Consider the following 54,743-nt stretch of genomic DNA (forward strand, 5'->3'; position numbering starts at 1 on the left):
GTGGCAGTGGGCCGCGACGGCCGCCTGTCCTCGCCGATGCTCGAGGAAGCGCTGATCGAGGGGCTCACCGCCTCGGGCTGCTCGGTGGTGCGCACCGGCATGGGCCCGACCCCGATGCTATATTATGCCGAGGCTACGCTGGAGGTGGATGGCGGCATCCAGATAACCGGCAGCCACAATCCCGGCCATTATAACGGCTTCAAGATGGTGTTTCAGCACACCAGCTTCTTCGGCGAGAAGATCCAGCTGCTCGGCAAGATGGCCGCGGAAGGCGATTGGGACGACGGCGACGGCAGCGAGACCGTGACCGACGCCGATGTCGAGGACCTTTATGTCAGCCGCCTGCTCGCAGGATATGCCGGCGGCGCCTATCGCGTCGGATGGGATACGGGCAATGGCGCCGCCGGCCCGGTGATCGAGAAGCTGGTGAAGCTGCTCCCGGGTGAGCACCACACGTTGTTCACCGATGTGGACGGCAATTTCCCCAACCATCATCCCGATCCTACCGAGGAAAAGAACCTCGCCGATCTGAAGAAGCTCGTCGCCGACAAGCAGCTCGATTTCGGACTTGCCTTTGACGGTGATGGCGACCGTCTGGGCGCGATCGACGGAGAGGGCCGCGTGATCTGGGGCGATCAGCTTCTGTCCATTTTGGCTGAACCTGTTCTGCGCGTGGAGCCCGGCGCGACGATCATCGCCGATGTGAAGGCGTCGCAAATGCTGTTCGACCGAGTCGCAGAGCTCGGCGGCAAGCCCCTGATGTGGAAGACCGGGCACAGCCTGGTGAAGACCAAGATGAAGGAAACCGGCGCGCCGCTGGCCGGCGAGATGAGCGGCCACATCTTCTTCGCGCAGGATTATTACGGCTTCGACGACGCGCAATATGCCGCGATCCGGCTGATCCAGGCAGTCCATGTCATCGGCAAGTCGCTGACTGCGCTCAAGGACGCGATGCCCAAGCTGGTCAACACGCCCGAGATGCGTTTCCAGGTCGACGAGAGCCGCAAGTTCGCAGTGGTGGACGAAGTGCTCGACCGGCTCGAGGCCTCGGGCGCCGAGGTCAACCGCACCGACGGCGCACGCGTGAACACGCCCGACGGCTGGTGGCTGCTGCGCGCCTCGAACACGCAGGACGTGCTCGTCGCCCGCGCGGAGGCGAAGGACCAGGCCGGACTCGACCGGCTGCTCGCGCAGATCGACGACCAGCTCGCACAGAGCGGGTTGGTGCGCGGGGAGCAGGCGGCGCACTGAGCCCACCTCCCTCTCCCCGCAGGCGGGGGGAGGGAGATAAGACTCGCATTTTGGTGCTTTCACCCCCACATGCGCGGTTATGGCGTCATCCCACCCGCCCATCATCCGAGTCATCGATCTGGAGACTACCGGCGACAAGCCGCCCGCGCACGCCGTGGTCGAGATCGGCTGGCAGGACGTCGCGCTGGGCAAGGACGGGCGCTGGGAGCTGTACGGCGAGGGCGGCAACCGGATGGTCAATCCGGGCCGGCCGATCCCGCCGCTGACCATGGCGATCCACCATATCCGCGACGAGGATGTTGCCGACGCGCCCTGGTGGCACGACGTCGCGCGACCGATCCTCGATCCCTGGCCGCGCCGCGTGGCGCTCGCCGCGCACCGCGCGACTTTCGAGGAGCAATATTGCACGCCTGCGCTCACCCGCGGCGCCGACTGGATCTGCACCTGGAAATGCGCGCTGCGGCTCTGGCCGGACAGCGGCGGTTTCTCGAACCAGTTCCTGCGCTATTGGCGCAATCCCGAGGGGCTGGTGCACGAACGCGGCCTGCCCGCGCACCGAGCTTTCCCTGACGCTTATGTCACCGCGCACCATCTGCGCGACATGCTCAACGAAGCGAGCATCGCCCAGCTAATCGAATGGTCGAAGCTGCCCGGACTGCTGCCCCGCGTCCGCTTCGGGCCCGATCGCGGCAAGGAATGGAGCGAGATCGACGATGATTCGCTCAATGGCTTCCTGGGCGACCGCGACGAGGACATCCGCTTCACCGCACAGACCGAGCTGGCGCGGCGGCGCGGCGGTGGCCCCGTCGGCCGCGACGCGTCGACGCAGAATCTGCTGTTCTGACCTAGCGCTTGCCCGCGATCAGCCAGCGCACCCCTTCGAGCACGATCCCGTAGACCAGATGCGAAGCCGCGCCATAGGCGTGGACTTCAAGTGAGGTGTCCTCCGGCCCCGGCGCCAGGCCGGCGGCGGGCACCGCGACTTCATCGAGCAGCGCGCTGGTGGCGATGCCATAGGCACTGCCGAAGCCGGCGCTCGCATCGGGCTGATATTCGGTGATCACCCCGTAAATGCCGCCGAGCACCGCGCCGGTGATATAGTGGATCGCCTGCCCCGCCTGCTCGCGATAATCGTCAGGCACCGGCGCATCGAGGATCGTCTCGCTCGCCTTGTCGGCAGCCTTTACCGTGGAGGGATCCCCACCCTTGTCATCCTCGGGCAGGAGCTTCCCGGCGGCATGCTGGAACGCCGCCATCGCCGCCGAGGCGACAAGCCCCGCGGCAACGCCGGCGAGCAGGCCGAGAAAGGGACGGGGCTTTGCCATTTCGGTCTCCGGCGCAGGGAGGAGCGCGCCGCCCCTCCCTGCCCGGCTCAACCGGTCACATCAATATTGGATGCGCTCTGCCTTGAGATTGTGCTTGGCGAGATAGGTCTGGACGCTGTCGCTGCCGGCGAGATGCCCCGCACCGACCGCGATGAACACCGTGCCCGGCTGCGCCATCCGCGCGGTGATCCAGTCGGCCCAGCGGGCGTTGCGATCGGACAGGACGACCTTGGCCAAGTCCGGCGTCTTGCGCATCTCTTCGTTGAGCGTGTCGCCGAGCGCGACCGGATCGCCAGCGGCCCATTGCACGACCATCTTGTCGAGCGTCGGCCCCGCGTTCTTATACTCGTCGACCGTGTTGACCAGGAACTTGATCTGCTGCTCGGCAGGCAGCTTGTCGAAGAAGCCAAGCTGCTCCTCCGCGGTCTCGAGACCAACCATTTTCTTGTTCGCAGCCTTGGCGGCTTCGGTGATCGTGCGCTCCGCGCCGCTGTTCGGATCATAGCCGAGCTTCTGCAGCGGGGCGATGCTGAGCGTCATCGCCGCGAACCACGGCTCAAAGCGATCGAGGGCTACGGCGGGCATGCCGAGATCGGTGAGCGCGGCGGCATAGGGCGCGCGGCTCGCCTCGGGCAGCTTCTCGGTGAGCGTCGGATCGGTGGCCGGCGCCAGCGCCGTCTTCATGATCAACGCCTGCATCGTCGGCAGATCGGGCTCGAGCATCTCAAGCACCACGGTGTCGCTCTTGTCGAACGCGGCCTTCACCGCTTCGTCGAACCAGCTGAGGCCGGGCTTGAGGACATGGACGGTGCCGAACAGATAGATGGTGGTGTCGGCATCCTTGACCACCCAGATCGCCGGATCGGCGTCCTTGGTGACGGGCGCCGGAGCAGCCTGCGCGGGCGCCGCCTGGGCATAGGCGACCGCGGGCAGCGTGAGCGCCATGGCAATGCCGGCTACAGCGGCGAGCAGCTTCTTCTTCAACATGCGGGATACACTCCAGTTGCGCGGCCTCTCAGGGCCGGAGTTTCTTCCAGAAATAGGCGGCGGCCATGACGATCATGGTCGCAATGAACAGGGCCTCATGGTCGGGCTCGGGCACCACGGCGCCCTTCCAGAGGAAATACCAATTGGCATAGGCGATCAGGTAGAAGTTGAGCGCGATCGTGCTGGCCAGATAATTGTCGCGCCGCTCGACCTCGTCGACGCTGCGCAGGAACCACCAGGTGCCGCCGCCGATGCCGAGCGTCAGCAGGACCACGATGCCGATCGCCACTGCGGCGGGCAGCACGCCCTGATTATGCTCCATCACGACCATTCCGGCGCCGATCACGCCGCCGAGCAGCATGAAGCCGGCCATCAGCCCCCAGAAACGGTTGCTGCGCGACTTTTCGGCGCGCTCGCCGGGACCCTCAGTCATCCTCGCCTCCCGACTCTGCATCGGAAAATATCTCCTCGATGGGCATGGCGAACAGTCGCGCGATCTTGAAGGCGAGCGGCAGCGACGGATCGTACTTGCCGGTCTCGATCGCATTCACCGCCTGGCGCGACACGCCGAGCCGGCCGCCAAGCTCCGCCTGGCTCCAGTCGCGTTCGGCACGCAGCACTTTCAGGCGGTTTCGCAACGGTTGGCCATGTCCCTATGACCTGACACTCTGTCAGGCACACCTTACATAGCGAGTCGCACGGCGCTGTCAACAACACCTGACATAGTGTCAGGCTTGGCTAGCTTGCGATTTCCTTGATCGGGGTGCCGGCATCGGCGATCCGGGCCGGATCGATGGCAAGCCCCTCCACCACCAGCTTGCGGCCCTGGACATAGTCCCTGACCGCATTGACGCAGTCGAGCGCGATCACCCGGCCATCGCGGTAATAGACCAGGGAGAAGCTGCGCGTGGCGGGATCACCGCGGACCACCGCCGCGTCATGGCCGGCGGAGAGCCCGACGGTCTGGAGCTTGAGGTCGTACTGGTTGGACCAGAACCAGGGGACGGCGTCGTAGCTGGCCTCGACTCCGCAGATCGCCTTGGCCGCGACCGTGGCCTGATCATTGGCGTTCTGGACCGACTCCAACCGGATCGCGGCGTCGGCGGCGTAGCGGTTGGCATGGAGCGCGCAGTCGCCGATCGCGAAGATGTCGGGCAGGCTGGTGCGGCACTGCTCATCGACCAGCACGCCATTGCCGCCCGCCGCGCCGGCGTCGAGCAAGGGCGCTACGGCGGGGACGACGCCGATGCCGACAATCGCCATTTGCGCGGGGATGACCTCGCCGCTCGCCAGGCGGACGCCGGTGACGGTCTCGGTGCCCTCGATCGCCTCGACCTGGACGCCCAGGCGGATCTCGACGCCGTGCGCACGGTGCTCGGCCTCGAAGAAGCGCGACAGCGGCTCGCCGGCGACGCGGGCGAGAACGCGGTCCTGCGCTTCAAGCACGGTGACCTGTTTGCCGAGCTTGGCGAGCACCGCGGCGGCCTCGAGCCCGATATAGCCGCCGCCGATCACCGCGACGCGGGTGACGCCGTCCAGCTCGCGCATCATCTGGTCGACATCGGCGCGGGTGCGCACGGTGTGGATGCCGGCAAGCTGGTGGCCGTCGCAGGACAGGCGGCGCGGTTTGCCGCCGGTCGCCCAGATCAGCTGGCCGTATTCGATCGTCTCACCGTTCGCGGTGACCTTGTGGCCGACGGGATCGACGGCGGTGACGGTGCGGCCGGGGAGCATCGTCACGCTGCGCTCTTCCCAGAAGGCAGCATTGCGGATCAGCAGCCGCTCGAAGACCTTCTCGCCCGAGAGATATTCCTTGGAGAGCGGCGGGCGCTCATAGGGCAGCTCGGGCTCGTCGCCGAGCAGCGCGATCGTCCCCTCGAACTTGTTCTGGCGGAGCCCGATCGCCGCCTGGGCGCCGCCATGGCCGGCACCGACGATGAGGACGTCATACTTCATGCCTTCAGCCTTTCGGCGTGCCAGGCGATGTGATCGCCTAGAAAGGTCGAGACGAAATAATAGCTATGGTCATAGCCCGGCTGGAGCCGCTGGGTGAGCGCGATGCCCGCCTTGCCGCAGGCGGTGGCGAGCAGGTCGGGGCGGAGTTCCTTTTCGAGGAACGGGTCACTGGTGCCGGTATCGATGAGCAGCTCGGGCAGGCGGGCGCCTTCCTCGATCAGCGCGACCGCGTCATATTCACGCCAGCCTGCCTCGTTGCGGCCGAGATAGCCGGCCAGCGCCTTCTGTCCCCAGGGCACCTGGCTGGGCGCGACGATCGGCGAGAAGGCCGACACCGAGCGGAAGCGGTCGGGATTGCGAAGGCCAATGGTGAGCGCGCCGTGGCCACCCATCGAATGGCCGGTGATCCCCTGGCGCGTCATATCGGCCGGAAATTCGGCGCCGATCAGCGCGGGCAACTCCTGCTCGATATAGGCACGCATCCTGAAATGCGTGGACCAGGGTTCCTGGGTGGCATCGAGATAGAAGCCCGCGCCCTGGCCGAAATCATAGGCCTCGTCATCGGGCACGCCCGGACCGCGCGGGGACGTGTCGGGTGCGATCAGGATGACGCAATGCTTGGCGCACGCGGCTCGATACTCGCCCTTTTCGGTGACGTTGGCGTGGGTGCAGGTGAGGCCGGAGAGATACCAGAGTACCGGCAGGCGCGCGCCAGGCTCGTGCTCGGGCACGAAAGCCGAGAAGGTCATCGCGGTACCGGTGACGGCGGAGGCGTGGCGATACACACCCTGCACGCCGCCATGTGCCTTGTTCGAGGAGAGGCGTTCCATGCCGGGTCCCTTCAGCGGAATACAATCGTGCGGTTGCCGTTGAGGAAGACGCGGTGCGCGCCCACCCATTGCACGGCCCGGGCAAGCACCAGCGCCTCGATATCGCGGCCGATGCGGATCATGTCCTCGACCGAGGCGCGGTGATCGACCCGCTCCACCGCCTGCTCGATGATCGGCCCCTCGTCGAGATCGCTGGTGACGAAATGCGCGGTGGCGCCGATCAGCTTCACGCCACGCTCGTGCGCGCGGTGATAGGGCCGGGCGCCCTTGAAGCCGGGCAGGAAGCTGTGGTGGATGTTGATGCACCGCCCTGCCAGGCGATCGGCGAGCGCGGACGACAGAACCTGCATGTAGCGCGCGAGGATCAGATAATCGGCGCCCGCGTGCTCAAACTCGGCGAGCAAGGCGCCCTCCTGCGCTCCCTTGCTTTCGGGCAGCCGGGTGAAAGGTAGCCCGTGCCATTCGGTAAGGTCGCGCAGCGTGTCGTGGTTGGAGACGACCCCGGCGATATCGACGCCCAGGCTACCGGTCTTCCAGCGGTGGAGCAGGTCGTTGAGGCAATGCGAGCCCTTCGACACCGCGATCAGGACGCGCGGGCGCGCGCCCGCCTCTGCCAGCGCCCAATCCATGCCGAAGCGCGCCGCGACGGGCGTGAACTGCGCGCGAAGAAGCGCAGTCTCGAACGGTGCAGCCGCCGCCTTGAACTCGACGCGCATGAAGAAGCGGCCGGCATCGAGATCGGCATATTGCTGGCTGTCGAGGATGAACCCGTCACGCTCGGCGAGGAAGCCGCTTACCGCCGCGACGATGCCCGGCCGATCCTCGCAATCGAGGGTGAGGATCCAGGCCGGGGGCGTCACGCGGCCACCACCGGTTGCTGCGGCGATCCCTCGCCGAGATTGTGGGTGCCGCCCGGCTCGATGTTGATCATGCGCACCTCGCCATGCCGGGCGACGGGGCGATGCTCGACGCCGCGCGGGACGACGTAGAGCTCGCCGGGGCCAAGCGTCACCGTGCGGTCGCGCAGCTCGATGTCGAGCACGCCGTCGATCACCAGGAAGAAATCATCGGTGTCGTCATGGCTATGCCAGACAAACTCGCCCTCGACCTTCACGATGCGCACGTCGTTGCCATTGTAGCTGGCGACGAGCCGCGGCGCCCAATGCTCGGAGAAGGTGGCGAACTTCTCCGCAAGGTTCACCACCCCGTCCATCAGTAGACCACAACGCTGCGGATGCTCTCGCCGGCGTGCATCAGGTCGAAGCCCTTGTTGATTTCGTCGAGCGTGAGGACGTGCGTGATCATCGGGTCGATCTCGATCTTGCCGTTCATATACCAGTCGACGATCTTGGGCACGTCGGTGCGGCCCTTGGCGCCGCCGAACGCAGTGCCGCGCCAGTTGCGGCCGGTGACGAGCTGGAACGGGCGGGTGGAGATCTCCTTGCCCGCCTCGGCCACGCCGATGATGATGCTGGTGCCCCAGCCGCGGTGGCACGCCTCGAGGGCGGTGCGCATCACTTCGGTGTTGCCGGTGCAATCGAAGGTATAGTCGGCGCCGCCATCGGTGAGCGCAAGGATCGCAGCGATGGTTTCGTCACGCGACTTGCCGCGGCCATCGATGAAGTCGGTCATGCCGAAGCGGCGGCCCCATTCCTCGCGGTCCGGGTTGATGTCGACGCCGATGATCTTGTTGGCGCCCGCCATCTTCGCGCCCTGCAGCACGTTGAGGCCGATGCCGCCCAGACCGAACACGACGATATTGTCGCCGACCTGCACCTTGGCGGTGTTGACCACCGCGCCGACGCCGGTGGTGACGCCGCAGCCGATATAGCAGCTGGTCTTGAACGGCGCGTCCTCACGGATCTTCGCGACGGCGATCTCGGGCAGCACGGTGAAGTTCGAGAAGGTCGAGCAGCCCATATAGTGGAAGATTGTCTGGCCCTTGTAGCTGAACCGCGACGTGCCGTCGGGCATCAGCCCCTTGCCCTGCGTGGCGCGGATCGCAGTGCACAGGTTCGTCTTGCCCGAAAGGCACGACTTACACTGGCGGCATTCGGGGGTGTAGAGCGGGATGACATGGTCGCCGGGCTTCACGCTGGTCACGCCCGGGCCGACTTCGCGGACGATACCGGCGCCTTCATGGCCGAGCACGCTGGGAAAGATGCCTTCCGAGTCGAAGCCGTCGAGCGTGTAGGCATCGGTGTGGCAGATGCCCGTCGCCATGATCTCGACCAGGACCTCGCCCGCCTTGGGGCCTTCGAGGTCGAGCTCAACGATTTCGAGCGGCTGTTTCGCTTCGAAGGCGACGGCGGCGCGGGTCTTCATGGGGCTTGCTCCTTGTTCGCCGGCGTGATCGTGGAAACGCCGCCGAGTTGCAAGGCATCAAGCCGTCAGCGCGCACGCCGGTCTTCGGGGCGGTAAAGGGTGAGGAAGATGCCGCCCCACCAGAGAATGCCCGCGAACCCGGCGAATTCGAGGAAGGGGCGCGAAAAGCCCGAGACGAAGACGAGACCCGCAAAGACCAGCCCGGCGAGTTGCACCCAGCCCGGCAGGCTGCGCGCGGAGCGGGCCTCGCGCACCGTCAGCGTCACCCAGAGCGCAATCCCGGCGTGGCCGAGCAAGGTGAGCGTGGCGACGAGGTCGGCACGCGGCGAAACCCTGCCCTGACCGAGGAAAGCCGCCGCCTCGATGGTGAAATGCGCGGCGACGACCAGGCAGAGGATGCCGGCGACCCCGGTAAACAGCGCGACGTCGCGCCCCGGCGTGCGTGGCCCGATCGGCCCGGCGAGCGTCCACATCGCGAGCAGCAGCGCGCCGGCGAACACGCAGCGGACGATCTCGCTCGCCAGCAACAGCCCCCAATAGGCCTGCGCCGGTTCGAGCTTGCCCCGAGCAATCGCAGTGAACGGGTCTGCCGCACCGGCCAGGTCGTGCGCGACGTCGCCCAGCACGATCAGCGCGATCGTGAACAACAGGCAGAGCAAGGCCGCAACCGTGCCGAAGGGCCTTCCGCTATCGCCGATAAAGGGGCGCTGCATCGCCTGTCTCCCGTGTGTGTTGCTACCATAATACACTCATAAGTCCGGCGCGGCAAGCCTGGGCCGTTGGCCGAGCGGGCAAGTTGCGCTTATGGGCAGCTGTAATGGCCTATTTCGAAGCCCAAGCCCGCGACCTTGCCGACCTTGCCGAGCGGAGCCGCGCGCGGCGCCTGACCAAGCGGGCCGGACGGGATTTCTCCTCGAACGATTATCTGGCGCTGGCCAGCGATCCCGAACTCGCGGTGGCGGTGCGGGGCGCCATCGACGCAGGCGTACCGATCGGATCTGGCGGATCGCGGCTGCTGCGCGGCAATCACGACGCGCATGAACGGCTGGAGGCCGAGGCCGCGACCTTTTTCGGGGCGGAGAGCGCGCTCTATTTCTCGACCGGCTATGCGGCAAACGCGGCGCTCCTCGCCACCCTGCCCCAGCGTGGCGACCTGGTCGTGCACGATGCGCTGGTCCATGCCAGCGCGCATGAAGGGACGAGGCTGAGCCGGGCCGAGGTGCGGTCCGCCGGGCATAACGACGTCGGCGACTTCGAGGATGCGATCCTGGACTGGCGGCACGAAGGTGGCGTCGGTCGCGTGTGGATCGCCGTGGAGAGCCTCTATTCGATGGACGGCGACCGCGCACCACTCGATGCGCTCGCCGCGCTGGCTGACCGGCACGAGGCAATCCTGCTCGTGGATGAGGCGCATGCCACCGGCGTGTTCGGCGACTCCGGCCGCGGACTGGCCGCCGGGCTGGCCGGGCGCGAGAACCTCATCACGCTGCACACCTGCGGCAAGGCGCTGGGCTGCGAAGGCGCGCTGCTCTGCGGGCCACAGGTGGTGCGCGACTTCCTGGTCAATCGCGGGCGCGCTTTCATCTTCTCGACTGCGCCCTCGCCGCTGATGGCGGAAGCGGTGCGCGTGGCGCTCAGGCTGATCGCCGAGCCGGAGCGCCGCGCACGGCTGCATGCGCTGATCGCCAGGGCTGAGGCGCTGCTCGCTCCGGTGGACGTGCAGGCGACGGGATCGCAGATTCTTCCGCTGGTGCTCGGCGAGGATGCGCGGACAATGGCGGCGGCGGCGGCATTGCAGGAACGCGGCTTCGATGTGCGCGGCATCCGCCCGCCAACGGTGCCGGCCGGCACCTCGCGGCTGCGCATCTCGGTGACGCTCAACGTGCGCGAGGACGATGTCGCCGCGCTCGCCGATGCGCTGGGGAGCCTGGCATGCGGATAGTCGTCACCGGCACCGATACCGATATCGGCAAGACCGTGTTCGCCGCCGGCCTGGCCGGGGCACTGGGCGCAAGCTATTGGAAGCCGATCCAGAGCGGGCTCGATGGCGGTAGCGACGCCGAGCGAGTCGCGGCACTGGCGGGCGTGGCGGTGCTGTCCGAAGCCTATCGGCTGACCACGCCGAGTTCGCCGCATCTCGCGGCCGAGATCGACGGCGTGACGATCGACCCCGAGCGGCTGATGCCGCCGCAGATCGATCCCTTTGTGGTCGATCCGCTGGTGATCGAGGGCGCGGGCGGCGTGCTGGTGCCTGTTACGCGCGAGCTGCTCTATGCCGATTTGTTCGCGCGATGGGGCTTTCCGACCGTGCTGGTCGCGCGGACGAGCCTGGGGACGATCAACCACAGCCTGTTGTCGATCGAGGCGCTGCGTGCACGCGGCGTGCCGATCCTCGGCCTCGCCTTTGTCGGCGAAGCGAATGAGGACAGCGAGGCGACGATCGCTGCGACTGGCAAGGTCCGCCGGCTCGGGCGGCTGCCGATCCTCGCCCCGCTGAACCGCGACGCGCTTTCCACTGCCTTCGCCCAGGCCTTCGACCTCAGAGACTTTCAGGCATGACTTCGCCCGTCTGGCACCCCTTCACCCAGCATGGCCTGAACGAGCCGATCCCCGAAGTGGTGCGCACCGAGGGCGCGGCGCTGCATACGAAGGACGGGGGGCGCTTCGTCGATGCGATCTCGTCCTGGTGGGTGACGACGCATGGCCATTGCCACCCGCGGATCATGGCCGCGATCGCCGAGCAGGCGGCGCGCATGGACCAGATCATCTTCGCCGGCTGGACGCACGAACCCGCTGAGACGCTGGCGCGCGAATTGGTGGCGATCACGACCGAACCGCTAAGCCATGTCTTCTACTCGGACAGCGGCTCGACCAGCGTCGAGGTCGCGCTGAAGATGGCGCTCGGCTTCTGGGACAATCGCGGCGAGCCCCGTCACCGCATCGTCGTGATGGAGCATGGCTATCACGGCGATACGATCGGCGGCATGTCGGTCGGCGCGCGCGGGGTGTTCAACCGGCCCTATCAGCCGCTGCTGTTCGACGTGGCGACGATCCCCTTCCCCGAACCCGGCCGCGCCCAGGCGACGCTCGACGCGCTCGAGGCGCAGTGCCGGGAAAAGCCCGCCGCGTTGCTGGTCGAGCCGCTGGTGCTGGGCGCCGGGGGCATGAAATTCTATTCGGCCAGCCTGCTCGCCGAGATGCGCAAGATCTGCGCGGCGCACGGCGTGCTGTTCATCGCCGACGAAGTGATGACCGGCTGGGGGCGCACCGGCACGCTGCTCGCCTGCGAGCGGGCGGGCGTGGTGCCCGACATACTCTGCCTGTCCAAGGGGCTGACCGGCGGTGCGATCCCGCTGGCGGTGACGATGGCGACCGCGCCGATCTTCGACGCGCATCTCTCGGACGACCGCGCGCGCATGTTCTTCCACTCGTCGAGCTACACCGCCAATCCGATCGCCTGCGCCGCGGCCAATGCGAACCTGGCGATTTGGCGCGAGGAGCCGGTGCTCGATCGCATCGCCGACCTGGGCGACCGCCAGCAGGACCGGCTCGACCGGCTCAGCCAGCATCCGCTGATCCGCAACCCGCGCCGGCTAGGTACGATCGTCGCAGCGGAGATCGGGGCGGGCGAATCGGCCTATCTCGATTCGATGGGGCCGCGGCTGCGCGCCTTCGCGCTGGAGCGCGGCGTGCTGCTGCGGCCGCTGGGCAACACGCTCTATGTGATGCCGCCCTATTGCATCGAGGATGGCGATCTCGACGCGGTCTACGCGACGGTGACGGAATTTATCGAGCGGGAGCCCCGTATGGGGGATTTATTCGCGTTCTAGAAAGCGAATGGTGCTGCCGGTGAGGATTGAACTCACGACCTCAGCCTTACCAAGGATGCGCTCTACCACTGAGCTACGGCAGCACTCGCTCGAACGGTCCGGCGGGTGCCGGGTCCCAAGCGGGAGCGCGCCTATGTGCTTGGGGACGACCGATTGTCAACCCGCGTACAGGCGGTTTATCGCAGGAACATGAGCGAAGCGGAAAAGAAAGCCCGGCTGGCGGAAGCGTTGCGGGCCAATCTGAGGAAACGGAAGGCGCAGGCGCGTGAGCAGGCCGCTGTCGGCGACCTGCTCACGGACTCGCCTGCCGATTCAGGCGATTCTCAGAGTGATCCGAACCAGAGCGAGGCGCCCTCGGCCGCATCATAGGCGTTACGCGCGATTGCGTGCGGCCCCTGAAGGTACATCGCCATCGCCACCGCGCCGGCCAAGAACCACATCACCCGATAGGTGCGGTTTTCGCTTCTAACCATTTATACTCGTCCCCGCTCAGCTGCGGTCCCAAAACCCGCATAACTTCAGCATGATAGGCATTAAGCCAGGCGAGTTCCTGCTCGGTTAGCAGAGATGGTAAAATTAGCGTTCGCTCTATCGGCGCGAAGGTCAACGTCTCGAAGCCGAGCATTTGTTGTTCCGCACCCGAAATCAACTGCTTGGTGACCAGCACCAGGTTCTCGATCCGGATGCCGAATTCCTGCGCTTTATAGTAACCCGGCTCGTTCGACAGGAACATGCCCTCGCGCAGTGACTCAAGGCTCTGGCCGCCGGGATAAAAGGGCTGCGCGATACGCTGCGGGCCTTCATGCACTGACAGATAGGAGCCGACGCCGTGGCCAGTGCCGTGGCCATAGTCGAGCCCGACTTCCCAGAGCGGGCGCCGCGCGAAGCTGTCGAGCTGGGCGCCGGTGGTGCCGTCGGGGAAGATCGCGGTGGCGATGGCGATATGGCCCTTGAGCACGCGGGTGAAGCGGTCCTTCATCTCCTCGCTCGCGCTGCCCACCGGCATCACGCGCGTCACGTCGGTGGTGCCGTCGGCATATTGGCCGCCCGAATCGACGAGGTAGAGCTGGCCTAGCTCGATCGGCAGGCTCGATTCGTCGGTAACCTTATAGTGCGGGATCGCGCCGTTCGGGCCGGTGGCCGAGATCGTGTCGAAGCTCAGGTCCTTGAGCACGCCGGTCTGGTCGCGGAATTCGCGCAGCTTGTCGGCGGCGGACATTTCGGTGAGGCCACCCTGCGGCGCGGTTTCCTCGAACCATTTCAGGAAGCGGCTGAGTGCGGCACCGTCACGCGCCTGCGCCGCTTTCTGCCCGGCGATCTCGGCGGGGTTCTTCACCGCCTTGGCGAGGATCACCGGATCGCGCAGCGGCAGCACCTTGGCGCCGCCGGCATCGAGCGCATCGAACACCGCAGCGACCGCGCTGCCCGGATCGGCGGCGACGCGCTTGCCGGCAAAGCCCTGGAGCGCAGGAGCGAATGCGCTGCGGTCATGGATACGGATCGCATTGCCGAGATGCTTGCGGACTTCGTCGGTGACCTTTTCGGGCGCGACGAAGAAATCGGCGGTGCCGTCGGCATTGACGATCGCATAGGCGAGCGCGACCGGCGTGTGGCTCACATCAGTGCCTCGGATGTTGAACGCCCAGGCGATCGAATCGAGCGCGGAGAGGACGACGGCGTCGGCCTTGCGCTCGGCCAGCCAGTCGGCGATCTCGGCGCGCTTGGCGGGCGAGGACTTGCCGGCGAGGTCGTCGGTCTGCACCGCGAGCGTCGCGTCCGACGGGGCGGGCTTGTCGGGCCATACCGCGTCGATCGGATTGGTGTTCACCGCGACCAGCTCGGCGCCCTTCTCTGCCAGCGCCTTCTTCGCTTCTTCGACCCAGGCGCGGGTGTGCAGCCAGGGGTCATAGCCGATCCGGCCGCCCTCGGGCGCATGCTTGCCAAGCCAGGTGGCGATGCTGGTGGCGGGCACGCCGACATATTCCCAATCGTCGGCCGAAACCTGCTGGCGAACCTGGAGCGTGTAACGCCCGTCGGTGAAGATCGCGGCTTCGCTGGAGAGCACGACCGCACTGCCGGCCGAGCCCTGGAAGCCGGTCAGCCAGGCGAGGCGCTGGGCATAGGCGCCGACATATTCGGACATGTGCTCGTCGGTGAGGGGCACGACGAACCCGTCGAGACGGTCGCGCTTCAGCTGCTCGCGAAGAGCCTTGAGGCGGTCGGCATAGCTGGACATGGGAACTCACTCTTAGCTGAAATCTATGGGGCTGCTTTGCGCCGATATTCGGCAAAAGTCACACCTTGGGCTATCGCTTCGGCGATGACCCATTTCCCTTTGCCCCGCACCGACCTGGCCACCCCCGCCCTGCTACTCGACGTCGCGGCGATGGACCGCAATATCGCGGCGATGGCGGGCTTCGCGAAGGAACGCGGGCTGGCGCTGCGGCCGCATGCCAAGACGCACAAGAGCGGCGAGATCGCGCGGCGGCAGGTCGCGGCGGGTGCCGTGGGCATCTGCTGCGCCAAGCTGGGCGAGGCCGAGGCGCTGGCGGCGGACGGGGTGGGCGATATCCACCTCACCTCGCCGGTGGTGACCACGGGCGGGATCGCGCGGGTGACTGCGCTTGCGGCGAAGATCCGGCTTTCGATGGTCGCGGACCACCCGGACGTGGTGCGGCGGCTGGCAGGATGCGGGGCGACATTCTTCATCGATGTCGATCCGGGCAAGCATCGCACCGGGGTGACTTCGCCCGAGGCGGCCGTGGCGCTGGCGCGGGCGATCGCAGAGGCGGGACTGCTACTCGGCGGGGTGCAATATTATTGCGGTTCCGAGCAGCACATCACGACTTTCGCCGACCGGCACGCCGCGATCGTCGAGAAGACCGACTATCTGCGCACCGTGCTGGCGGCGCTCAAGGATGCGGGATTCGCGATTCCGGTGGTGACCGGCGCGGGCACTGGTACTTTCGCGATCGATGCGGAGTTGGGCGTGCTCACCGAACTGCAGGTCGGCAGCTACATCTTCCTCGACCGCGAATATCGCGATTGCGAGCTGGCGGGGCCGGTGTTCGAACAGGCCTTGTGGGTGGATTCCACCGTGGTCAGCGCGAACACGCCCGGCATGGTGACGATCGATGCGGGATTGAAGTCGTTCGCCACCGATGCCGGGGTGCCCATAGTCGCGACAGGCACGGCCCGCTTCGCCTTCATGGGCGACGAGCAGGGTGCGCTGATCGGCGAGGACCTGCCGGGTCTGGCGGAACGCGTTACGCTCGTTCCGCCACACTGCGACCCGACGGTAAATCTATACGACGCCTATCACCTGGTGGACGGCGGGACGGTCACCGGCGCGTGGCCGGTGACCGCCAGGGGCCGTTCCACCTGAAGGTCTGTGCGCGGACCTAGCGGCGGACGTAATAACAGCGGTTCTTGGCGCTGATCGTGCGATCGATCGCGCGGCCGCCAAAGGCACCGCCGACACCGCCGACTGCTGCACCGAGCAGGCCGTGGCCGATGATCGCCGGACCGGCGAGCACGCCAACCGCGGCACCGCCGATCAGGCCGGCATGACCCGGCGAATGGCGGCACTTCTTGTAATAGGCACGCGACTTGGTCGACTTGCCCTTATAGTGAGACTGGGCCGAAGCAGGGGCCATCGGAATGGCCGCAACGGGCATGGCCAGCGCAAAGGCGCTGAGCGTGGCAATCATCTTACGCATGACACTCCTCCTGCGTTGATCAGGACATGTGGGGACAACCTGCATGGACACAGGAGAGTTGCATGAACTGAAAACAACAATGCGTTCATCGCATGCGCCGGGGATCGTTCGGCCCTGACAAGGCATTGAAAGGAGATGGACCGGCAGGCTGGCATCTCTACGCCGCGCGAGCGGCTGGGCGGCGCATTTGGTGCGCTGGCCATGGTCGCGTTGCTTGGCTGGCTGCTGCTGAGCGGACTGACCGTGCGCATCGGCGGCGCGCAGGTGCCGGCGTTGCAGCTGCTGCGCTTCACGATACCACCGCCTCCCCCTCCCGAACCCGAGGTGGCACCCAAACCCAAGCCGCAGGCACCCAAGGAAGAAGGCAAGGCCTCGCCCCCCAACAAGGTTTCGCGCGCCACCGAAATCGTTGCGCCGGTCTCCGCTCCAACGCCGCCGCCTTTGCCCGCCGCGCCCAAGCCGGCGCAGGGGAACGACGCCAGCTCGGGCAATGCGCCGATCGCAGGGCCGGGCACCGGCGCAGGCGGTGTCGGCGACGGCACCGGAAGCGGCGGTCGCGGAAATGGCGCGGGCGGCGGTGGCGGCACGATCCTGCGGCTGCTCCGCGGCGACATCACCGGGCGCGACTATCCCAAGGCGGCGGCGGAGGCGGGCGCGCAGGGGACGGTCGCAATGCGCTTCACCGTCGGCGTGGACGGACGCCCGAGCGATTGCCGGGTGACGCGATCGAGCGGCAATGCCGATCTCGACGAGACGACCTGCCGGCTGATCCTCAAGCGCTTCCGCTACGAACCCAGCCGCGATGTGCGCGGCAGGCCCTATGCCGATGTGGTGACGGGTGAGCAGGAGTGGCAGCTCTACGACCGGCCGGACCGCTAGCGCCCCAGCTTCTCCACCAGGAAATCGACGAACACCCGCACTCGCGCCGGGCGCGTGGCACCGCCGACATAGAGCGCATGGATGTCCTCGCGGTCGCCGGGGTTGAACGGCTCGAGCAGCGCCAAGAGGCGCCCCGCGGCGATATGGTCGGCCACGTTGAAGCTACCGACACGGGCGATACCGACCCCGTCGAGCGCGAGCTGGACGAGCGTCTCGCCATTGTTCGCCTCGATATTGCCGCCCACCGGCAGCGCATAGTCGCGCCCATCCTGGCGAAAGGGCCAGACCGGCTCGGCGCGGCGGAAGTTGAAGTTGAGGCAATTGTGCGCATGGAGGTCCTCGGGGACCCGGGGTGTGCCGTGGCGGGCGAGATAGGCGGGCGAAGCAACGATGGACCGGCCCGTTTCGCCGATCTTGCGCGCCGTCAGCAGGCTGTCGGCCAGAGGCCCGAAGCGGATCGCGACATCGGCGCGGCCGCCGGCGACATCCTCGAGCATGTCGCTCAGGCTGATGTCGACCAGTATCTCGGGATAGCGCGCGACGAATTCGCCGAGCAACGGCACGATCGACAGCCGGCCATGCGCGAGCGAGGCACTGACCCGAAGGCGACCGCGCGGCGAGGCCTGGTCGGCCAGCTCGCCCTCGACCTCGGCGATGTCGGCGAGGATGCGCTGGGCGGCGTGGAGATAGGCATCGCCCTCGGGCGTCAGCACCAGCCGCCGCGTGGTGCGGGTGATCAGGCGGACGCCGAGCCGCGCCTCGATCCTGGCCAGCGCGCGGCTCACCGCCGACGGGGTGAGGTCGAGCCGGCGCGCGGCGGCGGACAGGCTGCCCTCGCGCACGGCCGTGACGAAGATCTCCATCTCGCCCGAGCGATCCGCATGGGTACGGCTCATTCGTGATTCCAGCGCATAGATGCTTCCCCTTTTGGGTATCTACCGGAAGGCGGAGGCACAGTCCATTTACGCAGCTGCATAAATCGGAGCCTGCCATGAGTCCCCGCCTCGCCCTTACCGCGCTCGCCATCGGTGCCTTTGGCATCGGCGTCACCGAATTCACCCCGATGGGCTTGTTGCCCGTGATTGCCGGCGACCTGGGCGTCTCGATCCCCACCGCCGGGCTGCTGGTCAGCGCCTATGCGATCGGCGTGCTGATCGGCGCGCCGCTGATGACGCTGACCACCGGGCGGGTCCCACGCCGCACCTTGCTGATCGCGCTCGCGGGCATCTTCACGCTCGGCAATTTGCTGGCGGCGGTCTCGGACAGCTATGCGATGCTGATGGCGGCGCGGATCGTCACTTCGTTCAATCACGGTGCGTTCTTCGGCGTCGGATCCGTGGTCGCCGCCGGGCTGGTCGCGCCCGAGCGCCGTGCCGGCGCGATCGCAACGATGTTCATGGGCCTGACGATCGCGACGATCGGCGGCGTGCCGCTCGCCACCTGGGCGGGCGAGGCGTTCGGCTGGCGCGCGGTATTCGCCGGGATCGCGGCGATCGGCGTGGTCACGATGATCGCGCTGCGCCTCTTCGTCCCCGCCCTCCCCGGCTCGAAGGATGCCGACATGATGGCCGAGCTGCGCGTGCTCGGCCGCGGCCCGGTTCTGTTCGCGCTTGCCCTGACCATGGTCGGGTTCAGCGCGATGTTCACCGTGTTCACCTACATCGCGCCGATCCTGCGCGAGGCCTCGCACGCCTCGACCGGTTGGGTGACCGCCGCGCTGGTGCTGTTCGGCATCGGGCTGACCGCCGGCAACTGGCTGGGCGGGCGCTATGCCGACAAGTCGGTCGACAAGGCGCTGATCACCATGATGGCGGCACTGGCGGTGCTGCTGGTGGCGTTCGCCTTCGGCATGTTCTCGCTGCCGCTGGCGATGGTCATGCTGCCGCTCTGGGGTGCCGCCAGCTTCGCGCTGGTGCCGCCGCTGCAGATGCGGGTGATGGACGCCGCGCACGAGGCGCCCAACCTCGCCTCGGCGATGAACATCGGCGCGTTCAACCTGGGCAATGCGATCGGCGCGGCGCTGGGCGGCGAAGTGATCCGCGAGGGGCTCGGCTATCCGGCAGTGTCGCTTGCCGGCGCCGCGATGGCGCTGGCCGGACTGGCGATGGTGTTCGCGCCCAAGCTGGCGCGGCGGCGGCCGGCGCTCGCCTGAACCCCTTGCGTGCCGGCGGTCGATTGCGGAGACTGCCGGTTTCGCAAAGGGGGCTTTGCCATGATCCGCATTATGTTGACCGCGACGCTGTTCGCGCCGCTTGCCGCACAGGCGCAGAACACCGGCAAATGGGAAGTGAAGGTCGCGCCGGCCGAATGCTCGCTGTTCCGCGGCGTCCAGGGCGACTCGCCCGCGTTGCTCGGGGTGCGGACGGCGCCCGGCACCGATGAGTTCGCCGTGGTAGTGAGCGGCAAGGATGTCCCCGACCGCGCCAGGGATGCACGCTTCACCGTGCAGATGCGCTTCGACGGCACCGCGCCGATCGAGGCGACCGCGACGCCGCTCGGCCGGCTCGCCGCCGGGCCGACGCTGCAGGTCGCGCCGTTCAAGCCGGCGATGCTCGACAGCTTCGCGGCGGCGCGCAGCGTGAGCGTAGGCAGCGGCACGAACAGCTTCGCCAGCTTCGAGGTGCCGCGCGCCGCCAGCGCAGTTGCGGCGCTGCGCCAGTGCATCGACGACCAGCTTGCCGAATGGGGCGCCGATCCCGCCCAGTTCGCGCCGGGCGGCACGCGCCCGGTCGCGCTCAAGGATCGCGACCATTGGCTCAGCAATGGCCAGCTGATGGGCGTCGCCGCCACCTCCAGCGCGATGGGCATCGACTATCTCTACCATGTCGTCATCGCGGCCGACGGCAGCATCGAAAGCTGCAGGCGCGACGAGGCCAAGGCGAATGACCCGGCGGAGAAGGCCGGCTGCACGCCGCTGATCGGGCAGAGGCTGTTCACCCCGGCGAAGAACCCGGCGGGCGCTCCGGTGAAGGGGGCCGCGGCGTTCCGGGTGATGGTGGTCAAGCGGCCCGGCCGCGGGTGATCGCCTGCCGCGGGGTTCGACAGACGGCCCGGCTAGGCTAAAGGAAAGCGGATGACCGATCTTCCCAAGCCGCCCGTCGCCGCCACCCGCCCCCACAGCTTCACCGCACACGGTGTCACGATCGAGGATCCCTGGGCCTGGCTCAAGGACCCCGCCTATCCGACCGTCACCGACAAGGACGTGCTCGCCTATCTCGAGGAGGAGAATAGCTTCTTCGAGAAAGTGATGGAGCCGTTGAAGCCGCTCAGCGACACGCTGTTCAAGGAGATGCGCGGGCGGATCAAGGAGGATGAATCCTCGGTCCCGCAAAAGGACGGCGACTGGCTCTACTGGACCGATTACGAGACCGGCGGCGAATATCCGCGCTGGTGGCGCAAGCCCGTCAGCGGCGGCGAGGACGTGATGATCCTCGACGAGCCGGCGCTGGCCAAGGATAAGGAATATTTCCGGCTCGGCGCCTTTTCGGTGAGCCCCGACGGCAAGCTGCTTGCCTATGCGGTGGACGATAATGGCTCGGAGCGGTTCGAGGTTCGGGTGAAGGACCTGGCGAGCGGTGCGCTGCTGGCGGACGTGATCCCCGGCATGCTTTCCGAGATCGTGTGGACTTCGGACTCGAAGGGCTTCCTCTACGGCCTCGCCAACGAGAATTGGCGGACCGACAATGCCCGCTGGCACAAGCTGGGCGAGCCGATCGAGAAGGACGTCGAGCTCTTCAAGGAAGCCGATGAAGGCTACCGCGTCGGGGTGGGCGAGACCCAGTCGCGGAAGTATCTGCTGCTCTCGACCGGCGACCATGTGACGAGCGAAGTCTATCTGCTCGACCCCGCCGATCCGTCGAAGCCGATGGTCTGCGTGTCGCCCCGCAAGCCGGGCCGCGAATATGATGTCGACGAGCATGACGGCACTTTGTTCATCCACACCAACGACACCGACCCGCAGTTCCGGCTGGTCACCGCTTCGGTCGACAACCCCGGCGAATGGGTCGAGCGGATCGGGCCGTCCAAGCATTTCTACATGACCGGCGTCACTTGCTTCGCCGACTATTTCATCGTCGAGGGGCGCGAGGACGGGCTCGATGCGATCGAGCTGCATCGCTACGACCCGGCCATCGCTCCGACCCGGCTGGCCTTCCCCGAGGCGAGCTATGTCGCCGGGCTGGGCGACAATCCCGAATACGCGATGGACAAGCTGCGCATCGGCTATGAGTCGATGGTCACCCCGGGCACCGTGTTCGACTATACCGTCGCCGACGGGACGCTCGAGACGCTGAAGGTGCAGGAGATCCCGTCGGGCTATGACGGGAGCAAATACCGCACCGAACGCCTCAAGATCGCGGCCCGCGACGGCACCGAGGTGCCGGTGTCGATCGTCTATCCCAAGGACTTCCCCAGGGACGGGACCGGCAAGCTCTACCTCTACGCCTATGGCGCCTATGGCTACGCCATTCCGCCGGGCTTCTCGACCAGCCGCATCTCCTTCCTCGACCGCGGCGTCGCCTTCGCCATTGCCCATATCCGCGGCGGCGACGATCTGGGCCAGCAATGGTATCTCGACGGCAAGCTCGAGAAGCGGAACAACACGTTCAACGACTTTGTCGACGTCGCCAAGGGACTGATCGACAAAGGCTTCACCCATAAGGGCGGCATCGCCATCGCCGGTCGCTCGGCGGGCGGCGAGCTGATGGGCGCGGTGGTCAACTCCGACCCCGATCTGTGGGGCGTCGTCGTCGCCGATGTGCCGTTCGTCGACGTGCTCAACACCATGCTCGACGAGAGCCTGCCGCTAACCCCGGGCGAATGGCCCGAATGGGGCAATCCGGTGGAGGACGCCGATGCCTTCACGCTGATCCGCTCCTATTCGCCGTACGACAACGTCTCCGCCCAGGCCTATCCGCCGTTGTTCATCTCGGGCGGGCTCAACGATCCGCGGGTCACCTATTGGGAGCCGGCGAAATGGGCCGCCAAGCTCCGCGCGACCAAGACCGACTCCAACATCCTCGTCCTCAAGACCAATATGGGCGCCGGGCACGGCGGCAAATCGGGCCGGTGGGAGAGCCTGAAGGAAGCCGCGGAGGAAAATGCCTTTGTCCTGTGGCAGCTGGGCGTGACCGCCTAGCCGCCGCCCTCCCGTCCACCTGCCGCCACCGCCCGCACCACCAGCCGCGTCTCGCGGTGGCATTGGTGGCAGAAGGCGAAATCGAACGTTTCGCTGAGCACCCAGGCCTGGGAACTGACGTCCCATTCGGCCCAGGCGTCGCGGGTGACGGCAATGCCGCCGCAACGCTCGCACGCATGTTCGACCCGAGGAGCTTCGCCGTCTGCCACGTCCGGCAGGATAGGCGATCCTTGCTCCGTTTCGGCGGCAACCCTCTCCATTTCGGACAAGGTTGCTTCGCCGTTGCGGGCCAGCCCGCGCAGGCCTAGCCTGTGCGCCTCCGACCAAGGGAGAAGACCATGCGCACCCATATGCTCGCACTCGGCGCCGCCGCGGCGCTGTTCGTTTCCGCCGCCGCCACGGCCCGCAGCAGCCACGCCGTCGCCCCCATCGCCGCCGCCGACCCGACCGCCGACGTGATCGCCGGGCGCCAGGCGGCTTTCCTGCTCTCCGCCGCGCTGTTCGGCCAGATCAAGGCGGGCGTCGACCGCGGCGACGAACCCAAGACGCTGGGCTTTGCCGCACGCTCGCTCGCCGGCTGGGCCAAGGCTATCCCGGGCATGTTCCCCGCCGGCAGCACCGCCGCCAATTCCGAGGCGCTGCCGGTGATCTGGAGCGACCGTGCCGGCTTCGAGGCCAAGGCAGCGGACTATGCCGCGGCCGCGACCAAGCTCGCCGATCTCGCCAAGGCCGGCGACAAGCCCGGCTTCGCGGCGCAGTTCGCCGTGGTCGGCGGCACGTGCAAGGCGTGCCACGACACCTATCGCAAGCCGCAGAGCCACTAGACGCGGCGCCGCTTCCGGCATCGCCGTCCCGGATCGGAACGCTGTCCCGCGCGTCCCGATCCGGCCCGGCGCCCGTTCAGCCTCCCGAAAGCGCCGCTTCGCGATTCTACGGAGCGGTGTTAACCATAATTGCTTGTGCACTGTCGCCCGGGGCAAGGGACGATGGTTCGGGGAGTAATGCCGATGCACGATTGCATGAAACGCCGCCTGCTCTACGCATCGAGCCAGGCCTATCAGCCCGCCATGCTGGTCCAGGGCCGCAATGTCGGCTGGCTCGAGGCGCCCTTCGTCGTGCGCCGCGAAACCGCGCTTGGCCAGCGCCAGATCGACCAGGCACTGGTCGGCCGCACTGCCGAGGGCGTGGTCGTGGCATTCCGCGGCTCGCTTCCCCCCTTCTTCGGCAGCGCGCATGACGGCTGGGACGTCGTGCTCGACTGGCTGAACGATGCCTTTTCGCTGTGCATCGAGGATTCGCATTATGGCGGCGGCGTACATTTCGGCTTTGCCGAATCGATGCGCCGGCTGTGGAGCGACGCGGGCTCGGGCCCCGGCGTGCGCACCGCGATCCAGGCGATGCTCGACCAGAGCCTGCTCGACCGCAAGGCACGGCGCCATATCTTCGTGACCGGCCATTCGAAGGGCGGCGCGCTCGCCAACCTTGCCGCGATGCGCGCGGCGAGCGTCGGCGAATGGAGCGACGTGCCGGTGAGCGTGGCGACGATCGCCGCGGCGCGCGCCGGCAATGCCGATTTCGCCGCCAGCTATGACCGGACCCGCATCGCCTGCCTGCGCTACGAGATGCCGGGCGATGTCGTCCCCCATCTGCCGCTCAGCCCCAATACGCCGGGCTGGGCGCGCAAGATCGCGCGCGGCGTGTTCCCCAAGCTCGCCACGGGCGATTACCGCCCGGTCGGCCTGCTGGTGACGCCGCCGCCGGCGGTGAAGGCCGGGCATCAGGCCTGGGTCGGCTCGCGCCGCCCGGTGAAGCGCCTGCTCGACCGGCGCGGCATCGGCCTCGAGGCACTGACCCCGGCGATCCTGACCGCGCACGCCATCTGCCCGGGCAGCGGCTATGACCGGCTGATCTGCGACGGCGAAAGCCTGTGCGATCATGGCGAGGGCCGGGCGCGCAAGCGGGCCTGATCGGAGGGCCGGTTTCGGCGCCGAAAGTCACGAAAGTCACGACACTCACGCGCGGGCACGCGCGCGAGGGGCATGACGCGCTCACCATTCCTCATCCGCCTCGCCCAGCGGATCGGGCAGCGTCTGCGGCGGCTCGGGCTCATAATGCCGGGCAAGCAGCGGATCAGCCGGCTCGCCATTGTCGGCCAGCTCGTCCAGCAATGCATTGAAGCGGCCCCAGGCGCCCCGGCTCGGCGAATTCGATGTCGCCTTCTTCGGGCGGAACCACTCGCTGCGCAGATGCTGGAGCAGGAACATCAGCAGCTTGTCCGAAGGCTCGCGGCTCTCGGCGACCAGCGCGCCATTCTTCCACAGCTCGCGCGTCGAACCATAGGTCGCCCGCTCGAACGCCAGCGCGGCGAGGCGCGAGACCGAGGCGAGCAGCGCATCGTCCCAGGCCCGCGCAAAGGCATCCGCATCGGCCCGGTGCCGCAACCGATAGGCCGAGCGCGCCGTGACGCCGGCGGCCTTGCAGGCGTCGGAAATGCAGCCGGTCTCGGCGAGCGCAGTGAGGAAGATCCGCTGGCGCTCGGCGGTCCAGCCGTCATGGCGGGGGCTGAGCGTTACCGGGATATAGTCCGCGAGCGGATCGGCCGGGGCTTCCGGCTGGATCGGCTGGTGGTGCATGGTGTCGACTCCTTCCTTGGTTTGAAGAGAGTCGGGCTAGATAACCATATTGGTTCGTGTAGGACAGGGTGTTTCTGCCGTACTCAAACTGCCGTTCGCATTTGTATCTCTTCCGGCAAATCGATCGCCGGAAAACAGAAGTTAATATAGCGGAACAACCATGCAATTTTTGAACGAATGCTCGCGTTCTCTGTCTTTAGCATAGGTCGAAATTTAAGCATGATATCATTTAGTTCAGCCTCCGATATCCCTGAGGCGAAATCAATGAACGGAAGACCATCATCGTCAAGTAGAAGTATATCTGAAATTTTCCCAGAAGGATAAATAAGGTCTAGCGTGTCCAAAGATATGATTATCCTAGGGTTCCTAGCAACAGCGCTCTCAAGCTGATATGCCTCAATTAATCCTTGACTAAATAATATAGTCTCGTCGTGGAAGTGCCTTCCATGACTCACACCCCCCCGGCATAGTATCCCAGCCTTAAATAGATTTGCCTGCAATTCCTTGGACAGCACAAGAAATTGCTCAAGTTTTCCAGCCTCAGGATAAAATGGAGCCGCGACGACTATACTGTCTGAGAACTGAGATATACGAGCCTCTGCGGCCTCCGCAATTGCTAGCGCCGCATGAATCGCACTTTTCAGACTAGGAAGGTGCATTTCCCCGGGAGCCGCGCTCTCGCAATCCCTTATAACAAGATCGCTAAATCCCAGTATATCTATAAACCCGACAAAGCTGAAACTGATCACAGTCGAAGATCCTCGACTTTGTTCGCGAGGTGCCCGAGTTCAGTTTTATATTTTTCCATACGATCCTGCGCTTGAGCCCAGACATTACCCTGCCACGGCACACCATCGTTGATTATTTTTGTATCAGCCTTCTCGATTCCAAATACAGGTTTCCCGGTTTCTTGCATCAAGGGCGCGAGCCCGACAAAATCTGGAATCTTTGCAACAATGCAGTTTGCGGCCGTCATTCCTCCTGAAAGAGAGACGCCAGGGATAACATTATCGAGGACTGGTTTAAGTTTTTCCTCAAATCTTCCCGGCATTCTCGAAATCCAGAGATCATAGCTTTTCTTTGGTTTACCACTCATCATTTTGAAGTTCTGGGATATTATCCCCAGGAATTCCGGGCGCCCGGGCCGAACTGGGAGGCCTTGCTCGATGAAGCTGGGAACTATCTGCTGGTGCTCAGATATCCATCGGTTAAGAAGTGTGGAAAGTGTTCCGATCGCTTGGACGTTAAAGCGGTCCGGCATCGATGGGACGAAGAACGCGTCGCATACCAGAAAACATGCCCTTGTAAGAGCGCCAGAACTTGGCCCCACGTCGATAAGAACAAAATCAATTTCATGCTTGGCAGCGAGCCGTTCGAAAAACGACCCTAGAGCAACGTAAGTACGCTTCTCATGAGTCTTATTCGAGAACCTTTGCGTGTGAGCCTCAGCCAACGAGTCTTCGATATCGCTTAAATTTACATCGCCCCGCAAAAGAAGGATGTTATCAGTAACGCTGATCAATTGGACGGTATCTACGTCAACCTCTGGCACGTCGCCGTCAATTCTTGGCCGCAATGCGTCTAGAATCGTCGATCCAGGAAGGGGCTGCGGTTCACCGGTTTCAGCCTCGGCCTCGTCAGCCTGCTGAATTACTTGGGAAATTAGAAGCTCTGTCAGATTGCACTGTGGATCGGCATCAATGACAAGAACCTTATTGCCCCTACTCGCAAGAAGATATGCAAGATTAAACGTCGTGGTAGTTTTTGAAACCCCACCCTTATGATTATACAACGTTATAGCGTGCATGTTGCCCCCCGCAGGTAGATTGCTTACCTACTTATCTGCGAGGGGTCTAAATTGGTACTTACTCCGCCGCAATCCCCGCCTTCGAGAACATGTCCGGCCCGCCCTCGCCGGCGCCGTCCTCATTCGCCACCGGGGCCTTCGCCTTCTGGCGCTTGTCGAAGCTGTCCCAGACCTCGCCCCAATTGCCGCGGGTCGCTGCCTTCGAATATTCGGTCGCGCGGGTCTCGAAGAAATTGGCGTGCTCGACGCCGTTGAGCAGCGGGGCGAGCCAGGGGAGCGGGTGCTCCTCGATCATGTAGATCGGCTTGAGGCCGAGCTGGCCCAGGCGCCAGTCCGCGATGTAGCGGACGTACTTCTTGATCTCCTTGGGGGTCATGCCGTTGACCGGGCCCATCTCGAAGACGAGGTCGATGAACGCGTCCTCGATGCGCACGGTCTTCTGGCACATGTCGAGAATGTCGTCGCGGACCGACGGGGTGAGGCAGTTGCGCTCCTTGCAGAAGGCGTGGAACATCTTGATGATGCCCTCGCAGTGCAGGCTTTCGTCGCGCACCGACCAGGACACGATCTGGCCCATGCCCTTCATCTTGTTGAAGCGCGGGAAGTTCATCAGCATCGCGAACGAGGCGAAGAGCTGCAGCCCCTCGGTGAAGCCGCCGAACATGGCGAGCGTCTTGGCGATGTCCTCATCGGTGTCGACGCCGAAGGTGGCGAGATAGTCGTGCTTGTCCTTCATCTCCTTGTACTGGAGGAAGGCGGCATATTCGGTCTCGGGCATGCCGATCGTGTCGAGCAGGTGCGAATAGGCGGCGATGTGGACCGTCTCCATGTTGCTGAACGCGGTCAGCATCATCTTGATCTCGGTCGGCTTGAACACGCGGCCATATTTCTCGTGGTAGCAATCCTGCACCTCGACATCGGCCTGGGTGAAGAAGCGGAAGATCTGGGTGAGCAGGTTGCGCTCATGATCGGTGAGCTTCTGCGCCCAGTCGCGGCAATCCTCGCCGAGCGGCACTTCCTCGGGCAGCCAATGGATCTGCTGCTGGCGCTTCCAGAACTCGAACGCCCAGGGATATTCGAAGGGCTTGTAGGTTTTGCGGGCTTCGAGAAGCGGCATGGGGATTACTCCGTGACGAACTAGAGGATTTTGAAAGCGAAGAAGGCCAGGAACAACCCGACGAAGACCAAACCGGTGATGCGCATGGTACGGGCGTTTTCGAAGCCGGGAGCGACCAGGTAGCGCAGGCCGAGGAGCAGCCAGACGCCCGGCGTGACGATCTCGCTCCAGCGCGGCGCCTCGCCCAGCCCCAGCGCGGGCAGCGGCAAGGCGAGGCGAAGCACCAGCATGCCGAAGCACAGCATCATGAACGGCAGCAACAGCACCAGCGGCAGGGCAAACCAGTTCTGCCGGGGATGCGCGGCCTGCGCCTCGAACTGGGCGAGCGTGGCGTCGATGCTGCGCAGCTCCTCGAAATAGCGGTCCGGATCGCCGGCGAGGCGCTCTGCGCGGCGCTGGCTGAGCCGGGCGACGCGCGCCTCCGGACCGAGCAGCGGTTCGAGTAGGCGGGAGACCAGCCAGCCGGCCACCAGGAACACGGCGCCGGCGACCAGCGCGGCGAGGAGGAAGGGAAGCGCGCTCATACCGCGCTTCCCACAAGCGTGAATACCGCCGCGAAGCCGCCGAGGAACAGGCCGAGCGCGAAGAGCATCATGCCGGCGATGCGCAGCGCATAGCTCGTGGCCTCGCCCTCCGGCAGGCGGAGCAGGGCGCGCGCGGCTTCGGGCTTCACCAAGGTGGTGAGGCCCGCGGCACCCGCGGCTCCGGCAATGCCGGCCATCAAGGCGAGGCTGCGCGTCATTCGTGGTCGATCACCGTGGTGTCGCCGCGGCGGACGACGCGGTCGCGGTAGACGATTTTGGTCACCTTGGTCCCGCGATTGGCGCCGACGCCGAACACGCAGATGCCGAGGAAATAGCCGAAGTCGTACCAGCCGCCATTATTGGGCACGGCGTAGACGGCGACGTCGGGCGCGATCAGCGAGAGGAACCACGCGACCGGGAAGATGAAGCCGTGCCACAGGCCGAGCAGGAAGCCGGGCGCCGCGGGCTCGACGGCGCTCGGCAGCTGCTTCGCGCAGGCGGCGAGCAGCAGGAAGGCGGCGAGGCCCAGCGTGCGGACGGGTGCGCGGAAGTGCTTCATGCGATCCCCCTTTCGGGTGAGTGACAGATGGTGCGCGGGCCTGCATCGTTTCGCCGCCGCGCGCGTTGTGCGTGCGAACCATTCCCCCAAGGAGAACGCAGATGACCGACGCGAGTGCAATCCAGGAGCATATGGAAGTGATCGGCGCCGACGGCGTGCATGTCGGCACTGTCGACCATGTCGAGGGCGACCGGATCAAGCTGACCAAGAAGGACAGCGGCGCCGAGATCGAAGGCGCCGAGGGCTCGCATGCCGGGCACCATCATTATGTCTCGATCGGCCTGGTCGCCGGCGTCGAGGGCGACAAGGTGCGCCTCTCGGCCAATGCGGACGTCGCGGTCGAGATCTTCGAGGAAGAGGCCTGAGCCGCGCTTTCCCTCTCCCATCGGGAGAGGGAGGGAGGCGCGCAGCGCCGGAAGGGTGAGGGCAGCGTCGTTCACGCAGCGGTGCCCTTTTCCTTGCCCGAAGCAAGTGCAGAGGAAACGGCAGCCAGCACGCCGTCGAGATTGCCGATCACATCGTCATTGGCGAAGCGGATCACACGGAGGCCCTCGGCAGCGATAACCGCCGTGCGGGCAGCGTCGCGCTGCGCTGCATCGGCATGGGTATCGCCGTCCACTTCAATCACCAAAGCCTCCGAAAAGCATAGAATATCCGCAAAGAACGGACCGACCGGAGCCTGATGCCGCCATTTGCGCGCCGGGAAGGCCTCACGCAGCGCCCGGAGCAACCGACGCTCGGGCTCGGGCGCCTCGCGCCAGAGCTGCCGCGCGCGAGGTACCGTTCCGATCGGTTGGTCCGCGTAAAGGCGCATCTGCCCTCACCCTTCCGCCGCCTTTGGCGGCTCCCTCCCTCTCCCAAAGGGAGAGGGAAATTAGCTCACTGGCAGGCCAGGCACTCATCGTAGTCGGTCGATTCGCCGAGGTTGAACTGCGGCTTGTCGATCGTGTTGTCGGCCTCCACGCCACCCGCGAAGCCGGCGCGCTGCACCGACTTGGAGCGGAGATAATAGAGCGACTTGATGCCGAGCTCCCAGGCGCGGAAGTGGAGCATCAGCAGGTCCCACTTCTCGACGTCCGCCGGGATGAACAGGTTCAGCGACTGCGCCTGGTCGATATAGGGCGTGCGATCGCCGGCGAGCTCGAGCAGCCAGCGCTGGTCGATCTCGAAGCTGGTCTTGTAGACGTCCTTCTCTTCCGGCGAGAGGAAGTCGAGGTGCTGGACCGAGCCGCCCTGCTCGAGGATCGAGTTCCACACCGCATCCGAGTTCTTGCTCTTCTCGCTGAGCAGCTTCTCGAGATACGGGTTCTTGACCGAGAACGAGCCCGACAGCGTCTTGTGCGTGTAGATGTTCGCCGGGATCGGCTCGATGCACGCCGAGGTGCCGCCACAGATGATCGAGATCGACGCGGTCGGCGCGATCGCCATCTTGCAGCTGAACCGCTCCATCACGCCCATATCGGCGGCGTCGGGGCACGGCCCGCGCTCGATCGCGAGCTGCATCGAGGCTTCGTCGACCTGCGTCTTGATGTGCTTGAACATCCGCAGGTTCCACGACTTCGCCATCGCGCCTTCGAACGGGATGTTGCGGGCCTGGAGGAACGAGTGGAAGCCCATGACGCCAAGACCGACCGAACGCTCACGCGCGGCGGAATAGGCGGCGCGCTCCATGCCGGGCTCGGCGCGGTCGATATAGTCCTGCAGGACATTGTCGAGGAAGCGCATCACGTCCTCGATCAGCGTCTTCTCGCCCTTCCACTGGTCCCAGGTCTCGAGGTTGAGCGACGAGAGGCAGCACACTGCGGTGCGCTCATTGCCCAGATGATCCTTGCCCGTCGGCAGCGTGATTTCCGAGCAGAGGTTCGAAGTCGAGACCTTGAGGCCCAGATCGCGGTGATGCTTGGGCATGTTCGAGTTCACGTGATCGGCGAACACGATATAGGGCTCGCCGGTGGCGAGACGGGTCTCGACCAGCTTCTGGAACAGCGCGCGGGCATCGACGCGGGCGCGCTCCGACTGGTCCTTGGGCGAACGCAGCACCCATTCCTCGCCGTTGCGCACGGCTTCCATGAACGCGTCGGGGATGAGCACGCCGTGGTGGAGGTTGAGCGCCTTGCGGTTGAAGTCGCCCGACGGCTTGCGGATCTCGAGGAACTCCTCGATCTCGGGGTGCGAGATGTCGAGATAGCAGGCGGCCGAACCACGGCGCAGCGAGCCCTGCGAGATCGCGAGCGTCAGCGAGTCCATCACGCGGACGAAGGGGATGATGCCGCTGGTCTTGCCGTTGAGGCCGACCGGCTCGCCGATGCCGCGGACATTGCCCCAATAGGTGCCGATGCCGCCGCCGCGCGAGGCGAGCCAGACATTCTCGTTCCAGGTGTCGACGATGCCGTTCAGGCTGTCGGGCACAGAGTTGAGGAAGCACGAGATCGGCAGGCCGCGGCCGGTGCCGCCGTTCGACAGAACCGGGGTGGCGGGCATGAACCACAGCTTCGAGATATAGTCGTAGATGCGCTGGGCGTGGCCGGCATCGTCGGCATAGGCCGAGGCGACGCGGACGAACAGGTCCTGGAACGACTCGCCGGGCAGCAGATAGCGGTCGCGCAGCGTCTCCTTGCCGAACTCGGTGAGCAGCGCGTCGCGCGAATGATCGACCTCGACGTCATACGCCTGGGGCGCGACGGCCTTGGAATCATTCTTCTTGCGCACCTTCACGCTCGCCTTGGCGTCCTCGGCGGCCGACTTCGCCGCGCTGGCAGCCTTCGCGGCGCCATCCGAAGCCGTCTTCGCGGCGGCGTCAGTGGCCGTCTTCGCGGCGGTGGGGGCTTCGGTGACGGTATCGTTCACGCTGTTTTCCGTGTCCCTGAATTCCATGTGTCTCACCCCTGACAAAGCGTACCGGCCAATCCCCGAGGGGAGGCACCAACATCCGACTCAAGGGGCTGCCGATCATAGCATCGGCTCTACTGCGCGCGAAGAACAAAACATGTCCATCGCACTCAGTCTCAGGCACGAGTCGACCTGTTCCGCATATGGGTATGCGGCGGCGATCCCACCAGTGCTTGAGCTTGCCCCTCAGTGCAACCACAACAGATTGTGCCAAACCGAGTCCGGACACAAGATGGGAAATGGTTAATGTCCACAACGTTTCGTCGCTAAAAAGAGTCGCTTCACAGCACCTGCGCAGGTGCTGCAATGCCGCGACGCGCGGACTTTCCTAGGGTTCTCGAAAGGCAAGGGGACAAACGCCGAATTTATATTTTTTTCGTGTGGAGGAATCGACGCGACCACAAGCGGTTGTGGTCGGTCGCTGAAAGCCACCACAGATGGTGACTTTCGCCAGCCGCAACGCGGCCACCCCATTTCAGGCAGGGCGCCCGGCGGATCGGGGACTTCCCCCGTTCATTCCTGGTGGCAAACCCCGATACCGCCGCTTTGGCACAACCCTATCCTTCCAGTGAAATCCGGACTCGGAAGCAATTGCTGTCGCTCGAGAGCGTGCGCCCCGAGCCGGATCGAACACGGACCAGCGGAAGGAGCGACCACGATGCCTGCCAAGAAGCCAAATATCCTCGTCATCTGGGGCGACGACATCGGCATGTGGAATGTCGGTGCCTATACCCATGGCATGATGGGGGAGACCCCGAACATCGATCGCATCGCCAAGGAAGGCTGCATCTTCACCGATCACTATGGCCAGCCGAGCTGCACTGCCGGCCGCGCCGCCTTCGTGATGGGCCAGATGCCGGTGCGCACCGGCATGACGACGATCGGCATCCCCGGTTCGCCGCGCGGCATCCAGAAGGAAGACCCGTCGATCGCCGAGGTGCTCAAGTCGGCCGGGTACAAGACCGGGCAGTTCGGCAAGAACCATCTGGGCGACCGCAACGATTTCCTGCCGACCGCACATGGCTTCGACGAGTGGTTCGGCAACCTCTATCACCTCAACGCCGAGGAAGAGCCGGAGGAGCTCGACTATCCGGGCCAGAAGGATCCCGAATACAAGAAGAAATACGGCCCGCGCGGCGTCATGCACGCCTGGGCGACCGACAAGGACGACCCCACCGACGACGGCGTGTTCGGCAAGCGCGGCAAGCAGAAGATCGAGAATACCGGCCCCCTGACCCGCAAGCGGATGGAGACGTTCGACGGCGAGGTGCTTGAGCACACGATCGACTGGCTCGATCGCAACAAGGAGGGCCCGTTCTTCTGCTGGTTCAACACCACCGCGATCCACATCTTCTCGCACTCGCCGAAGAAGTATATCCAGATGGCGGTCGACGAGGGCCGCGCCGAGGAGGACGTGGTCCGCGCAAAGATGCTCGAGCATGACGAGCAGATCGGCGTGCTGCTCAAATGGCTCGACGACAATAATCTCGCCGACGATACGATCGTGATCTACTCGACCGACAACGGCAACGAGATGGCCTTCTGGCCCGACGGCGGCTACGCGCCGTTCCGCGGCGAGAAGGGCACTACTTGGGAAGGCGGCGTCCGGGTGCCGATGCTGGCGCGCTGGCCGGGCAATATCCCGGCAGGCAGCAACTGCAACGGGCTGCAGAGCCATGAGGACGTCTATGTCACGCTCGCGGCAGCGGCGGGACTGACCGACATCAAGGAGAAGCTGCTCAAGGGCACCAAGCTCGGCGACAGCGCGCTCACCTACAAGGTGCATCTCGACGGCTTCAACCAGCTCGACATGTGGACCGGCAAGAGCAAGGTCTCGGCCCGCAAGGCCTATTTCTACTATGACGAGACCGAGCTGACTGCGGTGCGCGTCGGCAACTGGAAGATGCATATCGGCGTGAAGAAGGACGGCAGCTGGTGGAACGCCAAGAGCTATCCCTCGGTGCCGTACATCTTCAACCTGCGCATGGATCCGATGGAGAAGATGGATCCGGAGAGCGAGGAATGGGGCTATATCGGCCGCAAATTCTTCGCGTCGAAGTTGTGGGCGCCGACTGCGGCGACGCCCTATATCGCCGAGCATCTCAAGAGCCTGCAGGCCTATCCGCCGCGCCAGGCAGCGGACACGCTGAGCATGCACAAGGCGCTCGAGACGGCGATGCACAAGCTCGAGAATGCCAGCGCGAGCAGCAACTGACCACCGCCGAGCGACGAGAAGAAGGGGGACGGCGCTGCCGTCCTCCTTTTGCGTAGCTGCTCCCGCTTCCGCTTGCCGCTCGAATGGGGCAGTTGCAGCTAACGCAACCGAGCGTTGCCGATTGCGCGATATTCAATCAAGGTTGCGCCCGTCTAGAGGCAGTCCTTTGGCGGATCGTTCCGCCGCGAGCGGGATTATGTCGGGATGGCAACGAACGGGGCAGTGGAGGAGCAGGCGGCGTGGCAGCCGGCTCCACACGAGCGCTCGCCGATCCCGGGCTCGCCGCCCACGCCCTGGCACCCGCCGCTCCGCCGCGCCGCCTATATCTGCGTGGCGCTGCTGGTGGTGCTGTCGGGCTCGCTGGGCAATGCGATCGTCACTGCGAACCTGACCAGCCTGCAGGGATCGCTGGGGCTCTATTCGGCCGAGATCCAGTGGCTGCCGACCGTCTATGTGATGACCAATGTCTGCGCCAACATGGTGCTGATCAAGTTCCGCCAGCAATTCGGCATCCGCCTGTTCACCCAGATCTTCCTGATCGCCTTTGCGCTGACCACGGCGGGGCATTTGTTCGCGCACAGCTTCGCGACGGCAGTGGCGGTGCGCGCGCTGAGCGGCGTCGCGGCGGCGGCGTGCAGCACGGTCGGGCTGCTCTACATGGTGCAGGCCTGGACGCCCGAGCACCGGCTGAAGGGCATCGTGATCGCGATCAGCCTGCCGCAGATCGCCGTCCCCCTCGCCCGCCTCTTCCCCAGCGAAGCCTTTGAGCCCGATCGCTGGCAGACCATGTATCTGTTCGAGCTGGGACTGGCGCTGTTCTGCCTGGCGGCAGTGCGCCTGCTCGTGCTGCCGCCGGTCGAGCGGATGAAGGTGTTCGAGCCGCTCGACTTCGTGACCTTCCCGATCTTTGCGACGGGCATCGGGCTGCTCTGCGCGGTGCTCGGGCTCGGGCGGACCCTGTGGTGGTTCGAGGCGCCGTGGATCGCACCGGCGCTGATCGGGGCGATCGTGCTGCTGCCGATCGCCTGGCTGATCGAGCATCACCGGGCGCGGCCGCTGCTCAACACGCGCTGGCTGGCGAGCCGCGACATTTTGCGCTTCGCCGGCGTATCGATCTTGGTGCGCGTCGTGTTGTCCGAGCAGACGATCGGCGCGTCGGGGCTGCTCGGCGTGGTCGGCATGGGCAATGACCAGCTGCGGATGCTCTATCTCGTCGTGCTGCTGGCGACCCTGGCCGGCGTGGCGGTGGGGGCGCTGACGCTCGACCCCAATTTCCTTGGCAAGCCGATCCTGATCGCGCTGGCGCTGATCGCCCTGGGAGCGTGGCTCGATTCGGATTCGACCAACCTCATTCGCCCGCACGACATGTATTTCAGCCAGGCGCTACTGGGGTTTGCGAGCGCGCTGTTCATCGGGCCGGCGATGCTGATCGGGCTGACGCGCGCCTTGCGCGAAGGCCCGACGCATTTCGTCAGCTTCTCGGCGCTGTTCGGCATCACCCAGAATCTGGGCGGGCTGTTCGGATCGGCGATGCTCGGCACCTTCCAGGTGGTCCGCGAACATGCCCATAACAATGCGATCGTCGCGCAGCTGATGAGCGGCGATCCGCAGGTGGCGCAGCGGCTCCAGCAATATGCCGGCGCCTATGGCCGGGTGCTGGTCGATCCGACTTTGCGCCAGGCCGAGGGCGCGGCGATCCTTACCCAGACGGTGACGCGCGAGGCGAACATCCTGGCCTATAACGATACCTTCCTGCTGATCGCGGCGATCGCGGCGGGGACGATAGCGTGGGTCTTCATCCCGATCATGCGGATCCGGCGCGAAAATCTCGCGCGGATGGCCGCCGAGCAGCAAGCACAAGCAGGAGCGACGAATGGCTGAGCCGACACCCCCGGTGATCGAGGCGGAAAAGCCACCCGTCCCTGCCCCTGCGGTAAGCGAGGGCGCCGATCCGCCGCCCGCGCCGGAAGTCGCCGCGCGGCGCTGGAGCCCGCCCAAGCTGAGCTGGACGGCGATCGCGATCGCGGCGCTGCTGATCGTCGCTGGCGTGACCGCGGTGCTGATGGCGTGGCGGGTCTGGCCGTTCGCCGGCACCGTCCAGTCGACCGAGAATGCCTATGTCCGCGGGCAGGTGACGATCATCAGCCCGCAGGTGAACGGCTATCTGACCAGCGTGCCGGTGCAGGATTTTGCCAGCGTCAAGGCGGGCGATGTGCTCGCGACGATCGACGACCGGATCTATCGCCAGCGCGTCGACCAGGCGAAGGCGAACGTTGCCAGCGCGCAGGCGGCGCTCGCCAACAATCCGCAACAGGCGGCGTCGAAGACCGCGACCTATGGCTCGCAGGAGGCCGCGGTAGCCTCTGCCCAGGCGCAGCTCGCCAAGGCGCGGGCCGATTATGCGCGGATCGATTCGCTGGCGAAGGACGGGTTCGTCACCCGGCGCGACCGCGACGCGGCGCTGGCCACGCTGCAATCTGCCCAGGCGGCGGTGGCGCAGGCCCAGGCCTCGCGGACGATCGCCAGCGAGGACATTCAGAGCGTGAAGGTCAACAAAGGCGGGCTGGTCGCGTCAGTCGATGCGGCACGGGCGGCGTTGCGGCTCGCCGAGATCGACCTGGCCAACACAGTGATCCGCGCGCCGGTGGCGGGGCAATTGGGCGAAGTCGGCGGGCGGCAGGGGCAATATGTCACTGCGGGGACCCAGCTGATGGCACTGGTGCCGCAGACGCTCTGGGTCACCGCCGCGTTCAAGGAAGCGCAGACCGCGAAGATCCGGCCAGGGCAGAAGGCGAGCTTCAAGGTCGATGCGCTGGCGGGCGCGAAGCTGACCGGGGTGGTCGAGCAGCTCGCGCCGGCGGCGGGATCGGAATTCTCGGTGATCCGCAGCGACAATGCGACGGGCAATTTCGTCAAGATCCCGCAGCGTATCGCAGTGCGGATCAGGATCGACCGGAACCAGCCGGCAGCGGCACGGCTGCGGCCGGGCATGTCGGTCGAGGCGAGCGTGGAGGTTGGGGACTGAGCCAAGCCGCGCTAGGCTGGCCCCGAAACGGATTCGGGGACGGCATATGCGGACGGGAATGACGGCGCTGGCAGTGGCTCTGGCCTGGGCATCGCCCGCATGGGCGCAGGGGGCGGCGATCGCTCCCGCGCCATCGATCACCCCCGCGCCGCTGCCGACGGACGCGGTGGTGGTCAGCACCGACGACGCGCCGGCCAACATGGTCGCCGAGAAGTCGATCGACGACCTCCAGGCGATGCTCGCCGCGGGCCGGATGACGACGGGCAAGCTCGCCGACCTCTATGTCGAGCGGATCGGCAAGCTCGACCGCGACGGGCCGACGCTGCGCGCGGTAATCGTCACTGCGCCCGCAAAGGACCTGCGTTCGGACGGCCGCGACAGCGACGACCGGCGCAAGGCGGGCAAGCTGCTCGGCCCGCTCGACGGCATCCCGGTGCTGATCAAGGACAATATCGAGACGCAGAACATGCCCACCACTGCGGGCAGCCTGGCGCTCGCCAACAACGATACCGGGCGTGATGCGCCATTGGTCGCGCGGCTCAGGGCGCAGGGTGCGATCATCCTGGGCAAGACCAATCTCAGCGAATGGGCGAACATCCGCTCGAACAATTCGATGAGCGGGTGGAGCGCAGTCGGCGGGCTGGTGCGCAATCCCTATGCGCTCGACCGCTCCTCCTGCGGATCGTCGAGCGGCTCGGGTGCGGCGATCGCGGCGAGCCTGGCGGCGGTCGCGGTCGGTACCGAGACCGATGGTTCGGTGGTCTGCCCGGCATCGATGAACGGACTGGTCGGGCTCAAGCCGACGCTCGGGCTGGTGAGCCGCACCGGCGTGGTGCCGATCAGCCATAGCCAGGACACGCCGGGGCCGATGGCGCGGACGGTCAAGGACGCGGCGATCCTACTCGGCGCGATGGCGGGCAGCGATCCCGCCGATCCGGCGACCGCGAGCGCCGACAAGCACAAGACCGACTTTGCCGCGGGCCTGAGCCCCGATGCGCTGAAGGGCGTGCGGGTCGGATACTGGAAGCCGGAGATGGCGGCGGACCTGGCCGCGCGCTTTGACAAGGCGCTAGAGGAGCTGACCGCGGCAGGCGCGGTGCTGGTCGAGGTCAAGGTCCCCGAGATGAAGGGCCTGGGCGAGGCCGAGAGCCTGGTGCTCTACACCGAATTGAAGGCGGACATGGCGACCTATCTCGCCACCACCCCGGCCAGCGTGGGTCCGAAGACGCTCGCCGACCTGATCGCGTTCAACGACGCGCACAAGGACAGCGAGATGCGCTTCTTCGGACAGGAGACCTTCCTCAAGGCCGAGAAGACCAAGGGCCTCGACGATCCCGACTATAAGGCGGCACGCGAGAATTCGGCGCGGATGGCGGGCCCCGAGGGGATCGACGCGATGCTCAAGGCGGCGGACGCGCAGATCCTCGTCACCCCGACCTATGGCACGCCCTGGCTGAGCGATCCGGCGCATGGCGACCAGTTCCAGGGGCCCTCGGCCAGCGAGCTGCCGGCGGTTTCGGGCTATCCGCACCTCACTGTGCCGATGGGGCTGGTCAACGGGCTGCCGGCGGGGCTGTCGTTCATCGGCACGGCCTGGTCGGACGCGCTGCTGCTAAAGGCAGGCTATGCCTATGAGCAGGCGACGCATGCCCGGGTGGCGCCGCAATACCTGCCGACGATCCCGGCCGATTTGGGGCCGATGAAGTAACGGGCGTCACCGAGGCCCCTTATCGTCACCCCGGCCTTGTGCCGGGGTCCACGGTGCAGCACGCAACACCAGTAGAGCCGCTTGTCCATGACTCGCCTCCCGGTGGACCCCGGCACAAGGCCGGGGTGACGGGGTAGTCGCGAGGACGCCTGCCCTATTTCTTCCGGTCGAGCTCGAGCAGTTCCTCGCGGACATGGATCGCCTCGAGCGACATGCGCACTTCGATGAGGAAGTAGATCAGCCCGGCCATCAGCAGCAGCATCGAGACGATGAATGCGCTCGCGACCCAGAGGCCGACATGCAGGTTGAGCAGGCGGGCGCAGAACATCAGCGCGACGACCAGGCAGATGGCAAGGCCGCTGGCGGTGCACAGGAAGATCGCATTGTTGATCACCGAGATGCGGCGATCGATGATGCGCAGCTCCCAGACATGGCGGTCATGCTCGGGGCCGGTGGAGCGCGGGTGGAGCTGCTCGATATTGCGCGCCCGGTCGACGATGCGCGCGAGCCGCCCGACCATCACGTTGAGGAAGGCGCCGATACCCGCCAGCAGGAACACCGGCGCGATCGCCGCCTGGATGGTTTCGGAGACTGTGGAGAGATAGGGGCCTTCCATGCGCTGTACGTTATGACCGCGTAACTGTGTGGAGTGAAGCCCATGATGACATTCGAGACCGACAGCGATGCCGGGGTGATCGAGTTCACGGTAAACGGCGAAGTGAAACGCGCCGAATATGACGCCGCGTCCGCCGAGATGGAGGCGGTGATCGGCCAGCACGGCAAGCTGCGCGCCGTGGCGGTGATCGAGGATTTCGCCGGCATGGAGCTCGCCGCCTGGTGGAAGGACATCAGCTGGGGCGTCGGTCACCTGACCAAGATCGGCCGCGTCGCGGTGGTTACCGATATCGGCTGGATCATCACCGCCAGCCGCGCGACCAGCTGGATGATGCCCGGCGAGCAGAAGATCTTCACGCCCGAGGAGCTGGACCAGGCACGCGCCTGGGCGCGGGGATAAGCGTCATCACGGGTTGGTAACGGGTACCGCGCTACAGCCATGGCCATGTCGAAGCCGATGCTGCTTGAGGAATTCACGCGCCTGCCGCCGGCGCTCACCGTCGATTGCGTCGATGGGCTGGCCGGCGCGATCGACGCGGTTGCAGCGCGCGCTGCACCGTCGCACCGTTTCCTGCGCTATGGCTGGTTCGCCGCCGCGCTGCGCGCCTATGGCGGCCATGCCCGCACGCTGACAGTGGCCCGCGAAGGCGAGGCCGTCGCCGCGCTGCCGATCGTTTCCGCCGGTCCCACCTGGGCAAAGCTGGTCGCGGTACCCGGCTGCTACTGGCCGTTCCGCAGCTTCCCGGTGCGCGAGGATGCCGGAGTCGAGGCGATGGAGGCCTTGCTTCCCAAGCTCGCCCGTGAGGCACGCGCGCTGCGGCTGGGCCCGGTCTATGACGGCGACCCGGCGCTCGAGCTGCTCAAGGAAGCGGCGCGGGCCAAGGGCTGGGCCGTGCTCGACCGGTTCGTCGCGGACAGCTTCCTGCTAGACATCACGGCGGCGCGCGGCGAAGGCGCATGGCCGCGGGGTTCGACGCTCAAGAAGAACCGTTTCCACGAGAAGCATCTGGGCTCGCATGGCGCGCTCGACTGGAGCTTCGTCCATGGGGCAGCGTGGAACGACGGTGCCTTCGATGCCTTGGCCGAGATCGAGGAAAAGAGCTGGATCGCGGCCAAGACCGACGGTTCGGACGCCAAGTTCACTACGCGCGGCCATGGCGGCTTCTGGCGCGCGGCGGCCGAGGATCCGGTGATCGCCGAGATGATGTGGGCAGCCATGCTCCGCATCGACGGCGCACCCGCCGCCTTCTCGTTCGACATGAATGCGGGCGCACTGAAATACGCGATCGCCAACAGCTATGATCCGCGCGTCGCCAAGCATTCGCCGGGCAAGCTGCTCTATTATCGCAACCTCGTCCGCGCGATCGAGGACGGCATCACGACGGTCGACTGGGGCGCCGGCGACAGCGGCTACAAGCAGGTGATCGGCGCCGAAAAGGGCCCGGCGATCCGCGACTGGCTGTTCATCCGGCCCGGGATCGAGGCGCTGGCAGGCAAGCTGCTCCGCGCTGCCTGGAAGCGCACCGGCCGGGCCGAGACCAGTTCAGCGGCCGTGGAAGCGGATGGCGTCCTCGACACTGCAAAAGGTGACGACAGCGACGAAAAGCGTACCGGCGGCGAGGACTAGATCGAGGAACATCGGATCGCTCCCTGGTTGGATGATGATCCTGCGCTGCGCCCTGGGACAATCCGTCGCTTTGACGACCGTCAAATGCGGGCGGTATGAAGCGGCATGATGGCTGCCCAAACCTGCTCCGAATGTGCAGTGCGCGACCGGGCGCTCTGCGCCAGCCTCGACGATGACGAGCTGGGCGCGCTCAATACGCTCGGCCAGAAGCGCAAACTGGCGCGCGGGCAGACGCTGCAATGGGCGGGCGAGGAAAGCCTGGTCTGCGCCAACCTCCTCTCCGGCGTGCTCAAGCTCTCCGCCACCACGCCCGACGGACGCGAGCAGGTGGTGGGGCTGCTCTACCCGGCTGATTTCGTCGGCCGCCCTTGGGCCGAGCTCGCCGATTTCACCGTGACTGCGCTGGGCGATGCCGAGCTGTGCGTCTTCCCGCGCCAACCCTTCGAGCGCGTGCTCGAGGATCATGCCCGGATGGAGCGGCTGCTGCTGCAACGGACCCTGGCTGCGCTCGACGAGGCGCGGGCGCGGATGCTCACCCTCGCCCGGATGTCGGCGCGCGAGAAGTTGGCCGGCCTACTGATCGACCTCGCGGACCGCGCCCAGGGCTGCCGCGCCACGGCGTTCGGTCCGGTGACCTTCGACCTGCCGCTGACCCGCGGCGAGATGGCCGAAGTGCTCGGGCTGACGATCGAGACGGTGAGCCGCCAGCTGACCAGGCTCAAGGCCGAGGGTGCGATCAACCTGATGGGCGCGCGCGGGATCACGATCCGGGACCGGGCGAAGCTGGAAGCGGCCTGAGGGAACCCTTTGCCCGCCCGGGAGATCAGGCGGGGTGAAGATCGCGACCTACAACGTCAACGGCGTCAACGGACGCCTCCCCGTGCTGCTGCGCTGGCTGGCGGAGGCGCAGCCCGATGCGGTGTGCCTGCAGGAGTTGAAGGCGCCGCAGGAGAAATTCCCCGAGGCTGCGATCCGCGACGCCGGTTATGGCGCGGTGTGGCATGGCCAGAAGAGCTGGAACGGCGTCGCGATCCTCGCGCGCGGCTGCGATCCGGTGGAGACGCATCGAGGGCTGCCCGGCGATCCCGAGGATGTGCAGAGCCGCTATATCGAAGCGGCAGTGAACGGGGTGCTGATCGGCGGGCTGTATCTGCCCAACGGCAATCCCAGGCCGGGGCCCAAGTTCGACTATAAACTCAAATGGATGGAGCGCTTCGCGGCGCGCGCGGCGGATCTGGTCGGGCTGGACGAGCCGGTGGTGCTGGCGGGCGACTACAACGTGATGCCGACCGACCTCGACGTCTACAAGCCCGAGCGCTGGCTCGACGACGCGCTGTTCGCGCCCGAGGCGCGCGCGGCCTATTTCGCGCTGCTCGAACAGGGCTGGACCGATGCGCTGCGGCACCTGCATCCGGGCGAGACGATCTATACGTTCTGGGACTATTTCCGGAACGCCTATGCGCGGAATGCCGGGCTCAGGATCGATCACCTGCTGTTGAATGCGGCGGCGGCCAAGCGGCTGAAGCGGGCCGAAGTGGATAGCCATGTGCGCGGCTGGGAGAAGACCAGCGATCATGCGCCGGTGTGGGTGGAGCTGAAGGACTAGCCCGCGATCTTCCGCAGCGCCGCCACGAAGCGATCGACCTCTTCCATGCTTGTCGCCAGCGCCGGCGTGACGCGCACGCAACTTCCCGAGGCCAGCCCGTCGCGGTGGACGGTGAAGATGCCGTGCTCGTCGAGCAGCCGCTTCGCCAGCGCGACGCAGGCGTCGTGCGAGGTCTGGCCCTTCAGCCGGAACGCCGTGATCGCGCCGTAGCTGCCCGGTTCGTCAGGCACGAGGACTTCGACCCCGGCCAGTTCGCGTGCCGGGCGGACCCAGCGGTCGCGCAGCGCACGTAGCCGCGCCTGCTTGGCGGCGGCGCCGATGCTCTCGTGGAAATCGAGTGCAGCGGGCACGGCGAGCTGCGCGGCATAGTCGACCGTGCCGGTATGGACGCGCGCGCGGATATCATCCGCCTTGGCACCCAGCTCCGCGGGATCGACATCGATGTCGGCCAGACGGCCCTCGCGGATCACGATCCCGCCTACCCCGATCGGCGCGCCGATCCATTTGTGCAGATTGACCCCGATGAAGTCCGCTTCGAGCTCGGGCAGCTTGTAATCGATCTGGCCGACGCCGTGCGCGGCATCGACGATCGCGTCGATGTCGTGGAGCTTCGCCATCGCCGCGATCTCGGCGACCGGCAGCACCAGCCCAGTGCGGTGGCTGACATGAGTGAGCAGCACCATGCGGAGATTGGGATGCCGGATGAAGGCCTGGGCATAGGCCTCGATCAGCGCCTGATGGGTGGCGGGCAGCGGCAAAGCGATCTTGATCACTTCGACCCCGCGCCGGGCGTGCAGGCTCTCCATGCAGGCCTGCATCGAATCATAATCGAGATCGGCGTGGAGCACCGCGTCGCCGGGGCGCAGCTTGTTGTAGCCGAGGATCAGCGCACGCATCGCCTCGGTCGCGTTGCGGGTGAAGGCGAATTCCTCGGTCTTCACGCCGAAGAAGGCGGCGGCGCGGGCGCGGATCGCCTCGACCTCGCCGGGCATCTCGCGCCGGGCATAGAAGCTGGTGTCGCGGTTCACCCGCTCGAGCTGGGCGCGATAGGTGGCGAGGACGGGCCGCGCCATCATCCCCCAATTGCCATGCTCGAGCTGAACGGTCTTGCGGGTCACGTCATACTGGGCAGCGATTGCGGCCCAGCGATCCTCATCCATGGCAAAGGCGGGGGTGATGGCGGTTGCGGCGGTTGCGCCGAGCAAGGTCCTGCGGTCCATCATGCCCCTCCCCTTCAGACCCGGATGTACCGGAAATACCAGACGTCGCGGCCAGAAACGTCTAACATGTTGTAAGAAAACGCTATTCCAGCTAAAGCGTGCGTGATTCTACGGTCAAGGTAATCACCCGGCAATCACCAAATCGGAAGCCCTGGCGTGCTGCTGGCGCCATGGCAATTACGGGCTAGTCTGAAAGGGAGTGGCTTTCGGTGTCGCTCCCGCGGCTCCCCGCAATTCGCCCCGCGCTTGCTGCACGATCTGAAATCCACCCCATAATCCCAGTCCCGCCATCAGCCCTGCAACGATGAGATCGGGCCAAGCCGTTCCCGTTCCGAAGACGCCAGCGGCGGCGAGCAGCACCGCGACATTTCCGATCGCGTCATTGCGCGAGCAGATCCAGACGGAGCGCATGTTCGCGTCGCCAGTGCGGAACCGGTAAAGCATCAGCGCGACGCCACCATTGGCGATGAGCGCAGTGAGGCCGACAATCCCCATCACCTCGGCACGCGGCGGGTGGCCGCTCCAGATCGCCCAAATCGTTGATGCGAAGATATACAAACCAAGCAATGCCAGGCTGCCGCCCTTGAAGAGCGCCGCACGCGAACGCACCGAGAGCGCCATTCCCGCGACGCCCAAGCTGATCGCATAATTGGCGGCATCGCTCAGGAAATCGAGCGCGTCGGCCTGCAACGCTTTCGATCCAGCCGCGAACCCGGCGATCATCTCGGCGGCGAACATCGCCGCGTTGACCGCCAAGGCGATCCAGAGCGCGCGCCGCCAGCGGGGATCGTTGAGCGCGGTCGTTTTCTCCGAGGCACAGCTCGAGCAGGCCATGGGTCGTTCCTCTCGCATGGTCACGATTCGGATCCTATATGGAGCCTCTAGCAACTACAGGGTCAAGGCGGACTTCGCATGCAGATCGGACAGCTCGCACGGGCCACCTCGACCAAGGTCGAGACGATCCGATTCTACGAAAAGATCGGCCTGCTGGCGCCGCCGGCGCGCACCGGCGGCAATTACCGCGACTATGGCGAACGCCATCTCGCGCGGCTTTCGTTCATTCGCCGGGCGCGCGATCTTGGGTTCACGCTCGACCAGGTCCGCGCGCTACTCGCGCTGGCGGACGACCGCGACCAGTCCTGCAGTGCAGTCGATAAGGTCGCACGCGAACATCTGGCGCAAATCGACCAAAAGATCTCCGACCTGCGCGCGCTCCGGCAGGAACTGGACGGAATCATCAGCCAATGCACCCAAGGCGCGATTTCGGAATGCCGGATCATCGAAGCGCTGGGGCCAGCCCGAAGCTTGCCAGAACGGCCATGAAGGCTCGATGCCTTCGGTGAGTTCTGGCGCGAACGGAGGCTAGGCGGTCGCGCCTTTCCTGGCTCGCCGCCGATTGAGCAGGAAGCCGAACACCAGCGCAGCGATCGCCACGAGTTGCGCCAGCACGGTCTGCAGCGTCGGGAACAGCCCGAGTACTTCGACACGGGGCACGTCAGAAAGCGGCGTGATACCGATAAGCCCTGCCTCCTGGAGACCCGCTATTCCCTTGCCGGCCAGGACGACCGTCAGGATCGCGATCAGGACCGCGCTCCATGCGAAAAACTGGGTGATCGGCAATTGCCGGCTGTAGCGGAGCATCGCCCAGGCAATGACGGCCAGCAGCACGACCGCCGCTCCGGCGCCCGCCAACATGGCGAGGCCAGTGCCTTCGGCCCAAAGCGCCGCATAGAACAGGATCGTCTCGAACACTTCGCGGTAGACGACCACAAACGCCAGCAGGAACAGGAACCAGCCGGAGCGACGCGATAGCGCGTTCGTCATCTTCTCGTTGATATAGCGCTGCCAGGATTGGGCATTGCTCTTGCCGTGCATCCAGATGCCCACCGTCAGCAGGATGATCGCTGCGAACAGCGAGCCGAACCCTTCGGTGAGCTCGCGCGATGCGCCGCTGATGCCGATGACATAAGTCGCGGCAACCCAGGTCAGCGCACCGACGCCCAGCGCCGCGATCCATCCGGCATGGACATAGCCGAGCACTTCGCCGCGCTCGGTCTTGCGCAGGAACGCGATCATCGCGACCACGATCAGCAGGGCTTCCAGGCCTTCGCGCAGCAATACTCCGAACGCGCCGAAGAAGGTGGTGGCACTGCTCGCCTTCTCGGGCGCAAGCGCCGCCTCGGCTTCGCCGAACAGCGCGTCGAGCTGCCGATTGGCCTCCTGCACTTCGCTGAGTGGACGGCCGCTTCCGATCGCGGCGCGCAGCGCTCCCATCGCGGTTTCGATCCGGGTCATCAGCGCAGCGTCGCGCGCGCCGAGGATCGGCTCGACCGGCTCGAACCCGTCGAGATAGGCCGACAGAGCAAGATCGCTGGCAGCCTTCCGGTCGCCTGCGGCATAGGCCTTGAGGCTGGCATCGAGCCGTTCGCGCGCGAGTGCCAGCGAACCAGCCGGGCGCGCGGTGACGGCATCGGGGTGACGCCGCAGATAGGCAGTGACTGCGTTCGCGCGCGTATCGCCGAGGTCGGCGGCAAGCGAGGCGGGGGTGGCGCCGACAAAGGCTGCGAGATTGGGGTAGCGCGACCGCAGCGCGCCATCATTTTGCCAGAGGTGCTCGCCTGCCTTTGCCTGTGCGTCCGGAAAGGCGAAGCCGCCGGCGTAGAAAGCGAGCGCCCAGCGGTCCTGCTCGGGCAAGGTGTCGAAGCTGACCATCGCGGTGCCGTCGAGCCCCTGGGTGATCACCTGATAGAGCGCGAACAAGCTGCGCTGCCGCGCCCGGGTGACGTCAGCGAAGGCGATCGGCGGAGGGTTGAGCTTGGCGGCATTGGGGCCGCGACCGTCGCCGGTGGCACCGTGGCAGGCCGAACAATGCTGCGCGTAGAGCGTCGCGCCGCGACCGATGTCGGGGAGCGTCGCAGGTGCGAGCGGCACCGGATAGGCCGCGAGCAGCCCTTGGGCCAGCGCGCGCGACTGGGCGGCGACATCGGCTGGTTCAGCGCGCGCGGCGATCGCCGACTGGAGCCGTTTCGCATCGCCGAGCAGTCGCGATTTCGCGCCATTCGCCGGCAATTGCATGATCCTCGCGACGATCTGTCCGGCGAACTCGTTCATTTCCGCGAATTCGGACGTGCTGGTCACCTTGCCTGCCGAGACCGCGCCGGCATAGTCGACGGCGACGTAATCGAGCAGCCGCCAGGTTGTCTGAACCTCGGCATCGTTCGCGAATGCCGACCCTGAGCAGAGCAGCGCTGCCGCCGCGAGTAGGAGCAGCGAGACGCGCCGCCAGGCCGAAATCCGGAGCACGCGTTCGTCTACGAGGCGGACGGCGGTGGGCATATGGTGAGAACCCTTGTTGCGAATGATTCGCGCTATCGACCCTCTACCAGCTAGAGGGTCAAGCGATATCGGGCGTTCGCGCCGAAAGGGCGCGTGCCGGACGCAAGTTTCGGCCAGCGAACGGCAATGCTAACGATCCGAAGCGATCTCGGTCAGTGAGGATGCGAGTGCCGGTGATGCAGGTCCGGATAATGGGCATGGCGGTGCACCATCGGCGCGTGGCGATGCCGGTGGCTGTGCGGCGCGCGCGGATCGACACCCGGCTCGTGCTCGTGCTGGTGGTGCGCGTCATGGATGTGGCGGTGTGCGTGCTCGAGCGCCAAATGCGTGTGTTCATGCTCGTGCGCTTCGCTGAGATGGAGCCAAAGGCCGACCGCCATCAGCAGCCCCGCCAGGATCAGTGGGACGCTCAGCGGCTCACCGAACATCGGAATCGACAATAGCGCACCGATGAAGGGCGCGGTCGAGAAATACGCCCCTGACCGCGCGGTGCCGAGGTGTCGCATGGCGAGGACGAACAGCGCGAGACTGATGCCATAGCCCAGCAAGCCGACCAGCGCCGCCGCGCCGAGCATAGCAGGCGCGGGGAAACTTGCGCCCAGCGCCAGTGCGAGAATGAGGTTGGTGGTGCCGGCGGCCAGGCCCTTCAGCATCGCGATCTGGACCGGATCGGCGGCGCTCAGCTTGCGAGTGAAATTATTGTCGATCCCCCATGCCAGGCATGCCCCGATAACCGCCAATGCTCCGAGCCCGCCTCCAGTCGGGCCGCCGCTCCATGACAGGAGGACCGCGCCGCTCAGGATCGCCGCCGCACCCAGCAGCAGGCGCCGATCGACATTCTCGCGAAAGGCGATCCACGCGATAGCCAGCGTCGCCAATCCCTCGACGTTGAGCAGCAGCGAAGCCGTTGATGCCGGCGTTCCCGCCAGGCCCAGCATCAGCAAAACAGGCCCAGCCACGCCGCCGCTCAGGACCACGAGAAACAGCCAGGGCAGCTCGGCGCGCGTCAACGGCGCTTCGGCCGCTTCCCGGCGGAGAAGTTTGCGGGTGAGTCGGAATGCGAATAGCCCAACGCCCGACCCGAGGTAGAGCAGGCTCGCGAGCAGCCACGCATTGACGCCGTTCGCCAGCAGAAGCTTGGCGAACGGCGTGCTCGCGCCGAACAGCACCGCCGACGCCAATGCCGCCACGATTCCGGGTGCAGGACTGAACCGCAAGATCATTCGCTCCTTCCCGGTGGCGCGCTTTCCCCTGCAAGAACGCAGGGGTCAGGGTTGCTTCCGAATTGCCGTCACTTCGCCAGCGTTGCCGGTCAGTGCAAGATCGAACGCCACCTTGTCTCCTACCGCGACACTGTCGAGCAGCGCAGGGCTTGCCTTGAACGCCATCGTCATCGCTGGCCAGCCGACCTCGGGGATTGGCCCGTGATCAAGCGTGATCTTGCCGGCCGCCTTGTCGATCGCGGTGACGGTGCCGGTGCCCTTGCCCGTCTTGGCGGTGGTATCCGCAGGCATGGCCATATTGCCCATGCTTTCCGCAGTATTCGCCGGCGCGGATACATTGGTCGCGGCTTTCTCGCCGCAGCCAGCGAGCAGGGCAGTCAGACCGAGCGTGGCCAGGTAGAGAGGTTTCATCGTCGTCGTCTCCTTCAGGGTTGAATAGGTTGATTGAGGGGCTTCGTGTGTCGGCGCCGCATCAGCAGATAGGCGGCGGGGATCACGAACATCGAGAGCAAGGGCGCTGTCAGCATGCCGCCGATCATCGGCGCGGCGATCCGGCTCATGACTTCCGAGCCGGTGCCAGTCCCAAGCAGGATCGGCATCAGGCCGGCGAGGATCACCGCGACGGTCATCGCCTTGGGGCGCACGCGCAGCAGTGCGCCTTCGCGCACCGCATCCATGACCTGCCCGGCATCGGGCGCCTCCCCGCGGTCGGCGAGCGCGTGCTTCAGGTAGATGAGCATCACCACGCCGAACTCGGCGGCTACCCCGGCAAGCGCGATGAACCCGACCCCGGTCGCGACCGACTGGTTATAGCCGAGCAGATAGAGCAGCCAGACACCGCCGGTCAGCGCGAACGGAAGCGTCGCCATGATCAGCGCGGCTTCGTCCAGGCGCCGGAACGTCAGATAGAGCAGCAGGAAGATGATCGCGAGCGTGGCCGGGACCACGATCTGGAGCCGCGCCGTGGCGCGCTCGAGGAACTCGAACTGCCCCGTATAGGCGACACTGATCCCGGGCGGCAGCTTGACCTTTTCTGCAACGGCGGCCTGGAGGTCCTGAACGATCGCGGTCAGTGCCCGCCCGCGCCCATCGACATAGACCCAGGTCGCGGGTCTGCCGTTCTCGCTGCGCAGCATCGGCGGACCCGAGACGATGCGTACATCGGCCACCGTGCCGAGAGTGATCTGCTGACGCGACGGCGTGAGGACCGGCAAATTGACCAGCTTGTCGGGACTGTCGCGCAGCTCGCGCGGATAACGGACGCTGATCGGATAGCGCGCGAGGCCTTCCACGGTCTGGCCAATCGCCTCGCCGCCGATCGCGCCAGAGACGACCGCCTGCACGTCGGCGACGTTCATCCCGTAGCGCGCCGCCGCCGCCCGGTTGACGCTGACATCGATATAGCGCCCGCCGGTCAGCCGCTCGGCGAGCGCCGAGCTGACGCCCGGCACCGTCTTCGCCACCGCCTCGATCGCGCGCGCGGTGCTGTCGATCTCGGCGAGGTTCGAACCCGAGACCTTGATCCCGATCGGGCTCTTGATGCCGGTCGCCAGCATGTCGATCCGGTTGCGGATCGGCGGGATCCAGAAATTGGCGAGGCCCGGCACCTTCACGCGGGCGTCCAGTTCCTCGATCAGCTTCTCCTGCGTCATGCCGGGCCGCCATTGATCCCTGGGCTTGAATCGGATCGTCGTCTCGAACATCTCCAGCGGAGCGGGATCGGTGGCGGTCTCGGCCCGCCCGGCCTTGCCGAACACGCTTTCGACCTCCGGTACCGTCTTGATCAGCCGGTCGGTTAGCTGGAGCAACTGTCCGGCCTTGGCGGTCGAAATCCCCGGCAACGCAGAGGGCATGTACAGCAAATCGCCTTCGTTCATCGCGGGCATGAACTCGCCGCCGGTCTGGCTGATCGGCCACAGGCTCGAGGCAAGCACCAGCGCCGCGATCAGCAATGTCGCCTTGGGACGTTCGAGCACCCAATCGAGGAGCGGACGATAGCTTCGGGCAAGCCATCGGTTGACCGGATTGGCTTCTTCGCCGGGAATGCGGCCGCGGATCAGCCAACCCATCAAAACCGGCACCAGCGTGATCGACAGGATCGCGGCGGCCGCCATCGCATAGGTCTTGGTGAAAGCGAGCGGGGCGAACAGCCTGCCTTCCTGCCCCTGCAGCGAGAAGATCGGAATGAACGAGAAGGTGATGATCAGCAGGCTAAGGAACAGCGCCGGCCCGACCTCGGCCGCGGCATCGGTGATCACCCGCCAGCGCGCGTCGCCCTTCAGTTCCTCGTCCGGGTGATCGTGCGCCCAGCGTTCGAGATGCTTGTGCGCGTTCTCGATCATCACCACCGCGGCATCGACCATCGCGCCGATCGCGATCGCGATCCCGCCGAGGGACATGATGTTGGCGTTCACGCCCTGGACCCGCATCACGACGAAGGCGGCGAGGATGCCGAGCGGAAGGGTCAGGATCGCGACCAGCGCCGAGCGGACGTGCCACAGGAACAGCGCGCAGACGATCGCGACGACGAGGAATTCCTCCAGCAGCTTGCCGGTCAGATTATCGACCGCGCGGTCGATCAGCCCCGAGCGATCATAGGTGGTGACGACCTCGACCCCGGGCGGCAGGCTCGCGCGCAATTCGGCGAGCTTGACCTTGACGCCATCGATCACCTCACGGGCGTTCTTGCCCTGGCGCATGACGATGACGCCGCCGGCGACTTCGCCTTCGCCGTTCAGCTCGGCGATGCCGCGCCGCATTTCGGGACCAACCTGAACCGTCGCGACGTCGCTCAGCAACACGGGCACGCCGCCCGCCGCGGTGCGGATCGGGACGCTGCGAAAATCGTCGAGCGAGGTAAGATAGCCCGGCGCCCGGACGACATATTCGGCCTCGGCCATCTCGACGACCGAGCCACCGGTCTCCTGATTGGCGCGCTTGAGCGCATCGACCAGCTCGCTCTGGGTGACGCCGTAGGAGGCGAGCTTCCGGGGATCGACCACCACCTGGTACTGCCTGACCATGCCGCCGATGCTCGCGACCTCGGCGACGCCGGGCACGGATTTGAGCTCGGAGCGCAGGAACCAGTCCTGCAGCGAGCGCAGCTGGCTCAGGTCATGCCGGCCTGTCCTGTCGACCAGCGCATATTCATAGATCCAGCCGACCCCGGTCGCATCGGGCCCAAGCGACGCAGTCGCGCCGGGCGGCAGGCGTCCCTGCACCTGGCTCAGATATTCGAGGACGCGGCTGCGCGCCCAATAGAGATCGGTGCCGTCGTCGAACAGGACGTAGACGAAGCTGTCGCCGACGAACGAATAGCCGCGCACGACCCTGGCGCCCGGAACCGACAGCATCGTTGTCGCCAGCGGATAGGTGACCTGGTTCTCTACGATCTGCGGCGCCTGCCCCGGGTAGGAGGTGCGGATGATGACCTGCACGTCGGAAAGGTCGGGCAGGGCGTCGATCGGCGTCGTGCGGACCGCGCCGATCCCGACCACGACCAGCACTAGCGCGGCAAGCAGGATGAAGCCGCGCGCCTTGACCGAGGCTCGGATGATGCGCGCGATCACCGCTTGGCGTCCGTCAGCGGGCGGACCTGGATGCCGGTGAGGCTCGCTTCGGAATCGAGCAGGAACTGGCCAGACGCGACGACCTTCTCGCCTGGCGACAGCCCGGCAAGGACTTCGGTCTGCCCGCCAGCCTCGCGGCCAATTCTGATCTCGGCCGGGTGATAGCGGCCGTCGCCGGTTGCCAGCATGACCAGGGTTCGCGTGCCGGTGCGGATAACGGCTTCGCTCGGCACCAGCAAAGCGGGGCGCGCATCGCCGCCGAGCGCGACGGTGGCGAACATGCCCGGCCGCAATCGGCCTCCGCGGTTCGCCAGCTCGATCCGCACGGTCAGCGTGCGGCTGTCGGCCTGGGCTGTCGGGAGCACCGCGATCACCCGGCCCCCGAACGTCTCGCCGGGAAAGCTGGTCAGTGTCGCGGTCGCGCTCTGGCCCATTCGGACATCGCCGGCACGCGCCTCGGGCACCGCGGCATTGAGCCAGACGGACCCGAGGCCGCTGACCTGGGCGAGCGTCTGGCCCGATGCCAGGGTCACGCCCTGCCGCGCGTCGAGCGTCTGGATGACCCCGGAGATCGGCGTGGTGACGGTGACGATGCCGTTCGGACGCCCGCTGCGCTCGACGCTTGCGATCAATCCGTCGGACATGCCCAGCAGCTTGAGCCGCTGCCGCGCCGCCGCGGTGAGATCGGGCTTTCCGAGGCGCCGCACGCTCAGATACTCGACCTGCGCGCCGCCCCATTCGGGCAGCAGCAGGTCCGCCATCGGTGCGCCCGCGCGAACGACATCGCCCGGCGCACGGCCGTAGACGCGCTGCACGAATCCGCCCGCGCGTGCCTGGATCACGGCGACGTCGCGCTGGTTGAAGTCGATCGTGCCGGTGACGTCGAGCGTGGCAGCGAGGCTGCCCATCTGCGCCGTGACCACCCGCATCCCAAGGCTCTGCTGCGCAGCCGGATCGATCGTCACGCCGGCGGGGCCGCCTGCGCCGCCTTCGCCGGCATATTTCGGGACGAGCTGCATATCCATGAACGGGGATTTGCCCGGCTTGTCGAACTTCTGGTTCGGGAACATCGGATCATAATAATAGAGCACATTGCCGCTGCCCGCCGTGCTGGCCGTCGCTGGCTGTGCATCGCCGCGATGCCCCAGCCAATAGCCGGTACCGCCCGCGGCGAGCGCGACTGCCAGAAGCGAGGCGCCCCAGAGCGATGCTGTTTTCGATGCGAGCGTCATGGCCGCTCCTCCCCATAAGTGATGGTGATGCGGACAGCATCGCGTGCGACATCGGCTTCGCGGTTGAGCGCCTCGACTTCGGCTTCGGCGAGCGCGAGCGTCGATAGCAAGGCGGTGCCCAGGTCGAGCTTTCCCGCCGCGTAGCTGTCGCGATCGAGCACGGCGCGGCGCTTGGCCAGCGGAACGAGTACCTCGCGCGCATTGCGCAGCCGGGCATGATGCATCGCGTGATCCGCGAGATCGGCTTCCAGGGATGCCAGGAGTTGCCGCCTGCCGGCTTCGCGGTCGAAGCGCGCGCCTTGTGCCCTGCTGTTGCTGGCATCGACCCTCGGATTCTGGCGCCTCCCCGCGAACAGCGGGAGATCGACGGACACATTTACCGAGGCGAGATCGCCAAAAGCGGGAGCACGCCGGCCGTACGAGACACCGACCCGCCAATCCGGCCGCTTGTCGGCACGCGCGAGCCGCACGTCGGCGTCGGCCCCGGCGATATTAGCGTCGAGGACACGCATTCCGGGCAACGAGTCGATGCCCGCCCTCAAGCGGTCGGGATCTACCGTCAGATCGGGCGGGTCGCCTGAGACCTCCGGATTGGGATCGCCGGTGTACTGCGCAAGCCGCGCCCGGGCCTGCGCGATGACCGCGACCATCTCCGCACGGCGGTCGGCGATCGCCGCGCGAAGCTGCTCGGGCTCCAGAGCCTGGGACGGCCGGGCGCTTCCCGATGCCAGCCGCGCGGTGACGGTTTTCTGCAAGTCATCGAGACTGGCAAGCAGCAGGTCCAGCTGCGCCAGCCGCCGTTCGCCATAATAGAGATCGATCCACGCGAGCGCGGTCTCCAGCCGGACCGAGCGTCGCTCGGCCAATTCGCTTGCCTCGGCCATGCCGATCTCGGCGGTCGCCCGTTCGGCACGCGCGTGGCGTTTGGCGAGGTTTGGGAATAGCTGGCTGAACCCGATCGTCGTCATCGTGAAATCGTCGCCGGTGAAGCTGCCCGCATGCGGGCCCGTCACCGGGAAATCCCTGATGCCCAGATCGAGGGTCGGATCGGGTAGACGGTCGGCAGCGGTCGCCGACGACCGTGCGCCAGCGGTCGAGGCCGCGCGCGCTTTGAGGCTTGGCGCATTGGCGGTGGCGCGCTCGAGCGCCTCGGAATAAGTGAGCGGATCCGCCAGCGCGGCAGAGGGCAGCCAAAGGCAGCCGGCCGCAAGCAGCAATAATCGCATCGATCGAAATCCCTGGATGAATCGAAAGTCGAGTCGCGCCGATCAGCCCGAGCGCAGCGTCAGGGACGCCGTCCGGTCAGTCGCGCGCGCGCGGATTCAGCCAAGGAGTGTCGGTGGTTCCGGTTCGGGTACGACCTCGCGCCCGGTGAGGTTGGCAGCGACGGGCCAGTAGTCGGAGACCGGCGGTTCGCGCGAGAGGGCCGACGCCGCAGCGGGCTCCTTGAGCGCCATCACGACCGTGCACCCTGCCATCAACATACAGCCGGGCTTCATGCCCTTGCCGCTCTTGTCGCTGTCGCTCTTCGAGCCGCAGTCGGGGCAATCGGCGCCCATCTCGCAGCCGGGCATGGCCGCCATTGCCGCTGGCTCGCTC

General features: G+C 66.2%; 56 protein-coding genes and 1 tRNA gene (2 of these 57 running past the window's edge). 22 read left to right on the forward strand and 35 right to left on the reverse strand.

All coding sequences use genetic code 11. The annotated features are described in order from the left end of the window. A protein-coding gene (pgmG, locus tag HZY97_RS09090) for a phosphoglucomutase/phosphomannomutase PgmG (protein WP_180142747.1) crosses the window boundary here: on the forward strand, positions 1–1,251 show its 3' portion. The gene continues 138 nt to the left of window position 1, outside the view; only the last 1,251 of its 1,389 coding nucleotides appear in the window; its start codon lies off the left edge, out of view; the stop codon is at positions 1,249–1,251. Between the two features lie 79 nt (positions 1,252–1,330). Then, positions 1,331–2,095 carry an exonuclease domain-containing protein gene (locus tag HZY97_RS09095; protein WP_180142749.1) on the forward strand — a complete coding sequence of 255 codons (765 nt, stop codon included), beginning with the start codon at positions 1,331–1,333 and terminating at the stop codon, positions 2,093–2,095. A 1-nt stretch (position 2,096) separates the two neighbouring features. Here the strand turns inward: HZY97_RS09095 and HZY97_RS09100 are convergent, their stop codons facing one another. From HZY97_RS09100 to HZY97_RS09145, 10 genes are all read right to left on the reverse strand, one after another. Continuing rightward, the gene (locus HZY97_RS09100; RefSeq protein ID WP_180142751.1) at positions 2,097–2,576 is read right to left on the reverse strand and encodes a DUF1440 domain-containing protein; all 480 of its coding nucleotides are present in this window, start codon (positions 2,574–2,576) and stop codon (positions 2,097–2,099) included. A gap of 60 nt (positions 2,577–2,636) precedes the next feature. Next, on the reverse strand, positions 2,637–3,563 hold the full coding sequence (locus HZY97_RS09105; RefSeq protein ID WP_257214966.1) for a TraB/GumN family protein: 927 nt from the start codon (positions 3,561–3,563) through the stop codon (positions 2,637–2,639). Between the two features lie 28 nt (positions 3,564–3,591). Continuing rightward, positions 3,592–3,996: a hypothetical protein gene (locus HZY97_RS09110; RefSeq protein WP_180142753.1), complete on the reverse strand. Its 405-nt coding sequence runs from the start codon at positions 3,994–3,996 to the stop codon at positions 3,592–3,594. Next, positions 3,989–4,201, reverse strand: coding sequence for a helix-turn-helix transcriptional regulator (locus tag HZY97_RS09115; protein WP_180142755.1), 213 nt, complete (start codon positions 4,199–4,201; stop codon positions 3,989–3,991). The genes HZY97_RS09110 and HZY97_RS09115 overlap by 8 nt, the downstream gene beginning before the upstream one ends. Before the next feature lie 100 nt (positions 4,202–4,301). Beyond that, positions 4,302–5,519 (reverse strand): NAD(P)/FAD-dependent oxidoreductase, encoded by a 1,218-nt coding sequence (locus HZY97_RS09120; RefSeq protein ID WP_180142757.1) that lies wholly within the window; start codon positions 5,517–5,519, stop codon positions 4,302–4,304. After that, positions 5,516–6,349: an S-formylglutathione hydrolase gene (gene fghA, locus HZY97_RS09125; RefSeq protein ID WP_180142759.1), complete on the reverse strand. Its 834-nt coding sequence runs from the start codon at positions 6,347–6,349 to the stop codon at positions 5,516–5,518. The genes HZY97_RS09120 and fghA overlap by 4 nt, the downstream gene beginning before the upstream one ends. A gap of 11 nt (positions 6,350–6,360) precedes the next feature. Further along, positions 6,361–7,191, reverse strand: coding sequence for a formyltetrahydrofolate deformylase (gene purU, locus HZY97_RS09130; protein ID WP_180143183.1), 831 nt, complete (start codon positions 7,189–7,191; stop codon positions 6,361–6,363). Positions 7,192–7,205: 14 nt separating this feature from the next. Next, positions 7,206–7,562 carry a cupin domain-containing protein gene (locus tag HZY97_RS09135; RefSeq protein WP_218942975.1) on the reverse strand — a complete coding sequence of 119 codons (357 nt, stop codon included), beginning with the start codon at positions 7,560–7,562 and terminating at the stop codon, positions 7,206–7,208. Continuing rightward, complete coding sequence (locus HZY97_RS09140) at positions 7,562–8,674, reverse strand: S-(hydroxymethyl)glutathione dehydrogenase/class III alcohol dehydrogenase (protein ID WP_180142761.1); 1,113 nt, start codon at positions 8,672–8,674, stop codon at positions 7,562–7,564. Before HZY97_RS09140 ends, HZY97_RS09135 begins: the two co-directional genes overlap by 1 nt. Positions 8,675–8,739: 65 nt before the next feature. Next, entirely contained in the window at positions 8,740–9,387 is a 648-nt protein-coding gene (locus HZY97_RS09145) for a hypothetical protein (RefSeq protein WP_180142763.1), read from the reverse strand. Positions 9,388–9,491: 104 nt separating this feature from the next. On the opposite strand from HZY97_RS09145, the gene HZY97_RS09150 reads away from it, so the two are divergent. From HZY97_RS09150 to HZY97_RS09160, 3 genes are read left to right on the forward strand one after another with little or no spacing between them, the layout of a single operon-like run. Further along, positions 9,492–10,616: an 8-amino-7-oxononanoate synthase gene (locus tag HZY97_RS09150; protein WP_180142765.1), complete on the forward strand. Its 1,125-nt coding sequence runs from the start codon at positions 9,492–9,494 to the stop codon at positions 10,614–10,616. Then, positions 10,607–11,233, forward strand: coding sequence for a dethiobiotin synthase (gene bioD, locus HZY97_RS09155; protein ID WP_180142767.1), 627 nt, complete (start codon positions 10,607–10,609; stop codon positions 11,231–11,233). Before HZY97_RS09150 ends, bioD begins: the two co-directional genes overlap by 10 nt. Continuing rightward, positions 11,230–12,504: an adenosylmethionine--8-amino-7-oxononanoate transaminase gene (locus HZY97_RS09160; RefSeq protein ID WP_180142768.1), complete on the forward strand. Its 1,275-nt coding sequence runs from the start codon at positions 11,230–11,232 to the stop codon at positions 12,502–12,504. The genes bioD and HZY97_RS09160 overlap by 4 nt, the downstream gene beginning before the upstream one ends. Before the next feature lie 8 nt (positions 12,505–12,512). On the opposite strand, the gene HZY97_RS09165 is transcribed toward HZY97_RS09160, so the two are convergent. The 3 genes from HZY97_RS09165 to HZY97_RS09175 all read right to left on the reverse strand — a co-directional run bounded on the left by HZY97_RS09165 (position 12,513) and on the right by HZY97_RS09175 (position 14,740). After that, positions 12,513–12,587: transfer RNA gene (locus HZY97_RS09165), tRNA-Thr, on the reverse strand. A 240-nt stretch (positions 12,588–12,827) separates the two neighbouring features. After that, on the reverse strand, positions 12,828–12,977 hold the full coding sequence (locus HZY97_RS09170) for a hypothetical protein (protein ID WP_180142770.1): 150 nt from the start codon (positions 12,975–12,977) through the stop codon (positions 12,828–12,830). After that, the gene (locus HZY97_RS09175; RefSeq protein ID WP_180142772.1) at positions 12,944–14,740 is read right to left on the reverse strand and encodes an aminopeptidase P family protein; all 1,797 of its coding nucleotides are present in this window, start codon (positions 14,738–14,740) and stop codon (positions 12,944–12,946) included. Before HZY97_RS09175 ends, HZY97_RS09170 begins: the two co-directional genes overlap by 34 nt. An 84-nt stretch (positions 14,741–14,824) precedes the next feature. Between HZY97_RS09175 and HZY97_RS09180 the strand changes: the two genes are divergently transcribed. Continuing rightward, positions 14,825–15,889, forward strand: a complete 1,065-nt coding sequence (locus HZY97_RS09180) for a DSD1 family PLP-dependent enzyme (protein ID WP_180142774.1) — start codon at positions 14,825–14,827, stop codon at positions 15,887–15,889. Positions 15,890–15,905: 16 nt separating this feature from the next. Here HZY97_RS09180 and HZY97_RS09185 read toward each other — a convergent pair whose 3' ends face one another. Beyond that, entirely contained in the window at positions 15,906–16,223 is a 318-nt protein-coding gene (locus HZY97_RS09185; RefSeq protein WP_180142776.1) for a hypothetical protein, read from the reverse strand. Between the two features lie 135 nt (positions 16,224–16,358). On the opposite strand from HZY97_RS09185, the gene HZY97_RS09190 reads away from it, so the two are divergent. Next, complete coding sequence (locus HZY97_RS09190) at positions 16,359–17,102, forward strand: energy transducer TonB (protein ID WP_180142778.1); 744 nt, start codon at positions 16,359–16,361, stop codon at positions 17,100–17,102. Here HZY97_RS09190 and HZY97_RS09195 read toward each other — a convergent pair. Then, on the reverse strand, positions 17,099–17,998 hold the full coding sequence (locus tag HZY97_RS09195) for a LysR family transcriptional regulator (RefSeq protein ID WP_180142780.1): 900 nt from the start codon (positions 17,996–17,998) through the stop codon (positions 17,099–17,101). The two genes, HZY97_RS09190 and HZY97_RS09195, sit on opposite strands and share 4 nt — an antisense overlap. Before the next feature lie 95 nt (positions 17,999–18,093). Here HZY97_RS09195 and HZY97_RS09200 point away from each other — a divergent pair, with 95 nt between their 5' ends. Genes HZY97_RS09200 through HZY97_RS09210 form a run of 3 tightly spaced genes read left to right on the forward strand, consistent with a single transcriptional unit; the run spans position 18,094 to position 22,239 of the window. Continuing rightward, on the forward strand, positions 18,094–19,254 hold the full coding sequence (locus HZY97_RS09200) for an MFS transporter (RefSeq protein ID WP_180142782.1): 1,161 nt from the start codon (positions 18,094–18,096) through the stop codon (positions 19,252–19,254). A gap of 60 nt (positions 19,255–19,314) precedes the next feature. Continuing rightward, positions 19,315–20,124 carry a hypothetical protein gene (locus HZY97_RS09205; RefSeq protein ID WP_180142784.1) on the forward strand — a complete coding sequence of 270 codons (810 nt, stop codon included), beginning with the start codon at positions 19,315–19,317 and terminating at the stop codon, positions 20,122–20,124. 51 nt (positions 20,125–20,175) lie between these two features. Then, positions 20,176–22,239 carry a S9 family peptidase gene (locus HZY97_RS09210; RefSeq protein WP_180142786.1) on the forward strand — a complete coding sequence of 688 codons (2,064 nt, stop codon included), beginning with the start codon at positions 20,176–20,178 and terminating at the stop codon, positions 22,237–22,239. On the opposite strand, the gene HZY97_RS09215 is transcribed toward HZY97_RS09210, so the two are convergent. Further along, positions 22,236–22,508, reverse strand: coding sequence for a hypothetical protein (locus HZY97_RS09215; protein WP_180142788.1), 273 nt, complete (start codon positions 22,506–22,508; stop codon positions 22,236–22,238). The two genes, HZY97_RS09210 and HZY97_RS09215, sit on opposite strands and share 4 nt — an antisense overlap. A 69-nt stretch (positions 22,509–22,577) precedes the next feature. Between HZY97_RS09215 and HZY97_RS09220 the strand changes: the two genes are divergently transcribed. Together HZY97_RS09220 and HZY97_RS09225 are read left to right on the forward strand one after the other, a co-directional pair. Next, positions 22,578–23,063 carry a cytochrome c gene (locus tag HZY97_RS09220; RefSeq protein ID WP_180142790.1) on the forward strand — a complete coding sequence of 162 codons (486 nt, stop codon included), beginning with the start codon at positions 22,578–22,580 and terminating at the stop codon, positions 23,061–23,063. 195 nt (positions 23,064–23,258) lie between these two features. Continuing rightward, entirely contained in the window at positions 23,259–24,206 is a 948-nt protein-coding gene (locus HZY97_RS09225; protein WP_180142792.1) for a lipase family protein, read from the forward strand. Positions 24,207–24,287: 81 nt separating this feature from the next. Here the strand turns inward: HZY97_RS09225 and HZY97_RS09230 are convergent, their stop codons facing one another. The 7 genes from HZY97_RS09230 to HZY97_RS09260 form a co-directional block, all read right to left on the reverse strand. Continuing rightward, positions 24,288–24,872: a hypothetical protein gene (locus tag HZY97_RS09230; RefSeq protein ID WP_180142794.1), complete on the reverse strand. Its 585-nt coding sequence runs from the start codon at positions 24,870–24,872 to the stop codon at positions 24,288–24,290. Positions 24,873–24,955: 83 nt separating this feature from the next. Beyond that, positions 24,956–25,621, reverse strand: a complete 666-nt coding sequence (locus HZY97_RS09235) for a hypothetical protein (protein WP_180142796.1) — start codon at positions 25,619–25,621, stop codon at positions 24,956–24,958. Continuing rightward, complete coding sequence (locus tag HZY97_RS09240; RefSeq protein ID WP_180142798.1) at positions 25,618–26,679, reverse strand: ParA family protein; 1,062 nt, start codon at positions 26,677–26,679, stop codon at positions 25,618–25,620. The genes HZY97_RS09235 and HZY97_RS09240 overlap by 4 nt, the downstream gene beginning before the upstream one ends. A gap of 58 nt (positions 26,680–26,737) precedes the next feature. Further along, positions 26,738–27,796, reverse strand: coding sequence for a ribonucleotide-diphosphate reductase subunit beta (locus tag HZY97_RS09245; RefSeq protein WP_180142799.1), 1,059 nt, complete (start codon positions 27,794–27,796; stop codon positions 26,738–26,740). A 20-nt stretch (positions 27,797–27,816) separates the two neighbouring features. Next, complete coding sequence (locus HZY97_RS09250; protein WP_180142801.1) at positions 27,817–28,320, reverse strand: hypothetical protein; 504 nt, start codon at positions 28,318–28,320, stop codon at positions 27,817–27,819. Beyond that, positions 28,317–28,538, reverse strand: a complete 222-nt coding sequence (locus tag HZY97_RS09255; protein WP_180142803.1) for a hypothetical protein — start codon at positions 28,536–28,538, stop codon at positions 28,317–28,319. Before HZY97_RS09255 ends, HZY97_RS09250 begins: the two co-directional genes overlap by 4 nt. After that, on the reverse strand, positions 28,535–28,879 hold the full coding sequence (locus tag HZY97_RS09260) for a hypothetical protein (RefSeq protein ID WP_180142805.1): 345 nt from the start codon (positions 28,877–28,879) through the stop codon (positions 28,535–28,537). The genes HZY97_RS09255 and HZY97_RS09260 overlap by 4 nt, the downstream gene beginning before the upstream one ends. 101 nt (positions 28,880–28,980) lie before the next feature. On the opposite strand from HZY97_RS09260, the gene HZY97_RS09265 reads away from it, so the two are divergent. After that, positions 28,981–29,244, forward strand: a complete 264-nt coding sequence (locus HZY97_RS09265; protein ID WP_180142807.1) for a DUF2171 domain-containing protein — start codon at positions 28,981–28,983, stop codon at positions 29,242–29,244. A 71-nt stretch (positions 29,245–29,315) separates the two neighbouring features. Here the strand turns inward: HZY97_RS09265 and HZY97_RS09270 are convergent, their stop codons facing one another. Together HZY97_RS09270 and HZY97_RS09275 are read right to left on the reverse strand one after the other, a co-directional pair. Next, entirely contained in the window at positions 29,316–29,693 is a 378-nt protein-coding gene (locus HZY97_RS09270) for an endonuclease domain-containing protein (protein WP_180142809.1), read from the reverse strand. A 65-nt stretch (positions 29,694–29,758) separates the two neighbouring features. Beyond that, positions 29,759–31,753: a ribonucleoside-diphosphate reductase subunit alpha gene (locus HZY97_RS09275; protein ID WP_180142811.1), complete on the reverse strand. Its 1,995-nt coding sequence runs from the start codon at positions 31,751–31,753 to the stop codon at positions 29,759–29,761. Positions 31,754–32,426: 673 nt separating this feature from the next. On the opposite strand from HZY97_RS09275, the gene HZY97_RS09280 reads away from it, so the two are divergent. From HZY97_RS09280 to HZY97_RS09295, 4 genes are all read left to right on the forward strand, one after another. Continuing rightward, complete coding sequence (locus HZY97_RS09280; RefSeq protein ID WP_180142813.1) at positions 32,427–33,983, forward strand: arylsulfatase; 1,557 nt, start codon at positions 32,427–32,429, stop codon at positions 33,981–33,983. Between the two features lie 204 nt (positions 33,984–34,187). Continuing rightward, a complete protein-coding gene (locus HZY97_RS09285) occupies positions 34,188–35,864 on the forward strand; it encodes an MFS transporter (protein ID WP_180142814.1) in 1,677 nt (558 codons plus the stop codon). Beyond that, on the forward strand, positions 35,857–37,008 hold the full coding sequence (locus HZY97_RS09290) for an HlyD family secretion protein (protein ID WP_180142815.1): 1,152 nt from the start codon (positions 35,857–35,859) through the stop codon (positions 37,006–37,008). The genes HZY97_RS09285 and HZY97_RS09290 overlap by 8 nt, the downstream gene beginning before the upstream one ends. Before the next feature lie 58 nt (positions 37,009–37,066). Further along, positions 37,067–38,716 carry an amidase gene (locus tag HZY97_RS09295; RefSeq protein WP_180142816.1) on the forward strand — a complete coding sequence of 550 codons (1,650 nt, stop codon included), beginning with the start codon at positions 37,067–37,069 and terminating at the stop codon, positions 38,714–38,716. 154 nt (positions 38,717–38,870) lie between these two features. Here HZY97_RS09295 and HZY97_RS09300 read toward each other — a convergent pair whose 3' ends face one another. After that, on the reverse strand, positions 38,871–39,332 hold the full coding sequence (locus HZY97_RS09300; protein ID WP_180142817.1) for a DUF2721 domain-containing protein: 462 nt from the start codon (positions 39,330–39,332) through the stop codon (positions 38,871–38,873). A 42-nt stretch (positions 39,333–39,374) separates the two neighbouring features. Between HZY97_RS09300 and HZY97_RS09305 the strand changes: the two genes are divergently transcribed. The 4 genes from HZY97_RS09305 (at position 39,375) to xth (ending at position 42,564) form a co-directional block, all read left to right on the forward strand. Next, positions 39,375–39,731 carry an STAS/SEC14 domain-containing protein gene (locus tag HZY97_RS09305; RefSeq protein WP_180142818.1) on the forward strand — a complete coding sequence of 119 codons (357 nt, stop codon included), beginning with the start codon at positions 39,375–39,377 and terminating at the stop codon, positions 39,729–39,731. 39 nt (positions 39,732–39,770) lie between these two features. Further along, positions 39,771–40,958: a GNAT family N-acetyltransferase gene (locus HZY97_RS09310; RefSeq protein WP_257214968.1), complete on the forward strand. Its 1,188-nt coding sequence runs from the start codon at positions 39,771–39,773 to the stop codon at positions 40,956–40,958. 105 nt (positions 40,959–41,063) lie between these two features. Then, positions 41,064–41,756: a Crp/Fnr family transcriptional regulator gene (locus HZY97_RS09315; RefSeq protein WP_306670051.1), complete on the forward strand. Its 693-nt coding sequence runs from the start codon at positions 41,064–41,066 to the stop codon at positions 41,754–41,756. Positions 41,757–41,790: 34 nt separating this feature from the next. Further along, positions 41,791–42,564 carry an exodeoxyribonuclease III gene (xth, locus tag HZY97_RS09320; RefSeq protein ID WP_180142819.1) on the forward strand — a complete coding sequence of 258 codons (774 nt, stop codon included), beginning with the start codon at positions 41,791–41,793 and terminating at the stop codon, positions 42,562–42,564. Here xth and HZY97_RS09325 read toward each other — a convergent pair. Together HZY97_RS09325 and HZY97_RS09330 are read right to left on the reverse strand one after the other, a co-directional pair. After that, positions 42,561–43,787, reverse strand: a complete 1,227-nt coding sequence (locus HZY97_RS09325; protein WP_180142820.1) for an aminotransferase class V-fold PLP-dependent enzyme — start codon at positions 43,785–43,787, stop codon at positions 42,561–42,563. The genes xth and HZY97_RS09325 overlap by 4 nt on opposite strands. 174 nt (positions 43,788–43,961) lie before the next feature. Next, positions 43,962–44,618, reverse strand: coding sequence for a cation transporter (locus HZY97_RS09330; protein ID WP_180142821.1), 657 nt, complete (start codon positions 44,616–44,618; stop codon positions 43,962–43,964). Between the two features lie 78 nt (positions 44,619–44,696). On the opposite strand from HZY97_RS09330, the gene HZY97_RS09335 reads away from it, so the two are divergent. Beyond that, on the forward strand, positions 44,697–45,107 hold the full coding sequence (locus HZY97_RS09335) for a helix-turn-helix domain-containing protein (RefSeq protein ID WP_180142822.1): 411 nt from the start codon (positions 44,697–44,699) through the stop codon (positions 45,105–45,107). 39 nt (positions 45,108–45,146) lie between these two features. On the opposite strand, the gene HZY97_RS09340 is transcribed toward HZY97_RS09335, so the two are convergent. The 7 genes from HZY97_RS09340 to HZY97_RS09370 form a co-directional block, all read right to left on the reverse strand. Then, positions 45,147–47,120, reverse strand: a complete 1,974-nt coding sequence (locus HZY97_RS09340; RefSeq protein ID WP_180142823.1) for a cytochrome c/FTR1 family iron permease — start codon at positions 47,118–47,120, stop codon at positions 45,147–45,149. A 152-nt stretch (positions 47,121–47,272) separates the two neighbouring features. Then, entirely contained in the window at positions 47,273–48,343 is a 1,071-nt protein-coding gene (locus HZY97_RS09345; RefSeq protein ID WP_180142824.1) for a DMT family transporter, read from the reverse strand. A gap of 45 nt (positions 48,344–48,388) precedes the next feature. Further along, on the reverse strand, positions 48,389–48,754 hold the full coding sequence (locus tag HZY97_RS09350) for a copper-binding protein (protein ID WP_180142826.1): 366 nt from the start codon (positions 48,752–48,754) through the stop codon (positions 48,389–48,391). 14 nt (positions 48,755–48,768) lie between these two features. Then, the gene (locus HZY97_RS09355; RefSeq protein ID WP_180142828.1) at positions 48,769–51,912 is read right to left on the reverse strand and encodes an efflux RND transporter permease subunit; all 3,144 of its coding nucleotides are present in this window, start codon (positions 51,910–51,912) and stop codon (positions 48,769–48,771) included. Beyond that, positions 51,909–53,144: an efflux RND transporter periplasmic adaptor subunit gene (locus HZY97_RS09360; RefSeq protein ID WP_180142830.1), complete on the reverse strand. Its 1,236-nt coding sequence runs from the start codon at positions 53,142–53,144 to the stop codon at positions 51,909–51,911. Before HZY97_RS09360 ends, HZY97_RS09355 begins: the two co-directional genes overlap by 4 nt. Beyond that, positions 53,141–54,370: a TolC family protein gene (locus HZY97_RS09365; protein ID WP_180142832.1), complete on the reverse strand. Its 1,230-nt coding sequence runs from the start codon at positions 54,368–54,370 to the stop codon at positions 53,141–53,143. The genes HZY97_RS09360 and HZY97_RS09365 overlap by 4 nt, the downstream gene beginning before the upstream one ends. A gap of 96 nt (positions 54,371–54,466) precedes the next feature. Continuing rightward, positions 54,467–54,743, reverse strand: the 3' portion of a protein-coding gene (locus tag HZY97_RS09370; protein WP_180142834.1) for a hypothetical protein. The gene runs 149 nt beyond the window's last position; only the last 277 of its 426 coding nucleotides appear in the window; its start codon lies beyond the right edge, outside the window; its stop codon occupies positions 54,467–54,469.

It is taken from the genome of Sphingomonas sp. R-74633 (assembly GCF_013416555.1).
Lineage (GTDB): Bacteria > Pseudomonadota > Alphaproteobacteria > Sphingomonadales > Sphingomonadaceae > Sphingomonas.

What these genes read in the sequence shown, in the direction of transcription:
- HZY97_RS09290 (WP_180142815.1), top strand. Translation starts at nt 35,857, where the DNA reads ATGGCTGAGCCGACACCCCCGGTGATCGAGGCGGAAAAGCCACCCGTC.
- HZY97_RS09265 (WP_180142807.1), top strand. Translation starts at nt 28,981, where the DNA reads ATGACCGACGCGAGTGCAATCCAGGAGCATATGGAAGTGATCGGCGCC.
- HZY97_RS09340 (WP_180142823.1), bottom strand. Translation starts at nt 47,120, where the DNA reads ATGCCCACCGCCGTCCGCCTCGTAGACGAACGCGTGCTCCGGATTTCG.
- HZY97_RS09250 (WP_180142801.1), bottom strand. Translation starts at nt 28,320, where the DNA reads ATGAGCGCGCTTCCCTTCCTCCTCGCCGCGCTGGTCGCCGGCGCCGTG.
- HZY97_RS09285 (WP_180142814.1), top strand. Translation starts at nt 34,188, where the DNA reads ATGGCAACGAACGGGGCAGTGGAGGAGCAGGCGGCGTGGCAGCCGGCT.
- HZY97_RS09230 (WP_180142794.1), bottom strand. Translation starts at nt 24,872, where the DNA reads ATGCACCACCAGCCGATCCAGCCGGAAGCCCCGGCCGATCCGCTCGCG.
- HZY97_RS09200 (WP_180142782.1), top strand. Translation starts at nt 18,094, where the DNA reads ATGAGTCCCCGCCTCGCCCTTACCGCGCTCGCCATCGGTGCCTTTGGC.
- HZY97_RS09170 (WP_180142770.1), bottom strand. Translation starts at nt 12,977, where the DNA reads ATGGTTAGAAGCGAAAACCGCACCTATCGGGTGATGTGGTTCTTGGCC.
- HZY97_RS09105 (WP_257214966.1), bottom strand. Translation starts at nt 3,563, where the DNA reads ATGTTGAAGAAGAAGCTGCTCGCCGCTGTAGCCGGCATTGCCATGGCG.
- HZY97_RS09335 (WP_180142822.1), top strand. Translation starts at nt 44,697, where the DNA reads ATGCAGATCGGACAGCTCGCACGGGCCACCTCGACCAAGGTCGAGACG.
- HZY97_RS09160 (WP_180142768.1), top strand. Translation starts at nt 11,230, where the DNA reads ATGACTTCGCCCGTCTGGCACCCCTTCACCCAGCATGGCCTGAACGAG.
- HZY97_RS09360 (WP_180142830.1), bottom strand. Translation starts at nt 53,144, where the DNA reads ATGACGCTCGCATCGAAAACAGCATCGCTCTGGGGCGCCTCGCTTCTG.
- HZY97_RS09135 (WP_218942975.1), bottom strand. Translation starts at nt 7,562, where the DNA reads ATGGACGGGGTGGTGAACCTTGCGGAGAAGTTCGCCACCTTCTCCGAG.
- HZY97_RS09095 (WP_180142749.1), top strand. Translation starts at nt 1,331, where the DNA reads ATGGCGTCATCCCACCCGCCCATCATCCGAGTCATCGATCTGGAGACT.
- HZY97_RS09245 (WP_180142799.1), bottom strand. Translation starts at nt 27,796, where the DNA reads ATGCCGCTTCTCGAAGCCCGCAAAACCTACAAGCCCTTCGAATATCCC.
- HZY97_RS09255 (WP_180142803.1), bottom strand. Translation starts at nt 28,538, where the DNA reads ATGACGCGCAGCCTCGCCTTGATGGCCGGCATTGCCGGAGCCGCGGGT.
- HZY97_RS09350 (WP_180142826.1), bottom strand. Translation starts at nt 48,754, where the DNA reads ATGAAACCTCTCTACCTGGCCACGCTCGGTCTGACTGCCCTGCTCGCT.
- HZY97_RS09295 (WP_180142816.1), top strand. Translation starts at nt 37,067, where the DNA reads ATGACGGCGCTGGCAGTGGCTCTGGCCTGGGCATCGCCCGCATGGGCG.
- HZY97_RS09100 (WP_180142751.1), bottom strand. Translation starts at nt 2,576, where the DNA reads ATGGCAAAGCCCCGTCCCTTTCTCGGCCTGCTCGCCGGCGTTGCCGCG.
- HZY97_RS09345 (WP_180142824.1), bottom strand. Translation starts at nt 48,343, where the DNA reads ATGATCTTGCGGTTCAGTCCTGCACCCGGAATCGTGGCGGCATTGGCG.
- HZY97_RS09330 (WP_180142821.1), bottom strand. Translation starts at nt 44,618, where the DNA reads ATGGCCTGCTCGAGCTGTGCCTCGGAGAAAACGACCGCGCTCAACGAT.
- HZY97_RS09310 (WP_257214968.1), top strand. Translation starts at nt 39,771, where the DNA reads ATGGCCATGTCGAAGCCGATGCTGCTTGAGGAATTCACGCGCCTGCCG.
- HZY97_RS09220 (WP_180142790.1), top strand. Translation starts at nt 22,578, where the DNA reads ATGCGCACCCATATGCTCGCACTCGGCGCCGCCGCGGCGCTGTTCGTT.
- fghA (WP_180142759.1), bottom strand. Translation starts at nt 6,349, where the DNA reads ATGGAACGCCTCTCCTCGAACAAGGCACATGGCGGCGTGCAGGGTGTG.
- HZY97_RS09210 (WP_180142786.1), top strand. Translation starts at nt 20,176, where the DNA reads ATGACCGATCTTCCCAAGCCGCCCGTCGCCGCCACCCGCCCCCACAGC.
- HZY97_RS09305 (WP_180142818.1), top strand. Translation starts at nt 39,375, where the DNA reads ATGATGACATTCGAGACCGACAGCGATGCCGGGGTGATCGAGTTCACG.
- HZY97_RS09150 (WP_180142765.1), top strand. Translation starts at nt 9,492, where the DNA reads ATGGCCTATTTCGAAGCCCAAGCCCGCGACCTTGCCGACCTTGCCGAG.
- HZY97_RS09225 (WP_180142792.1), top strand. Translation starts at nt 23,259, where the DNA reads ATGAAACGCCGCCTGCTCTACGCATCGAGCCAGGCCTATCAGCCCGCC.
- HZY97_RS09110 (WP_180142753.1), bottom strand. Translation starts at nt 3,996, where the DNA reads ATGACTGAGGGTCCCGGCGAGCGCGCCGAAAAGTCGCGCAGCAACCGT.
- HZY97_RS09300 (WP_180142817.1), bottom strand. Translation starts at nt 39,332, where the DNA reads ATGGAAGGCCCCTATCTCTCCACAGTCTCCGAAACCATCCAGGCGGCG.
- HZY97_RS09315 (WP_306670051.1), top strand. Translation starts at nt 41,064, where the DNA reads ATGATGGCTGCCCAAACCTGCTCCGAATGTGCAGTGCGCGACCGGGCG.
- HZY97_RS09325 (WP_180142820.1), bottom strand. Translation starts at nt 43,787, where the DNA reads ATGATGGACCGCAGGACCTTGCTCGGCGCAACCGCCGCAACCGCCATC.
- HZY97_RS09270 (WP_180142809.1), bottom strand. Translation starts at nt 29,693, where the DNA reads ATGCGCCTTTACGCGGACCAACCGATCGGAACGGTACCTCGCGCGCGG.
- HZY97_RS09120 (WP_180142757.1), bottom strand. Translation starts at nt 5,519, where the DNA reads ATGAAGTATGACGTCCTCATCGTCGGTGCCGGCCATGGCGGCGCCCAG.
- bioD (WP_180142767.1), top strand. Translation starts at nt 10,607, where the DNA reads ATGCGGATAGTCGTCACCGGCACCGATACCGATATCGGCAAGACCGTG.
- HZY97_RS09280 (WP_180142813.1), top strand. Translation starts at nt 32,427, where the DNA reads ATGCCTGCCAAGAAGCCAAATATCCTCGTCATCTGGGGCGACGACATC.
- HZY97_RS09195 (WP_180142780.1), bottom strand. Translation starts at nt 17,998, where the DNA reads ATGAGCCGTACCCATGCGGATCGCTCGGGCGAGATGGAGATCTTCGTC.
- HZY97_RS09180 (WP_180142774.1), top strand. Translation starts at nt 14,825, where the DNA reads ATGACCCATTTCCCTTTGCCCCGCACCGACCTGGCCACCCCCGCCCTG.
- HZY97_RS09145 (WP_180142763.1), bottom strand. Translation starts at nt 9,387, where the DNA reads ATGCAGCGCCCCTTTATCGGCGATAGCGGAAGGCCCTTCGGCACGGTT.
- HZY97_RS09365 (WP_180142832.1), bottom strand. Translation starts at nt 54,370, where the DNA reads ATGCGATTATTGCTGCTTGCGGCCGGCTGCCTTTGGCTGCCCTCTGCC.
- HZY97_RS09260 (WP_180142805.1), bottom strand. Translation starts at nt 28,879, where the DNA reads ATGAAGCACTTCCGCGCACCCGTCCGCACGCTGGGCCTCGCCGCCTTC.
- HZY97_RS09275 (WP_180142811.1), bottom strand. Translation starts at nt 31,753, where the DNA reads ATGGAATTCAGGGACACGGAAAACAGCGTGAACGATACCGTCACCGAA.
- HZY97_RS09140 (WP_180142761.1), bottom strand. Translation starts at nt 8,674, where the DNA reads ATGAAGACCCGCGCCGCCGTCGCCTTCGAAGCGAAACAGCCGCTCGAA.
- HZY97_RS09190 (WP_180142778.1), top strand. Translation starts at nt 16,359, where the DNA reads ATGGACCGGCAGGCTGGCATCTCTACGCCGCGCGAGCGGCTGGGCGGC.
- HZY97_RS09240 (WP_180142798.1), bottom strand. Translation starts at nt 26,679, where the DNA reads ATGCACGCTATAACGTTGTATAATCATAAGGGTGGGGTTTCAAAAACT.
- HZY97_RS09205 (WP_180142784.1), top strand. Translation starts at nt 19,315, where the DNA reads ATGATCCGCATTATGTTGACCGCGACGCTGTTCGCGCCGCTTGCCGCA.
- HZY97_RS09175 (WP_180142772.1), bottom strand. Translation starts at nt 14,740, where the DNA reads ATGTCCAGCTATGCCGACCGCCTCAAGGCTCTTCGCGAGCAGCTGAAG.
- HZY97_RS09185 (WP_180142776.1), bottom strand. Translation starts at nt 16,223, where the DNA reads ATGCGTAAGATGATTGCCACGCTCAGCGCCTTTGCGCTGGCCATGCCC.